General features: G+C 38.8%; 52 protein-coding genes, 2 pseudogenes and 1 other annotated feature (2 of these 55 running past the window's edge). Of the genes and pseudogenes, 42 read left to right on the forward strand and 12 right to left on the reverse strand.

Annotated elements, in window-relative coordinates:
• Positions 1-370 carry the start of a helix-turn-helix domain-containing protein gene (locus IGL15_RS01635; protein ID WP_104765321.1) on the reverse strand. It extends 1070 nt beyond the left edge of the window, so only the first 370 of its 1440 coding nucleotides appear in the window; the start codon lies at positions 368-370; the stop codon falls past the left edge of the window.
• Here IGL15_RS01635 and IGL15_RS01640 point away from each other — a divergent pair.
• Both IGL15_RS01640 and IGL15_RS01645 read left to right on the forward strand, forming a co-directional pair.
• Positions 345-527, forward strand: coding sequence for a hypothetical protein (locus tag IGL15_RS01640; RefSeq protein ID WP_002294711.1), 183 nt, complete (start codon positions 345-347; stop codon positions 525-527). The genes IGL15_RS01635 and IGL15_RS01640 overlap by 26 nt on opposite strands.
• A 188-nt stretch (positions 528-715) precedes the next feature.
• A complete protein-coding gene (locus IGL15_RS01645; protein WP_002287552.1) occupies positions 716-1078 on the forward strand; it encodes an MmcQ/YjbR family DNA-binding protein in 363 nt (120 codons plus the stop codon).
• Positions 1079-1264: 186 nt separating this feature from the next.
• On the opposite strand, the gene IGL15_RS01650 is transcribed toward IGL15_RS01645, so the two are convergent.
• On the reverse strand, positions 1265-2122 hold the full coding sequence (locus tag IGL15_RS01650; RefSeq protein ID WP_002287551.1) for a LysR family transcriptional regulator: 858 nt from the start codon (positions 2120-2122) through the stop codon (positions 1265-1267).
• Positions 2123-2241: 119 nt separating this feature from the next.
• On the opposite strand from IGL15_RS01650, the gene IGL15_RS01655 reads away from it, so the two are divergent.
• The 23 genes and pseudogenes from IGL15_RS01655 (at position 2242) to IGL15_RS01765 (ending at position 26774) form a co-directional block, all read left to right on the forward strand.
• The gene (locus IGL15_RS01655; RefSeq protein ID WP_002287550.1) at positions 2242-3153 is read left to right on the forward strand and encodes an ACP S-malonyltransferase; all 912 of its coding nucleotides are present in this window, start codon (positions 2242-2244) and stop codon (positions 3151-3153) included.
• Positions 3154-3159: 6 nt separating this feature from the next.
• Positions 3160-4806 (forward strand): malonate decarboxylase subunit alpha, encoded by a 1647-nt coding sequence (gene mdcA / locus IGL15_RS01660; RefSeq protein ID WP_002307877.1) that lies wholly within the window; start codon positions 3160-3162, stop codon positions 4804-4806.
• A 101-nt stretch (positions 4807-4907) separates the two neighbouring features.
• Entirely contained in the window at positions 4908-5207 is a 300-nt protein-coding gene (locus IGL15_RS01665) for a malonate decarboxylase subunit delta (protein WP_002287548.1), read from the forward strand.
• Positions 5197-5829, forward strand: a pseudogene (gene mdcD / locus IGL15_RS01670) (biotin-independent malonate decarboxylase subunit beta); the annotation flags it as partial. The gene IGL15_RS01665 and the pseudogene mdcD, both read left to right, overlap by 11 nt.
• A 64-nt stretch (positions 5830-5893) precedes the next feature.
• A complete protein-coding gene (locus tag IGL15_RS01675; RefSeq protein ID WP_002294697.1) occupies positions 5894-6514 on the forward strand; it encodes an AAA family ATPase in 621 nt (206 codons plus the stop codon).
• 694 nt (positions 6515-7208) lie between these two features.
• Entirely contained in the window at positions 7209-7814 is a 606-nt protein-coding gene (locus IGL15_RS01680) for an NUDIX hydrolase (RefSeq protein ID WP_104765320.1), read from the forward strand.
• Between the two features lie 134 nt (positions 7815-7948).
• The gene (locus IGL15_RS01685) at positions 7949-8401 is read left to right on the forward strand and encodes a MarR family winged helix-turn-helix transcriptional regulator (protein ID WP_002294693.1); all 453 of its coding nucleotides are present in this window, start codon (positions 7949-7951) and stop codon (positions 8399-8401) included.
• Positions 8402-8437: 36 nt separating this feature from the next.
• Positions 8438-8935 carry a GNAT family N-acetyltransferase gene (locus IGL15_RS01690; RefSeq protein ID WP_002321138.1) on the forward strand — a complete coding sequence of 166 codons (498 nt, stop codon included), beginning with the start codon at positions 8438-8440 and terminating at the stop codon, positions 8933-8935.
• Between the two features lie 17 nt (positions 8936-8952).
• Entirely contained in the window at positions 8953-9663 is a 711-nt protein-coding gene (locus IGL15_RS01695) for a B3/B4 domain-containing protein (RefSeq protein WP_002296773.1), read from the forward strand.
• A 142-nt stretch (positions 9664-9805) separates the two neighbouring features.
• Positions 9806-10228, forward strand: a complete 423-nt coding sequence (locus IGL15_RS01700; protein ID WP_073120055.1) for a VOC family protein — start codon at positions 9806-9808, stop codon at positions 10226-10228.
• A gap of 19 nt (positions 10229-10247) precedes the next feature.
• On the forward strand, positions 10248-10472 hold the full coding sequence (locus IGL15_RS01705) for a hypothetical protein (protein ID WP_002294687.1): 225 nt from the start codon (positions 10248-10250) through the stop codon (positions 10470-10472).
• A gap of 244 nt (positions 10473-10716) precedes the next feature.
• Complete coding sequence (locus IGL15_RS01710) at positions 10717-12030, forward strand: NCS2 family permease (RefSeq protein WP_002328310.1); 1314 nt, start codon at positions 10717-10719, stop codon at positions 12028-12030.
• A gap of 449 nt (positions 12031-12479) precedes the next feature.
• Complete coding sequence (locus IGL15_RS01715) at positions 12480-14117, forward strand: glycoside hydrolase family 13 protein (protein WP_049142007.1); 1638 nt, start codon at positions 12480-12482, stop codon at positions 14115-14117.
• Between the two features lie 147 nt (positions 14118-14264).
• Positions 14265-14699, forward strand: coding sequence for a MarR family winged helix-turn-helix transcriptional regulator (locus IGL15_RS01720; protein ID WP_002294674.1), 435 nt, complete (start codon positions 14265-14267; stop codon positions 14697-14699).
• 100 nt (positions 14700-14799) lie between these two features.
• Positions 14800-15891: an NADH-dependent flavin oxidoreductase gene (locus IGL15_RS01725; RefSeq protein ID WP_010725391.1), complete on the forward strand. Its 1092-nt coding sequence runs from the start codon at positions 14800-14802 to the stop codon at positions 15889-15891.
• A 29-nt stretch (positions 15892-15920) separates the two neighbouring features.
• The gene (locus IGL15_RS01730; RefSeq protein ID WP_002319529.1) at positions 15921-16598 is read left to right on the forward strand and encodes a type 1 glutamine amidotransferase domain-containing protein; all 678 of its coding nucleotides are present in this window, start codon (positions 15921-15923) and stop codon (positions 16596-16598) included.
• A gap of 342 nt (positions 16599-16940) precedes the next feature.
• Positions 16941-18236 carry an FAD-dependent oxidoreductase gene (locus IGL15_RS01735; RefSeq protein ID WP_002319530.1) on the forward strand — a complete coding sequence of 432 codons (1296 nt, stop codon included), beginning with the start codon at positions 16941-16943 and terminating at the stop codon, positions 18234-18236.
• Positions 18226-19686 carry a helix-turn-helix domain-containing protein gene (locus IGL15_RS01740; RefSeq protein WP_002296783.1) on the forward strand — a complete coding sequence of 487 codons (1461 nt, stop codon included), beginning with the start codon at positions 18226-18228 and terminating at the stop codon, positions 19684-19686. The genes IGL15_RS01735 and IGL15_RS01740 overlap by 11 nt, the downstream gene beginning before the upstream one ends.
• A 135-nt stretch (positions 19687-19821) precedes the next feature.
• Positions 19822-21318 (forward strand): glycerol kinase GlpK, encoded by a 1497-nt coding sequence (gene glpK / locus IGL15_RS01745; RefSeq protein WP_002294668.1) that lies wholly within the window; start codon positions 19822-19824, stop codon positions 21316-21318.
• Positions 21319-21331: 13 nt separating this feature from the next.
• Positions 21332-23155 carry a type 1 glycerol-3-phosphate oxidase gene (gene glpO, locus IGL15_RS01750; protein WP_104765319.1) on the forward strand — a complete coding sequence of 608 codons (1824 nt, stop codon included), beginning with the start codon at positions 21332-21334 and terminating at the stop codon, positions 23153-23155.
• The gene (locus IGL15_RS01755) at positions 23156-23872 is read left to right on the forward strand and encodes an MIP/aquaporin family protein (protein ID WP_002292560.1); all 717 of its coding nucleotides are present in this window, start codon (positions 23156-23158) and stop codon (positions 23870-23872) included.
• Positions 23873-24177: 305 nt separating this feature from the next.
• A pseudogene (locus IGL15_RS01760) lies at positions 24178-26094 on the forward strand (endonuclease MutS2).
• Between the two features lie 125 nt (positions 26095-26219).
• Positions 26220-26774, forward strand: coding sequence for a CDP-alcohol phosphatidyltransferase family protein (locus tag IGL15_RS01765; protein WP_002294657.1), 555 nt, complete (start codon positions 26220-26222; stop codon positions 26772-26774).
• Positions 26775-27424: 650 nt separating this feature from the next.
• Here IGL15_RS01765 and IGL15_RS01770 read toward each other — a convergent pair.
• Complete coding sequence (locus IGL15_RS01770) at positions 27425-27739, reverse strand: DsrE family protein (protein ID WP_002321527.1); 315 nt, start codon at positions 27737-27739, stop codon at positions 27425-27427.
• Between the two features lie 13 nt (positions 27740-27752).
• Positions 27753-28013 (reverse strand): metal-sensitive transcriptional regulator, encoded by a 261-nt coding sequence (locus IGL15_RS01775; protein ID WP_002294653.1) that lies wholly within the window; start codon positions 28011-28013, stop codon positions 27753-27755.
• A 169-nt stretch (positions 28014-28182) separates the two neighbouring features.
• On the opposite strand from IGL15_RS01775, the gene IGL15_RS01780 reads away from it, so the two are divergent.
• From IGL15_RS01780 to IGL15_RS01805, 6 genes are all read left to right on the forward strand, one after another.
• The gene (locus IGL15_RS01780; protein WP_002294651.1) at positions 28183-28497 is read left to right on the forward strand and encodes a rhodanese-like domain-containing protein; all 315 of its coding nucleotides are present in this window, start codon (positions 28183-28185) and stop codon (positions 28495-28497) included.
• A 1-nt stretch (position 28498) separates the two neighbouring features.
• Positions 28499-30154, forward strand: coding sequence for an FAD-dependent oxidoreductase (locus IGL15_RS01785; protein ID WP_104765253.1), 1656 nt, complete (start codon positions 28499-28501; stop codon positions 30152-30154).
• Between the two features lie 82 nt (positions 30155-30236).
• A complete protein-coding gene (locus IGL15_RS01790) occupies positions 30237-32372 on the forward strand; it encodes a HelD family protein (protein WP_104765254.1) in 2136 nt (711 codons plus the stop codon).
• Between the two features lie 174 nt (positions 32373-32546).
• On the forward strand, positions 32547-33056 hold the full coding sequence (locus IGL15_RS01795) for a hypothetical protein (RefSeq protein ID WP_002307905.1): 510 nt from the start codon (positions 32547-32549) through the stop codon (positions 33054-33056).
• Positions 33053-34357, forward strand: coding sequence for a glycosyltransferase family 2 protein (locus tag IGL15_RS01800; RefSeq protein WP_104765255.1), 1305 nt, complete (start codon positions 33053-33055; stop codon positions 34355-34357). Before IGL15_RS01795 ends, IGL15_RS01800 begins: the two co-directional genes overlap by 4 nt.
• Positions 34358-34464: 107 nt before the next feature.
• Positions 34465-35322, forward strand: coding sequence for an LPXTG cell wall anchor domain-containing protein (locus IGL15_RS01805; protein ID WP_002307908.1), 858 nt, complete (start codon positions 34465-34467; stop codon positions 35320-35322).
• Positions 35323-35432: 110 nt separating this feature from the next.
• Here IGL15_RS01805 and IGL15_RS01810 read toward each other — a convergent pair whose 3' ends face one another.
• Positions 35433-35753, reverse strand: coding sequence for a putative heavy metal-binding protein (locus IGL15_RS01810; protein WP_002292575.1), 321 nt, complete (start codon positions 35751-35753; stop codon positions 35433-35435).
• Between the two features lie 152 nt (positions 35754-35905).
• Between IGL15_RS01810 and dhaM the strand changes: the two genes are divergently transcribed.
• From dhaM to IGL15_RS01835, 5 genes are all read left to right on the forward strand, one after another.
• Entirely contained in the window at positions 35906-36301 is a 396-nt protein-coding gene (gene dhaM, locus IGL15_RS01815; RefSeq protein ID WP_002304157.1) for a dihydroxyacetone kinase phosphoryl donor subunit DhaM, read from the forward strand.
• Positions 36276-37286 carry a dihydroxyacetone kinase subunit DhaK gene (gene dhaK / locus IGL15_RS01820; RefSeq protein WP_002289294.1) on the forward strand — a complete coding sequence of 337 codons (1011 nt, stop codon included), beginning with the start codon at positions 36276-36278 and terminating at the stop codon, positions 37284-37286. Before dhaM ends, dhaK begins: the two co-directional genes overlap by 26 nt.
• Before the next feature lie 27 nt (positions 37287-37313).
• Positions 37314-37919 (forward strand): dihydroxyacetone kinase subunit DhaL, encoded by a 606-nt coding sequence (gene dhaL / locus IGL15_RS01825; RefSeq protein WP_002307910.1) that lies wholly within the window; start codon positions 37314-37316, stop codon positions 37917-37919.
• Positions 37920-38065: 146 nt separating this feature from the next.
• On the forward strand, positions 38066-38731 hold the full coding sequence (locus IGL15_RS01830; protein ID WP_002289292.1) for a glucose-6-phosphate 1-dehydrogenase family protein: 666 nt from the start codon (positions 38066-38068) through the stop codon (positions 38729-38731).
• A gap of 282 nt (positions 38732-39013) precedes the next feature.
• Entirely contained in the window at positions 39014-39673 is a 660-nt protein-coding gene (locus tag IGL15_RS01835; RefSeq protein WP_002289290.1) for a Crp/Fnr family transcriptional regulator, read from the forward strand.
• 76 nt (positions 39674-39749) lie between these two features.
• Here the strand turns inward: IGL15_RS01835 and IGL15_RS01840 are convergent, their stop codons facing one another.
• Complete coding sequence (locus IGL15_RS01840; RefSeq protein WP_002331935.1) at positions 39750-41360, reverse strand: ABC transporter permease; 1611 nt, start codon at positions 41358-41360, stop codon at positions 39750-39752.
• A gap of 12 nt (positions 41361-41372) precedes the next feature.
• A complete protein-coding gene (locus IGL15_RS01845; RefSeq protein ID WP_002307912.1) occupies positions 41373-42254 on the reverse strand; it encodes an ABC transporter ATP-binding protein in 882 nt (293 codons plus the stop codon).
• 253 nt (positions 42255-42507) lie between these two features.
• On the opposite strand from IGL15_RS01845, the gene IGL15_RS01850 reads away from it, so the two are divergent.
• Positions 42508-43107 (forward strand): TetR/AcrR family transcriptional regulator, encoded by a 600-nt coding sequence (locus IGL15_RS01850; RefSeq protein ID WP_002294634.1) that lies wholly within the window; start codon positions 42508-42510, stop codon positions 43105-43107.
• Between the two features lie 68 nt (positions 43108-43175).
• Here the strand turns inward: IGL15_RS01850 and IGL15_RS01855 are convergent, their stop codons facing one another.
• On the reverse strand, positions 43176-44477 hold the full coding sequence (locus tag IGL15_RS01855; protein WP_002296829.1) for a polysaccharide deacetylase family protein: 1302 nt from the start codon (positions 44475-44477) through the stop codon (positions 43176-43178).
• Between the two features lie 262 nt (positions 44478-44739).
• Positions 44740-44945, forward strand: a binding site (T-box leader).
• A gap of 111 nt (positions 44946-45056) precedes the next feature.
• On the opposite strand from IGL15_RS01855, the gene tyrS reads away from it, so the two are divergent.
• From tyrS to nhaC, 4 genes are all read left to right on the forward strand, one after another.
• On the forward strand, positions 45057-46313 hold the full coding sequence (gene tyrS, locus IGL15_RS01860) for a tyrosine--tRNA ligase (RefSeq protein ID WP_002286405.1): 1257 nt from the start codon (positions 45057-45059) through the stop codon (positions 46311-46313).
• Between the two features lie 289 nt (positions 46314-46602).
• Positions 46603-48480, forward strand: coding sequence for a tyrosine decarboxylase (gene tdc, locus IGL15_RS01865; RefSeq protein WP_002286400.1), 1878 nt, complete (start codon positions 46603-46605; stop codon positions 48478-48480).
• A gap of 266 nt (positions 48481-48746) precedes the next feature.
• Complete coding sequence (gene tyrP, locus IGL15_RS01870; RefSeq protein WP_002316652.1) at positions 48747-50144, forward strand: tyrosine-tyramine antiporter; 1398 nt, start codon at positions 48747-48749, stop codon at positions 50142-50144.
• 108 nt (positions 50145-50252) lie between these two features.
• On the forward strand, positions 50253-51620 hold the full coding sequence (gene nhaC, locus IGL15_RS01875) for a Na+/H+ antiporter NhaC (RefSeq protein WP_002286385.1): 1368 nt from the start codon (positions 50253-50255) through the stop codon (positions 51618-51620).
• A 280-nt stretch (positions 51621-51900) separates the two neighbouring features.
• Here the strand turns inward: nhaC and IGL15_RS01880 are convergent, their stop codons facing one another.
• The 4 genes from IGL15_RS01880 to IGL15_RS01895 are packed head-to-tail and all read right to left on the reverse strand — an operon-like array spanning position 51901 to position 56894.
• Complete coding sequence (locus tag IGL15_RS01880) at positions 51901-52920, reverse strand: LacI family DNA-binding transcriptional regulator (RefSeq protein ID WP_104765256.1); 1020 nt, start codon at positions 52918-52920, stop codon at positions 51901-51903.
• A gap of 21 nt (positions 52921-52941) precedes the next feature.
• On the reverse strand, positions 52942-53949 hold the full coding sequence (locus IGL15_RS01885; RefSeq protein WP_104765257.1) for an aldose epimerase family protein: 1008 nt from the start codon (positions 53947-53949) through the stop codon (positions 52942-52944).
• Entirely contained in the window at positions 53942-54607 is a 666-nt protein-coding gene (gene pgmB, locus IGL15_RS01890; RefSeq protein ID WP_002307916.1) for a beta-phosphoglucomutase, read from the reverse strand. Before pgmB ends, IGL15_RS01885 begins: the two co-directional genes overlap by 8 nt.
• Positions 54600-56894, reverse strand: coding sequence for a glycoside hydrolase family 65 protein (locus IGL15_RS01895; RefSeq protein ID WP_104765258.1), 2295 nt, complete (start codon positions 56892-56894; stop codon positions 54600-54602). The genes pgmB and IGL15_RS01895 overlap by 8 nt, the downstream gene beginning before the upstream one ends.
• A 259-nt stretch (positions 56895-57153) precedes the next feature.
• Between IGL15_RS01895 and IGL15_RS01900 the strand changes: the two genes are divergently transcribed.
• Positions 57154-57671 carry the start of a PTS transporter subunit IIBC gene (locus IGL15_RS01900; protein WP_104765259.1) on the forward strand. It continues 1648 nt past the right edge of the window, so 518 of the gene's 2166 nt are visible here — the first part of the coding sequence; its start codon is at positions 57154-57156; the stop codon falls past the right edge of the window.

Here is a 57671-nt window from a genome sequence, read left to right on the forward strand (position 1 = left end):
TTTTCAATGTCCCATAAGAAAGCCCATGGTCGGCTAGAAAATCAGGGACAGCAACTTTTTTTGTAAAAAGCAGACTTTTCAATAGTTCGACACTGACTGATTGTTTGAAAAAAATCTCCCAAAGGTCATTTGCTAATAAATTTTGCTGGTTTTGCAAACTGATCCCTGCTTGATCGCTAATGATGTCCCAGCCTTCAGGCAGTTGAGAGCGAATAGATTGAAGGTCAGAATAAATCGTTCGTTCGGTTGTCCCTATGATTTCAGCTAATTCATTTACGGTTATCTTTGTATGATTCAGCAATTGTTCTACTAAAGAAACATGACGTCGAATATCTTTTTCGGTAATGATTTTTTTCATTAGTGAATACATCAATCAGACTCCCTTCTATTCTAAGAATACGGAGAAAATAAACGGTGGTCAAGTTTCAACTGATTTTTCAATCATTGTTTATTTTTCTGGAGCATTTACTGATGATAAGAATTTCATCATGAACTTGAAAAATGATACCACTAAAATCAAAAAATAGGTGGGCAAACAATAATAAACATTTTAATAGTAGATGGTAGCAAGACCAACACAGGCGGATTGAACATTTAAGAGTTGATAAAAAAGAAAAATATCGAAGTATTTGATTAGCAACTACTTGTATTCATTTTTCTATTCTTACGTGGTATCTTTGAATAAAGCGAATCAATAAGAAAGAGATGGAAGCAGATGCTAACGAAAAAAGAACTAATCGATCACATCAATGAAACATACAATTTGTCTCCAGAATATATTTTTAAAAAATTTCCTGATTATTGCGTATTCAGACATCAAAAAAGCAAAAAATGGTTTGGGGTCCTGATGTCTGTTCCAGAAGAAAAAATCTATGATGATGCAAGTGACCATAGGATCATCAATATTCTTGATTTGAAGGTCGATCCTGAACTTGGCGGAATTTTGCGAGGAAAAGAGGGGTATTTTCCAGCCTATCACATGAATAAAGAACATTGGATCTCTATTGATCTACGTAAAATAGAAAAGCTAGATGAACTAGCAGATTTGATTGATGGAAGTTTTAAATCAACGCAATGAATGTCTAGGACAATAGAGAAGAGGTTGTGACAGAAATGTTTAGCTTCAAGAAATAAGAAGGAATTTACGAAAATTGCTTCTCAAATTTTTGGGAAATTTCGGCTTATTTTCTAAGAAATTACTTCTGGAACACCGTTTGTTCGAAAAAAGAGCTGCGACAAGAATTTTGTCCCAGCTCTTTTTTTTTTATTTTCCTAAATAAAATTCCCGCATCGTTTTTGCAATCATTTTGATCAAAGGATGATCTTCTGTGAAGCTAGAAGATAAATAAATTGTTCGTGTCAAGGGCAAATCTTTGATTTCCCGCAAGACGAAAGGATCATTTTTATCGTAAGACCAAGAAACTTTTGGGAAAAAGCTAACAGCTAATCCTTGCTTGACAATAGAACGTAATGTCGCAGGATCATCTGTCGTCGAACTGATCGTCAATTCGATACTTTTCGCTTCAAGTGCTGCATCCAGTGTATGACGGAAGGCGTTGCTCTTTGACAGCATCAAGATGGGGGTGCGTTGGATATCTTCTAATTGCAGATGTTCTTTTTTCGCAAGAGGATGTTTCTTAGGAATGGCGACATAAACAGGTTCTTTCATGATAGGAATATTGGTCATGCCAGGCTTCATCTCCGAAGTGATGTACAGTACAGGATCGGTAATATCATCTGGTAAATGATGTTGCATGATCGTTAATTGGATATCAGGATGCTTTTCCATAAAAATTCGGACCAAGTTCGGAATAGAAACAGAGGCTACCTCTAAATACAATATGACGGAAGTAACGATCTTCTCATTGACCGAAGACAATAATTTGATTCCTTCTTCTAATGTGTCTAATGTCTTGACTGCATATGGATAAAATTCTTCTGCATAAACGGTCGTCTCAATGTTTCTGCCGCTATGGTAAAACAAAGGGACACCTAATTCGTTTTCCAAATGTTTGATCGCACGGCTCAAGGCAGGTTGAGAAATAAATAATTCTTTGGCTGCTTGGGTAACATTTTTTGTTTCGAATACTTTTTTAAAATACTGCAGATGAAGCAATTTCATAATTATCCATCCTATCCATACCTTTTTGTTATGGTTTTTTCTTTTTTTGGCATTTTTTATTATAGCAGAAATTGACTAAGATAGCAGTGGAAAAAGTAAGTGCTGAGGAGGCGAGGCTCATGAGTACAGGTTTCTTATTTCCTGGACAAGGCAGTCAGAAGTTAGGGATGTTAGCGGATATCCCTGAAATGTACATGGAACGTTTAGAAAATGTGACGGGGTATCGGTTAGTTGATAAAGAAGAAAACTATCAAGATACGGTTTTTATCCAGCTAGCATTACTGACAAAAGCAGTATTTTATTTAGATGAAATGGAAAAAAACGGTATTCAGCCTGATATTGCAGCAGGACATTCGATTGGTGCTTTTTGTGCAGCTGTTGCTTGTCGATCTTTGAGATTTGAGAATGCAGCGGAACTAGTCTATCACCGCGCAGTCTTAATGAAAGAAGCTTATCCAAGCGGTTATGCAATGGGCGTAGTAGTAGGTGTGACGAGAAGCGAAGCTGAGGAAATTGTAGCAAAAACATTTGATCCTGACCATCCAGTTTATCTGTCAAATGAAAATTGTCCGATGCAACATACGTTATCTGGGAGTATCGAAGGTTTATCCGTTACGTTGGCAGAAGCCAAACGGCACCAAGCGCAAACAGCGAAGCTGCTGAAAGTCCCTGTGCCATCTCACTGTCTCTTGATGAATGATACGGTCAAGAAATTCAAGCCGTATATGCAGTCTGTCCATCTATCTGATGCTAGATGTTTGTATATAAAAAATACGGATGGAAGAGCCACTCAGGACGCAGAAGAGATTCGTAAAGATTTGTTGGAAAACCTAGCTTTCCCTGTGCAGTGGAACCAAATGATGGACTTGGCAAAAGAATTAGGAATGGATCTGACGATTGAATTTCCCCCCGGCAATACTTTGACAAAGCTGATTCATACAAAATTTGGTGTAGATAAAGGGATCCGTACGATCAATCTAGACCAACATGGTATTGATGACGCCACGTTTCTATATCAAAAATGGAGATGACTAATTATGGAAAAACCAAACCGCAACTGGGCTTCTAAACGCGAAAAAAAAGCGCAGCGATTGGAAAAAATCAGCAACTTGCTCAATGGCAAGTATGTAGAAACTGAAAAAATCGTAGAAGTAATGGAAAAACTGATTGCTCCCGGCGACAAAGTTGTATTAGAAGGCGACAATCAAAAACAAGCAAGTTTTCTTTCAGAAAGTCTTGAAAAAGTAGATGCAGAAAAAGTGAATGATCTGCATTTGATCATGTCTAGTATCTCACGACCAGAACATTTGAATATTTTTGAAAAAGGAATCGCAAGCAAGATCGATTTCTCTTATGCTGGTGCACAAAGCTTGCGTGTCGCCCAAATGATTGAAGACGGCACAATGAAATTAGGTGATATCCATACTTATTTGGAACTTTATGGACGCTTATTCATCGATTTGATTCCAAATGTTGTTTTAGTAGCTGCAGATAAAGCAGATAAAGACGGCAACTTGTACACAGGTTTCAATACGGAAGAAACACCAACAATCATCGAAGCTGCAGCTTTCAAAGATGGTATCGTGATCGTTCAAGTCAATGAAGTTGTCGATTCTTTACCACGTGTAGATATCCCTGGTGACTGGGTAGACGTTGTCGTGAAAGCAGATGAACCTTATCAATTAGAAGCTTTATTCACACGAGATCCTCAAAACATCACAGAATTGCAAATCCTAATGGCAATGATGGCAATCAAAGGAATCTACGCAGAGCACGGCGTACAATCTTTGAATCACGGTATTGGATTCAATACAGCAGCTATCGAATTATTACTGCCAACTTATGGTGAATCACTAGGGTTAAAAGGGAAAATCGCGAAGAACTGGGTATTGAACCCACATCCAACGATGATTCCAGCAATCGAATCAGGTTGGGTTGAAAGTATCCATAGTTTCGGTGGTGAAGTCGGTATGGAAAAATATATTGCTGCTCGCCCAGATGTCTTTTTCGTCGGTAAAGATGGCACGATGCGCAGTAACCGAACATTATCACAAGCAGCTGGACAATATGCAATCGATATGTTTATCGGTTCAACCTTGCAATTAGATTACGAAGGAAATTCTTCTACCGTAACAAAAGGACGTTTATCTGGTTTTGGTGGTGCGCCTAACATGGGACATAATCCTGGCGGTCGTCGTCATTCTACACCAGCATGGCAATCACTTCGCGACAATGATGATCCATTAGGTAAAGGACAAAAATTAGTTGTTCAAATGGTTGAAACATATGGTTCAAATAAAAAACCAGTCTTTGTCGAAGAATTAGATGCATTAGCTGTTCAAAAACAGGCAGGCTTAGCCAATGCACCAGTGATGATCTATAGCGAAGATACTACCCATATCGTGACAGAAGAAGGAATTGCTTATTTGTACAAAGCAAAAACAAAAGAAGAACGTCAAGCAGCAATTGCAGCAATTGGCGGTGTTACACCTCTTGGAATGACTAGCACGAAAGAATCACTAGATAGCTTGCGTGAAGCCGGCATCGTGAAATTACCAGAAGATCTAGGTATCAAACGCAGTGAAGCGAAACGTTCATTATTAGCTGCACAAACAATCGATGATTTGATCGAATGGTCAGATGGCCTGTATGAACCACCAATGAAATTCAGAACTTGGTCATAAAATTGGCGAGAAAAACCTTTTGTCGCCATTTACCCAGATGGAAGAAGAAAGACGAATAAGCAGAACGTGCATGCTCTGTTTTACAAAAAGGGGAGAGATCCATGGAACAATTAGCTTATAAATATCCAACGAAACAGCCGATCAATAAGAAAATCCATGTAGGAGTGGTCGGTTCAGGAGATTTGGAAATCTTGATGTTTCCAACAGAAAAAACAGAATCTACTGTAAAAATCTGTACAGGAAGCGATGGCTTCGGCGAAGTATGGAACAATGTATTAACGAGATTTTTTGATCGTTATCCAATTTCAGCAGATATCGTGATCAATGACTTCGGTGCTACACCAGGAGTTGTGTACCTACGATTGACGCAAGCAATGGAGGAACTTTCAGATGAAAAATAGTTTTGTAGAATTAAATGCCAGAGAACGAGTGAACGCTCTACTTGACAATGGACGTGAATTGATTGATCCATTCGATCAAATCATCGCGCCAAGTTTGCCAGCACAAGGAATCGTCCCTGAAAGTGATGACGGGATCGTTGTCAGCCGTGGAACGATCAATGGCAAACAAGCAGTAGTAATCGCTATGGAAGGAAAATTCCAAGGTGGCGGTATCGGTGAAGTTTCCGGTGCAAAAATCGTTGCTGCACTTGAACATGTGTTAGAAGAAAATAAAAAAGGAAATGAGATCTTTCCAGTCATTGTACTAGATACAGGTGGTGTTCGTTTGCAAGAAGCAAACTACGGACTGTTATCTATTTCAGAAATCGGAAATACAATCATTGCTCTAAAACAATATGTACCAGTCATCGGTTTGATTCCAGGACGTGTAGGATCATTTGGCGGTATGTCGATTACTTCAGCATTAATGAGTTATTTAATCGCAACAAAAAAAGCGAGAGTCGGTTTGAATGGACCAGAAGTTATTGAACAAGAAGCAGGCGTTCGAGAATTTGATTCTAGTGACAAAGACTTGATTTGGAATACATTAGGATCTCGTCAACGGGTAGAATCAAAAATCATTGTCAAGCATAAGATTGGACTGTTTATGAACTTGGAAAGTCCAATTAACTTAGGAAATAAATGAGATGAAAAAGTATTTCATTCTTCTGGCTGGTAGTCCTGGTACAGGAAAAACATATCTTATGAATAAACTACGGGAACGATTTCCAGATATGTATGCCATCACGCTCGATGAAATCAAGGAATACTATGCAGAATCCATCGGGTTTAACAATTTGGAAGAACGGGCGGAACAAGAAAGGACGAAAGTTTATCCTTTCTATTACAAAGCACTTGATTTGTATATGGAAGCAGGAAAGAAAGTGATTGTGTCCGAGTATCCTTTTAGTGATAAGCAAAAAGCACGACTCCAAGAATTAGCAGATAGATACGGATATCAGGTGATCACGATTCGCCTAACAGCAGACTTTGAAGTGTTATGGCAACGTCGGTACAAACGTGATCGTGAATCAGATCGTCATTTGAGCTATATCATGGATCATTATCACTATGGTGACGTATTGGAAGATCGAACGAAAGGGACCAATCATATTACGAAAGAAGCATTCAAAAAGATCATCGCCGACCGAAAATATGACAAATTCCAGTTAGGAACACTATATGAATTTGATGTAACAGACTATACTCAAGTGGATTACACTCCACTATTGGATAAATTAGAAAAAGAAATCAATGACAATAAGTAACAAAGAAATGGCTTAATATCGAAAAATTGGCTTTTGAACGCCGTTTACCGAGAGGTCGTGAGCCTGTCGTTCAGCTCCGAGTCACAAGGAGCAATTTCAAAAAAACAGCTTCTCATGTTTGATGAATATTGTAACTTGTGACCGAGGAGTTGGTAGGAGAACACCGTTTACCGAGAGGTCGTGAGCCTACCGTTCAGCTCCGAGTCACAAGGAGCAACTTCAAAGAAACAGCTTCTCATGTTTGATGAATATTGTGACTTGTGACCGAGGAGTTGGCAGGAGAACACCGTTTAAGGAAGAGGTTGTGAAGTCAGTGTTTTAATATGAGTATTATAGAAAAAAACGGCAAAATAGCTCCTCATATTTTGCCGTTTTTTTAGTGAATACCGAGCATCAGCTGATTGAACACCGTTTAGTGGGGAGGTTGTGAAAAAGCTGTCCTGCCTCAATTAATAAGAACAGCCAGACAAGAATAGCTCGTCATATTTTTCGTTTGGTGGGGCTTATTACCGCAGATGCAAGCTTTTGAACGCCATTTATTCACAGCCCCAGAGAAGTCGAATGTCTTTTGTTCTCGAGTTTTTTAACATTCTTTTATTTATTGCAGATTTCATTATATTTATTTGCCGTAATTAAACTAGTCTTCTATACTTGATTACATAGTCATACATTTGCTAAAAAAGAAGGGAAGAGAATGAACAAGAAGTTGGCTCAATACAAAAGACTACTCGCACTTTCTCAAGCTGGTCTATATTATGGAAAAGATGTATTTGATAAAGAGCGTTTTGAGGAGATTCGGACGATTTCATTGGAACTGATCAGTGAAATAGGAAAAGAAACTTTCGAAGAAATAAAAGCGCTCACAACGATTGGAGAAGGACATCCAACACCAAAAGTAGATGTTCGTGCCTATATCAAAAAAGATGGCAAGGTCCTACTAATCGAAGATAAACGGACGAAAGAATGGTCACTTCCTGGTGGATTTGCTGAAATAGGATTGTCTCCTGAAGAAAATGTGTGTAAAGAAGTCTATGAAGAAACAGGATTAACAGTAGAAACTACTCAGTTGCGAGCAGTTTTTGATACGAATAAACAAAAAGATATTCCACAGCTTTTTCAGTATTATAAACTTGTTTTTGCTTGTGCGATCCACGGTGAAGAGGCCAAGTTTATTGAGAATAATGAAACTTCCAACATGGGATTTTTTAGTATAGAAGAGTTGCCAAAGCTATCAGAAAAGCGAACAACGAAGAAACAGTTACTTATTTTAGAAAACAAAAACCAGATCTATTGTGATTGAGCTTTTTCGTAAAAGAAGAAAAGAATATACTTTACTAGTTATTAAAAAAGAACTTGATTTTTTTATTGAAAATAGTTGCATTTGCAACAAAAAGAGGTAAACTAGTCTTACAAACAAAATAAAGGTGGGATGAAATGGCTGAAATCCTTCGAGACATCGGAATGATTGCCCGAGCGCTAGATTCTATCAGCAATATCGAATTCAAAGAAGTCGATTTAACAAGAGGACAGTATCTTTATTTAGTACGTATTTGCGAAAATCCTGGAATCATCCAAGAAAAACTAGCAGAAATGATCAAAGTAGATCGTACAACGACTGCCCGAGCAATCAAGAAATTAGAATCCAATGGGATGATCGAACGTTTGGAAGATAAAGAAAATAAAAAAATCAAGAAACTCTATCCGACTAAAAAAGGAGCAGAAATCTATCCTTTCATCATTCGAGAAAACAACTACTCCAATGCAGTCGCATTAAATGGTCTTTCTGACGAAGAAGCAAAACAATTGGAATATCTTTTAAATAAAGTATGCAAGAATGTTAGCGAAGATTGGAATTTTGTCAAAAAAGGCAATAAAAGGATCTATTGAAAGGAAGAAGCCGTGAATAAATACGAAATTCGAAAAATGACGCCTTCAGATGTAGACTTACTACAACAAATTAGTATCGAAACATTTACAGATACATTTGGAAAAGATAATTCACCGGAGCATTTAGCTGATTACTTGACACAAGCTTATGCACTAGAAAAACTTACAGAAGAGCTAAAAGATAAAGAAACCGATTTTTTCCTAGTGAGTATCGATCAAGAGCCTGCGGGTTACCTGAAACTAAATACAGGAACGAGTCAATCTGAGGAAATGGCTGATCATTTTTTAGAAATCGAGCGAATCTATGTACGAAAAAAATTTAAACATCAAGGTATCGGTACATTTTTACTAGATACAGCTATTGAAAAAGCAAAAGAAAAGCAAAAAACAGCCATTTGGCTCGGTGTTTGGGAACACAACGATGTTGCGCTCGCTTTTTATCGTAAAAAAGGATTTATCAAATACAGCGAACATGTTTTTTATATGGGAGATGATCCCCAAACAGACTATCTATTCATCAAGCAATTATTCTAATCAAGAGGTGTGAACATATGAAAAAAGTAATAGTGGATACCAATTTCTGGGAAGTATTTCCTGAAGCAACCATCGAAATCTTATCCGTAAATGGTATCGATAACCACGTAACAAAAGAAAGTGAAGAAACGTATCATCAATTATTGAATGAGGCAGCAAAAGAAGCAAGAAATTACCTTACAGAAGAAACATTCAGCCAAAACGAAGTCATTGCTCAGTGGCGTCAGGCATTTACCACATTCAAGACTAAAAAAGGTGCACGTTCTTCTATTGAAGCTTTACTGAAACGTGCAAATCAAGAACGGGAATTTTTCCCAATCAATCCGCTTGTAGATATCTATAATAGTATTTCCTTGTCTTTTGGCGTACCTTGCGGCGGAGAAGATATCGAAAAGATCGCAGGAAATCTGCATTTAGGAAAAGCCCAAGGTGGCGAATCATTCCTGCCTTTAGGTGCAGATTCCGATGCTCCGGCACTTCCGGAAGAAATCATCTACTATGATGAACAAGGAGCGATCTGTCGCTGTCTCAACTGGCGTGAAGCCCAAAGAACGATGTTGACGGAAGAAACACAAGCAGCGGTGCTGGTCATTGAATCCATCAATGCTGAACAAGCGGCACGTGGCGCACAGGCAATCGAAGCGTTGAAGGAAAAAATCGATCAAACATTTGGCGTAACTAGTGTTAGACACACACTAACCAAAGATGAATCAGAAGCAGAATTATAAAAGAATCGAAAAAAGAAGAGCGGCATTCATTGCCGTTTTTTTTTTTGTAAAAAAAGTTTGTGGAGGAAAGCAATCCTAGAAACTATTGCTTTATTTTTCTTGAATAGTATCAAACACAAGGTGTTTGCGCTTTCGTGATATAATGGAATCAGTTTATAGACAGGAAAGAAAATCAAATAGAAAGAAGGGTCAAACGATGATACAAAAAACACGTGTGATGCTTTATGTCAATGACGTAGAGATGATTTGCCGATTCTTTGTAGAAAAAATTGGTGCAGAAATTTCTGAAACAATCGAATTGCCAGAAGAATTTAAGAGTATTGTACTCAGCATCTCAAAAGAATTAGAATTAGGCGTATTCCCAAAAGTATTTGTGCAGAAGTTTTCACCAGAAGTATTAGGACCACCGCCTTCTTTAGTGTTTTTTACGGACGAATTTGAGACTATCTACGAGAACATGGAAGAACCAGGAGAAATCACAGATAACAATGGCATCTTGACTTTCAATTTTTCTGACCCTGAAGGCAATTATTTTGTTATAGGAAAAGCTGAGTCGTCTGATTGAATAAAAAGGAGGAAAAACAGTGGATCTAATGGGAAGATTAGAAGGTTATTTGAAGTATCGGCGAGCAAAACATAGTGAGAAGCTTCGAGCAAAGAATCTCAAATCAGGAAAAAAGAAGACAAAAGGCTGGGGAAAAATGGTCGATACAGGTTTTGGCGGACTAAATAATCTGAATCCTGTCGATACAAAAGAATTCATCAAAGAAGAACAGAAACGAAATGGTAAAATCAAATCACACTATTGATTTTTGAGACTAGAATGAAGAAACTTTATTAACACAATAAAGAAATTCTTGTAATCCAAAGTGAATGTTCATGAACTTTGAGATAAAGGGATTTAATCAGATGAAACGTTCGGATTTTGCTTAAAATCCGAATTTTTTGTTTACTTATGTTTTGTTTTAGTATATGATAAAACACGTTGTTTTATTAATAAATCGAAATTTTAACGGACTTTATTTATAATGTTCGGATTTAGGGGGATGGAAGATGAAGGAAAAAATACTTTCCTACTTCGAAATAGAAAAATTGAACACCACGGTAAAACGTGAGGTACTGGCAGGATTTACAACATTTATCTCAATGGCTTATATCTTATTTGTAAATCCAACTGTATTAGGTGCTTCTGGAATGGATGAAGGAGCAGTGTTTACTGCGACTGCATTAGCCAGTGCGATCGGCTGTATTTTAATGGGGGTATTAGCCCGTTATCCAATTGGAACGGCACCTGCTCTTGGGATCAATGCTTTTTTTGCTTATTCTGTTTGTTTAGGAATGGGGATTCCATGGGAAACAGCATTAGCCGGCGTATTCGTTGCTTCTTTGATTTTTATTTTGATCACAATCTTCAAGCTGCGGGAAATGATCATTGATGCGATCCCAGCAGATTTGAAATATGCGATTTCTGGCGGTATCGGTCTATTTATCGCTTTCCTTGGTCTGAGCGAAGGTGGGATCATCGTTTCGAATGAATCTACATTAGTAGGATTAGGATCACTCAACGTTGGTTCTACTTGGTTGACGATTTTTGGATTAGTCGTAACTGCTATCTTGCTTGTTCGGCGTGTACCAGGTGGCATCTTCATCGGGATGGCAGCTACAACGATTTTAGGTCTGGTCACAGGTTTGATTCCAATGCCTTCTGAAATTGTTGCCGCAGCACCAAGTTTGAAACCAACATTTTTAGTTGCATTAAAACATGTAGGGGACATCAATTCTCTTCAAATGTGGGTCGTAGTGCTGACATTCTTGCTTGTGACTTTCTTTGATACAGCAGGAACTTTAGTTGGATTAGCAAACCAAGCAGGTTTCATGAAAGACAACAAGATGCCTCGTGTAGGGAAAGCTTTAGCTTCTGACTCAACAGCTATGCTTGCGGGTTCCTTATTAGGTACTTCTCCTGTTGGTGCATTTGTAGAATCATCAGCTGGTATCGCCGTTGGAGGACGTTCAGGTATCACAGCTATTACTACAGGGATTTTCTTCTTGTTAGGCTTGTTCTTTTCTCCATTACTATCAGTTGTTACTTCACAAGTAACTGCACCAGCATTGATTATGGTAGGAGTATTGATGGCACAATCTTTGCGACAAATCGAATGGGGAAACTTAGAGATTGCGATCCCTTCATTCTTGATCTTGATCGGCATGCCTTTGACTTATAGTATTTCAGATGGGATTGCATTAGGTTTTATCTTCTATCCAATTACCATGTTAGCAGCTAAAAGAGGAAAAGAAGTATCTCCAATCATGTATGGTCTGTTCTTTGTATTCGTGGGATTCATGTGGATATTGAATGTGAAATAAAGAGGTTGTGAAATCAGCGTTCTGGCCTGAGTATTAGAGAAAAAAACGAAAAAATAGTTTCTTATATTTTGCCGTTTTTTGAGCTAATACCGAGGGACAGCTGAGTGAACACCGTTTATAAAGAGGTTGTGAAATCAGTGTTCTGGCCTGAGTATTAGAGAAAAAAACGAAAAAAATAGTTTCTTATATTTTGCCGTTTTTTGAGCTAATACCGAGGGACAGCTGAGTGAACACCGTTTATAAAGAAGTTGTGAAATCAGCATTCTTCCCTGCATAAATCAATCCTTTCAAAAAACAGTTGAGGGAATTTCCTCAGCTGTTTTTTCGTTTTATTCTGTTACCGATAACAAGGTGCAATAGCTATTTGAAAGCGTTACAATTTTTAGTGAGAGAGACTAAAATAAATGATTAAGCAAAAAATAGAAACATCCATTTATAGGAGGAAAATCATGGAACAAAAATGGTGGCACCATTCAGTTGTTTATCAAATCTATCCAAGAAGTTTTCAAGATTCAAATCAAGATGGTATTGGAGATTTGCGGGGGATTATTTCCAGGTTGGATTATCTGGCGTATTTAGGTATTGATGCAATTTGGCTTTCTCCAGTATACGAGTCTCCGAATGATGACAATGGGTATGATATCAGTAATTATCAAGCAATCATGGCAGAATTCGGTACGATGGAAGAAATGGAAGAACTGATTGAAGAAGCAAAGAAAAGAAATATCCGTATCATCATGGATCTGGTGGTGAATCATACTTCTGATGAACATCCGTGGTTCATTGAGGCCCGTAAAAATAAAGAAAATCCTTATCGGGACTATTATATTTGGCGTGATCCGGTCAATGGAAAAGAGCCTAATAGATTGCGCTCAATATTCAGTGGTTCTGCTTGGCAGTTGGATGAAAAAACGGGGCAATATTTTCTGCACTTGTATAGCAAGCGTCAACCTGATTTGAATTGGAAAAATAAACAGGTTCGCCAAGAGATTTATCAAATGATGAATTTCTGGATCGATAAAGGTATTGGTGGCTTTCGTATGGACGTGATCGATATGATTGGCAAAGAACCGGATAAAGAAATCACAAGTAATGGACCTAAACTGCATGAGTATCTTCAGGAAATGAATCAAGCAACTTTTGGTGACAAAAATCTGATGACTGTTGGCGAAACATGGGGAGCAACTACCGAAATCGCTAAACTTTATTCCAATCCTAAAAGAAATGAATTATCCATGGTCTTCCAATTCGAACACATAGGATTAGATCAGCAAGAAGGCAAAGACAAATGGGATTTGAAACCCTTGAGTATCTCTGAACTGAAAAAAGTATTATCCAAATGGCAAACATCTTTAGGTGATGAAGGATGGAATAGTTTATTTTGGAATAATCACGATCTTCCGCGAATTGTTTCTCGTTGGGGAAATGACGATGTGTATCGAAAAGAAAGTGCCAAGATGTTTGCTATCTTGCTCCATATGATGAAAGGCACCCCTTATATCTATCAAGGAGAAGAGTTAGGCATGACGAATTGCCCAATCGATGATATCGCGGAAGCAAAAGATATTGAGACAATCAATATGTATAACGAAAGGATTTCTTCTGGATTTACAAAAGAGGAAATCTTGGAATCAATCAATGCGAAAGGAAGAGACAATGCTAGGACGCCTATGCAATGGAACGCCCGTGAATATGCTGGGTTTACTACTGGAATTCCATGGCTTCGAGTCAACCCAAATTATAAAGAAATCAATGCAGAAGAAGCGTTAGCAGATCAAGATTCTGTTTTTTATATGTACAAGAAATTGATCGATTTGCGTAGAAAACATGACATCATCGTCTGGGGAGACTATGAATTAGTGGAAAAGACGCCTGAGCATGTCTTTGCCTATTCTCGCATATATGAAGACCAGCGATGGCTCGTTGTTTGCAATATGTCCAGTGAAAAACAGGTGTTCACTGTTCCACGTGAAGCTTTAAGGATTATTGTGTCAAATTATCCTCTGAAACAGTTACCAGACGGCAAAGTCGAGTTACGACCTTATGAAGCATTTGTGTTGGAAGTAAATAAAGAAAAGCTTATTTGATTGAATCGTATTACTGAGAGGTTGTGACACCTCTTTTGTCACAACTTCTTTTTCTCAAATCTAGACAGAAGAGGCGGTCATTATTACGAGTTTTTTGACAAAAAATAAAAATCATACTATGATATGTACGCCAATGGAGGGGATGAAATGGAAAAGCCAATTGAAAAAGCGTTAGATGAATGTCTTTTCTTTAGCGTGAAAAAGCTAGATCGCATGTTGAATAAATTAGCTGATGAAGCGTTTAGAAGGACAGGTCTGGCACCAACTTATGGTTTTATTTTATTGATATTAAAAGAAAAAGATGGAATACCACAAAAAGATATTGCACAAATGCTCTATTCCGCCCCATCAACGATTGCTCGTTTTGTTGAAAAATTAGAATATAAAGGATACGTCAAAACAGTTAGCGAAGGTCGCTTGTCATTAGTTTATCTTACAGAACAAGGACGCCAATTTGCTAAGGAAGTCGATGGTAGCTGGGAAGAACTTCATCAGTCATACAAAGCAGTTTTGGGAAATGAAGCAAGTAAAGAATTAGCCCAGACAATGAATGATGCAACAGATAAGTTACAAAAAAAATAAAATTTTTTAAGCAAATTAGTTGCATGTACAACTAATCGAGTGGTTTAATGATAGATGATTCTCGATAGGTTAATCAGAGCGAATTATGGGAGGAATGACAATGTCACAATTTGATCAATCAATTACTTTACCTTCAGGAGTTCAATTGAAGAACCGATTGATGCTGTCGCCTATGACGACACAACTCAGCTTTTTCAATGGAGTGATCACCGAAGATGAGATCACTTATTATAAACAACGTTCTAAAGGTCTTGGTGCTGTTATTACTGGTGCTGCAAATGTCCAAGATATCGGAAAAGGCTGGCCAGGTGAACTCAGCATCGCTCATGATGAAATGATTCCTCGGTTAAGTGAGCTAGCGAAAGCAATCCAAGGAGAAGGCGCAAAAGCGATTATTCAGATTTTCCACGGTGGACGAATGACAAGTCGAGCTACTCTATCAGGAGAACAGCCTGTATCTGCAAGTGCAGTTGCAGCGGAACGACCTGATGCAGAAACACCGCGAGCATTAAGTGAAAATGAAATCAAAGAAACAATCCAAGCATTTGGCGAAGCCACACGCAGAGCGATTGAATCAGGATTTGATGGTATCGAGTTGCATGGAGCAAATACGTATTTGATCCAACAATTTTTCTCTCCGCATTCGAATAGACGAGAGGATCAATGGGGCGGTAGCTTGGAAAGTCGTTATCGTTTTATTGAAGAATTATTAACAACGGTTTTCTCAGCGGTTGAACAATATGCTAAAAAACCATTCATCGTAGGGTATCGTTTCTCACCAGAAGAATATGAAACACCAGGTATCCGTTTTGAAGACACGATCTGGCTTCTTGAACGATTACGTGAGTCAAAACTAGATTATCTGCATGTTTCATTAAATATGTATGATCGAATAGCTCGTTCTGATAAATACAACGATAAATCGATTCTTGAAGTGGTCCATAACACGATTCAAGGAAAGATCCCTTTAGTTGGTGTCGGTGGGATCCGCAATCGCGAAGATGTAGAGCAGGTATTGAAATATGCAGAACTTGCAGCAATTGGACAGCAAATGATCGTCGATCCTGACTGGGCAGAGAAATTATTGGAAAACCGTGAGGATGAATTTGTAACGAAACCCTTCGAAGAAGCATATAAAGAGCTTTATTTGCCAAGTCCATTATATAATTTCTTGAAAGCACGTTATCAATAACGCAATTTTTATAGAAAGAGGATGGGAAAATGAAAGTATTGATCGTATTAACAAATGTAGAAAAGTACGAAAAGATCGAGCGTCCTACAGGTTTGTGGTTAAGTGAACTGACTCATTTTTATGATGTATTAGTAAAAAATGGGATCGATGCAGATTTTGTCAGTCCTAAAGGCGGATATGTACCTTTAGAACCGCAAAGTGTTTTGAATATGGATGAAATCGATTGGGCCTATTATAAAGATGAAGATTTCAGAAATCGGGCCTTGGGAAATACCTTACGTCCTGATGATGTGGATGCAAATGATTATGCAGCGGTTTATTATGCTGGTGGCCACGGAACAATGTGGGATTTTCCAGAAGCAATAGATCTTGGGAAAGTCGCTTCACAAATCTATCGAAATGAAGGGCTGGTCTCAGCTGTTTGTCACGGTGTTGTAGGATTGTTGCCAGTTACAGATGAGTCTGGAAAATCTATTTTAGCTGGACGTACAGTGACTGGGTTCAGTAATGAAGAAGAGGAAGCAAATGGTACAACGAATGAAGTACCATTCTTAGCAGAAGATGCTTTGAAAGAAAAAGGAGCAAACTATCAGTCTGGTGGAGCTTTTTCAGAAGTGGTTCACATTGATGGGCGGCTTCTTACAGGGCAAAATCCTCAATCTGCTCATCAATTAGGCGAAGCAGTTGTTGAAGCATTAAAGAATTAAAAATTGTTAGCATAAAAATGATGTGTCTATTCTAACTATTACATTACACACACTAAAACTCGTCTTTTCGTTCTTTTCTGTTTCCTATTTGGACAGAGGTACGTAAAAGGCGAGTTTTTTTCTTTTATAAGAGTACATTTTTTGAAACATCTCTTCAGAAATGATACTCTTCAATTAGGTCCACTAGTATATTATTGAGAAGCAGACCTAGAACACGGTATGATGGAGAGGGTTGATTCTGCTGCATCGCTATGTATCATAAGGTTGAAAGCGAGTTATGAATACTGTGTTTTCTGATTGAGAAGTTAGCAGTAGAACACCTTATAAGAAAGAGGAATGCAGATGAACATTGTAATTGTCGGCGGGTCGTTTGCAGGGATTCATGCGGCCATTTATCTTCGCCAATTGATGCCAACAAGTGAAATATATTTGATTGAAAAGCAATCGAAGTTAGGATGGATTCCCAGCGGGTTCAATTTGATATTAAAAGGAAAGGTTACCAGTGAAAAACAACTTTCTTGGATCACGAAAGAAGAACTGACTGACCGCTATCGAATCCATGTTTACACAGAAAAGACAGTAATAGGATTGAAAGAAAAAAAAGTCGTTTTAGCAGGAGGAAAAAAATTGGATTTTGATCGTTTGATTCTAGCGACTGGTTCAAATCAAAAGTTTCGAAATATTTCTGCAGAATCAACGCTTATTCACCCAGTTAAAAAGATACAAAACGTAACGGCTCTTCAGCAAAAGATCATGAATGCAAAGAAAATTGCAATTATTGGTGCAGGACAAGCAGGAATCGAAATAGCTGAAGGGTTGGCATCAAGAAAAAAACAAATCCATCTTTACGAAAGCCGAAAGTCAATTCTTTTTCGTTATCTAGATCCTGAAATGACAGAACCGTTAGTAAAGGAAATGAAAAATCAAGGGCTTTCACTTTTTTTAGAAGAACAAGTTGTGTCTTTGACCGAAAATGAAACCGCTATTGTAGAGACGGAAAAAAGAAAGGAGAACTATGATCTTGTTTTGCTGGCTAATCATTCTCGCCCCGACAATCAGATGTGGGAAGAACAATTAACATTGAATGATGATGGAACGATCTGGGTAGATGACTACTTGCAAACGTCTCAAAAAGACGTCTATGCGATTGGCGATGCGATCCAAGTAACTTTTCGTCCAACAAATGAAAAAATGTATGTTTCTCTAGTAAATAACGCTGTCCGTACAGCACGAAATGTCAGCAAGACAATTAGTGGCTCACAGACAAAGGATCAGGGAACCTATCGTCCAGTCGGCAATCAGTGGTTTGGCTATTTCTTAGGAAGCGTAGGTTTGACAGAAGAAGAGAGCATTTTTTATCCCCAAAAAATTGAAACAGGATACGTAGAATACAAGCTTACAGCAATAAATCAAAGCAAAGTTAAACTCAAATTTCTATTTGATTCTGAAAAAAAGATTCTTGGAGCACAGCTCCAAAGCAAAAAAGAGATGTTTCACCTTCTTGACCAACTGACAATTGCAGTAGAAGAAGGATGGACGTTTGAACAGTTAGAAGAACATGAGCTATTTTTCCAGCCAGAATACCGTGTGCCAGATATGGTGTGGTCAAAGGTGGCGAATACTGCCTATGAAGATTGAAGCATTATTAGAAAGAAAAGAGCAGTTACAGATCCTGATTTTGCGAAACCTTGTTCTGCAAGGGGGAACAGCCTCTATCAATGGTTTGAGAGAGCATGTCCAACTGTCAAAAGCCTCGTTTGATCAATATTTGGAAGATATTGAATTGATTGGCCGAATGATGGAAAAAAAAGTAGAAGTACAGCGAAATGAGTATCAGGCGCTGCTGGTGTTGGACGAAGATGTAAGTTTGGAAAAAATTCTATTGTTTTTATTGCAGGAAAGCTTGAAGTTTAAGATGCTCGTCTATTTATTAGAACATCAGCAAGTATCCATCGTTCGATTAGCGACAGCGTTTAATATCAGTGAGTCTTCTGTTTTTCGAAAGATCAAAGAATTGAACCAGCTCTTAGAGGAATTTGGATTACAAATCAAAAACGGTCAATTATACGGAGAAGAGCTACAGATACGATATTTTTATTATGAACTATTCCAATATATCCCGGAAGATCAGCGACCGCTTTTTTTGCAAAATACACCAGAAAAAAGACCGTTCATTCTAGGATTGGACCGTGTATTAGAAACAACGTTTACGGCATCAGCAGAAGCACAGATTGCTTGCTGGCTCGGGATTACGAAAAAAAGACTATTGAATGAAAAAAGTACGTACGCAACTTTGAAAGAAAAGAAATTACTCTATCAGTCGGACCGGCTTTATCAAGCAATCGATCCAATCATCGTGATGCATCTTAGTCGAACAGCAGCAGAACTGAATGTATACGAAACAATGATGTTTTACAGCTTTTTTGTTTCTTTTTCGATAGTAGACGAAGAAATATTTTATCAGTATGATTTGACACGGAGCAAAAAGTTACCAACCGCTGTTTTAGATACTTACATTCGGGAAACGATGTTATGGCATTATCGTCCTCGTCGTTTGAAAATCAAAGAAGAAAAGGCAGTAGGCTACCAAATTTCCCAGATCAACAATGAATGGTTTTTCTTTGTTGGAAAGATCGAAGTCTATGAGCGTGATCGGCTTTTGGAACAGCAGCAGAAAATGCTCGGGCATTCCTTAACACAGTTACTGGCGAAATTACAGGAAACAGCGGTGCAGCAATTGCCGAGGAAAAGAGCTGAAGACAGTGAGCTTAGTTACCTGATGATCCAGTATGCCAATGTTCTTTTGATGATCGATTTTTATATTGCAAAACCAGTAGTGATTGGAATCGATTTAGAAAGTCTGCCGATTTATCGTATTGCTTTTCAACAATATCTGATCAGAGAACTGAGGGGAATCGGCGGTATTGAGATTGGAAGTTATGAAGAAGGTAAAGAATATGATTTGGTGATCACATTTTGCCAGAGAAACAAAAAACAGTGTGAATATTATCTGTCAGAATTTGCGTCACCTTACGACATTATTCGATTGAAAAGAAGAATAGAGACGCTGAAAAAAGAAAAGAATTGATTAAAAAATAGCTTCATAATAAAAAACTGTCAAAAAAAGAAAAAAAGAATAAAATTTTGACAGTTTCTTTTTTTAAAACAGTAGTATGATAAGAGTAGTTAAAGAAAGCGTTTGCATATAATGGAGGGAATCACAATGACAGAATCAACGTATATCATGGCGATTGACCAAGGTACAACTAGCTCACGAGCAATTATCTTTGACAAGAAAGGAAGACACATCGGCAGTTCTCAAAAAGAGTTCACGCAATATTTCCCGCAAGAAAGTTGGGTGGAACATGATGCAAATGAAATCTGGAATTCTGTACAGTCAGTTATTGCCGGAGCGTTCATCGAATCAGGGATCAAACCAAATCAGATTGCTGGGATTGGCATAACGAACCAGCGTGAAACAACAGTAATATGGGAAAAAGATACAGGACGTCCAATCTATCATGCAGTTGTTTGGCAATCCAGACAGTCAGCTGGAATTGCAGATAACTTAAAAAATGAAGGCTATCAAGAATTTTTCCACGAAAAAACAGGGTTAGTGATCGATGCCTATTTCTCAGCAACGAAGATACGCTGGATTCTTGATCATGTAGAAGGCGCGCAAGAACGAGCTGAAAAAGGCGAATTGATGTTTGGAACGATCGATTCTTGGTTAGTATGGAAACTGACCGATGGACAAGCACATGTTACTGATTACTCGAATGCCAGTCGGACGATGTTGTTCAATATCCATCAGCTAGATTGGGATCAGGAAATTTTGGATTTATTGAATATTCCTCGAGTGATGTTACCAAAAGTTACTTCTAACTCAGAAGTTTATGGTTATACGCAAGGTTATCATTTTTATGGAAGCGAAGCACCAATTTCAGGGATGGCAGGAGACCAGCAAGCCGCATTATTCGGACAAATGGCATTTGAGCCAGGTATGGTCAAGAATACTTATGGTACAGGTTCATTTATTGTCATGAATACAGGTGAAAAACCGCAATTATCCAAAAATAATTTATTGACGACAATTGGTTACGGCATAAATGGAAAGGTTTACTATGCTTTAGAAGGAAGTATTTTTGTGGCTGGTTCTTCGATTCAATGGCTGAGAGATGGACTTCAAATGTTGCAAAAAGCTAGCGATTCAGAAGACGCAGCGAAACGCTCTACAAGCGAAGATGAGGTCTATGTTGTTCCTGCATTTGTTGGACTGGGTGCTCCTTATTGGGATCAGGCAGCACGAGGGGCTATGTTTGGTTTGACACGTGGAACGACAAAAGAAGATATCATTAAAGCTACTTTGCAGTCGATTGCCTATCAAGTGAGAGATATCATCGATACGATGCAAGATGACACTGGAATCAAGATTCCTGTATTGAAAGTGGATGGCGGTGCAGCAAATAATGAATATCTGATGCAATTCCAAACAGATATCTTGAATGTACCGATCCAACGAGCAGAAAACTTGGAAACAACAGCACTAGGGGCAGCATTTTTAGCAGGATTAGCTGTCGGTTATTGGAAAGATACAGACGAGATCCGCGAATTTTATGAAGCTGGCAAGCTATTTGAAGTTCAAATGGAGGAAGAGCGCCGAGAAAAACTTTACAACGGTTGGAAAAAAGCAGTAAAAGCTACCCAAGCATTTGAATAAGGAGGAAATCCATATGTTTTCAAACAAGACAAGACAAGATAGCATTCAAAAAATGCAGCAAGAAGAATTGGATCTGTTGATCATCGGTGGCGGAATCACTGGTGCCGGTGTGGCAGTCCAGTCAGCAGCATCAGGAATCAAAACAGGATTGATCGAAATGCAGGATTTTGCAGAAGGGACTTCCTCTCGCTCGACCAAACTTGTTCATGGCGGTATTCGTTATCTGAAGACATTTGATGTGGAAGTAGTAGCTGACACAGTTGGTGAACGTGCAGTCGTACAAAGTATTGCCCCACACATCCCAAAACCAGATCCAATGCTTTTGCCAATCTATGAGGGCGAAGGAGCAACAACCTTCAATATGTTCTCGGTCAAAGTAGCAATGGACCTTTATGACAAACTGGCAAATGTGACAGGAACCAAATATGAGAATTATACGCTGGCACCAGAAGAAGTATTGGAAAGAGAACCGTTTTTGAAAAAAGAAGGGCTAAAAGGCGCGGGTGTCTATCTAGATTTCCGCAACAATGATGCCCGTTTAGTGATTGATAATATCAAAAAGGCTGCCGAAGATGGGGCTTATCTAGTAAGTAAAATGAAAGCGGTTGGCTTTTTATATGATGGCGATCAAATCGTTGGCGTCAAAGCTCGTGACCTGCTGACAGATGAAGTGATCGAAATCAAAGCAAAATTAGTGATCAATACGAGTGGTCCTTGGGTAGATAAAGTACGAAACTTGAATTTTACGCGTCCAGTCTCTCCTAAAATGCGTCCAACTAAAGGGATCCATTTAGTTGTAGATGCGAAAAAACTGCCTGTACCGCAACCCACATACTTCGATACAGGAAAGCAAGATGGGCGGATGGTTTTTGCTATTCCAAGAGAAAACAAGACTTACTTTGGTACGACAGATACGGATTACCAAGGAGATTTTACGGATCCGAAAGTCACACAAGAAGATGTAGATTATCTATTGGATGTGATCAATCATCGCTATCCAGAAGCAAATATCACATTGAATGATATCGAAGCAAGCTGGGCAGGACTTCGTCCACTGTTGATTGGTAATTCTGGTTCTGATTACAATGGTGGAGATAATGGATCGATTTCAGACAAGAGCTTCAATAAAGTTGTCGATACAGTAAGTGAATATAAGGAAAACAAAGTTTCTCGTGCTGAAGTAGAAGACGTGTTGAACCATCTGGAAAACAGCCGTGATGAAAAAGCACCTTCTACGATTTCCAGAGGTAGTTCTTTAGAAAGAGAACCAGATGGTTTGCTGACTTTATCTGGCGGGAAAATCACCGATTACCGTAAGATGGCAGAAGGAGCTTTGCGATTGATACGCCAATTATTAAAAGAAGAATACGGAATAGAGACGAAAGAAATCGATTCTAAAAAATATCAGATTTCAGGTGGAAATTTCGATCCAACGAAATTAGAAGAAACAGTAACAGAATTGGCAAAAGAAGGAGTAGCAGCCGGCTTAGAGGAAGAAGACGCTACTTATATCGCTGATTTTTACGGGACTAATGCCCGACGTATCTTTGAATTAGCAAAAGAAATGGCACCTTATCCTGGTTTGAGTCTCGCTGAGTCAGCTCGGTTACGTTATGGTTTAGAAGAAGAAATGGTTTTGGCCCCAGGCGATTATCTCATTCGTCGGACGAATCATCTGTTGTTTGAACGAGATCAGCTGGATGAGATCAAGCAACCTGTGATCGATGCAATTGCTGGATATTTTGAATGGACAGAAGAGGAGAAGGCGCAACAGACTAAACGTTTAGAAGCATTGATTGCAGAATCAGATCTGCGGGAACTAAAGGGGGAGAAATAAATGAACAGTGATATGACTCAAATCATGGGGGAGTTTATTGGGACACTGATCCTAGTTTTGCTTGGAGATGGTGTGTGTGCGGCTGTGAATTTAAACAAAAGTAAAGCACAGGCTTCTGGCTGGATTGTCATCGCATTTGGTTGGGGACTCGCTGTAACAATGGCTGTCTATATTTCTGGATTCATGGGCCCAGCTCATTTGAATCCTGCAGTCTCTCTAGCTATGGCGATGACAGGGGCAATTAGTTGGAATCTCGTCGTTCCTTTCATCATTGCACAAGTTTTAGGAGCTTTTGCAGGGGCTATTCTTGTTTGGCTTTCTTATTTGCCACATTGGAATGCAACGAAAGATGAAAGCGCGATTTTAGGAACGTTTGCAACAGGCCCTGCTATACGGAATTATCCAGCAAATGTGATCACAGAATTAATTGGTACATTTGTATTAGTTCTTGGGTTGCTAGCTTTTGGACAAAACGAATTTGCACCTGGAACGAACGTATTCGCTGTAGGCGGATTAATCTTGGCAATCGGTCTTTCATTAGGAGGGCCAACAGGATATGCAATCAACCCTGCTCGGGACTTTGGTCCTCGATTAGCTCATGCGGTATTGCCAATAGCTAATAAAGGTACTTCAGATTGGGCATATTCATGGGTACCAATTGCAGGGCCAATGATCGGAGCAATTATCGCGGTAGGTGTCTATTCATTAATGGTGTAAATCTATAAAACATACTAAAGTTTGACAACCAAAATGTGTCTTGCTATAGTTAAGTGGAAAATAAATAAGACCTAGAAGAATGGGGTATGTTTTGTGAGTGTAGCTGGTATCTAATCAGTAAGTCGAATAGCCAATAAACAAAGTTTATTTGGTGTGCTTATGAAACGGTACCTGTCAGGAAAACAATATCTTTGTATTCTAATAAGGATAGGACATGACTTTTTTAAGCTGTGTTCTATCCTTTTATTTATCTCTAGGCCCTTATTTATTTTGGGACAGGTATCTCTTCAAGAAAAGGAGAGAGTATGAACAACGAAATGATTAGTCAATTACAATTTGATCGGATCAAAAAGGAAATTCAAGCAAGAGCGATTGGAAACTATAGCAAAAAACGAATCAGCGATATGACGGTCTCGACAAACCTACAAACTGTCTTGGATCGTCAATAAGAAACAAGAGAAGCACGCTTGATCTTAGAAAGCAGTCAGCATGTTCCATTTATGGGGTTGCCGAGGATCGATGCACTGACAGAACAAGTCAAAAAAGGGTTGATTCTGTCCCCCGCTGATTTGATCGAATATGCGGATTTTCTAAGAAGCAGTCGGATGATCACAAAGTTTTTTGATAAGAATCAATACCAGGCACCTTTGTTATTTGCTTATAGCAAGCATCTTCCTGATTTGATAAATGTAGAAGAGTTGATTGACCAGAAAATAAAAAATAATAAAGTCAGTGACGACGCGTCACATAATTTGCGTAAAGTACGCAAACAATTGCAACTAATCGAAAAAGAAATCCAGTCAAAATTGCTGAAATTCTTGCGTCATCCGAAAAACAAAGAAATGATCCAAGAAGCAATGATTGTTCAAAAAGGCGAATACTATACGATTCCTATCAAAGCCAGCTATAAAAATAAAATAGATGGAACGATTATCGATGAATCAAATAAAAGAACGACGGTTTTTATTGAACCAACTGTGATTTCTAAATTGAATGAACGCTATCAGTTGTTAAAAGCTGAAGAAATCAGTGAAGAATATCAAGTCCTGGCGGCATTGACTGGTGCTATCGCAGAAAACGAAGAAGTGATCGATTTATTGATCGAAACGATCACGGTGTTAGATATCATCTTTGCTCGGGCAAAATTTAGTCGAGAAATCAATGGAATCACACCTAGAATCAATAAATCAGAACATATCATTATCAAGCAAGGCAGACATCCATTTTTACCTGAGCATGCGGTACCATTGGATGTTGAAATCGGTAAAGACTATCGAGGCTTGATTATCACCGGAGGCAAAACAGTCGTGTTGAAGACGGTCGGTTTATTGACTTTGATGGCGATGTTCGGTATGCAAGTTCCGGCAAAAGAAGGGACAGAGCTTGCTGTCTTTGATGAGATTTTCGTCGATGTCGGTGACCACCAAAATTTAGAAAATGCGTTGAGTACATTTTCTGGTCATATGCAAAACATCGCTGCTATTTTGAAAAAGATAAAAAGGAATACGTTGGTACTTTTAGATGAGATTGGCAGTGGAACAGAGCCAAATGAAGGGGCTGCACTAGCGATCGCAATCATGGAATCTATGTATGAGCAGGGGGCATTGATCATTGCCACGACCCATTATGGAGAAATCAAGAAATTCGCCGGAGATCATGAAGATTTTGTGCCGGCTGCTATGGCTTTCGATCGTGAAGCACTTCGTCCTAAATATCAGTTGCGGGTTGGAGAAACAGGAGAAAGCCAAGCTTTGTGGATTGCTCATAAAATGGATATGTCGATGAAATTGATCCATCAAGCAGAGCGTTACTTGGCGGAAAAAGCCTATCGGACACAGAAAAAAGAATTTCTTCCTAAGACAGCAGTTACAAATAGGAAGGAGAATAAAAAAGAACGCCAGCTCTTTGCAAAAGGTGATCGGATATTTGTCAATGAATACCAAAAAGAAGCGTTAGTTTATGAAGATATAGGTGAAGATACGATTGATGTATATTTAGACAAAAAAATAATCCACGTGCCTCGTCAGCGTGTTCGTCTGGTGTGTTCAGCAGAAGATCTGTACCCGACAGGTTACGATTTAGACAGTCTGTTTATCGATTATAAAACACGTAAACGGCAGCGTGACCTAGAGCGAGGATCAAAAAAAGCTCATAAAGTACTAGTAAAAGAAATGCGCAAACGACAGGAAGAAAGAAGAGTAAACGATGAAAACAGCAAGTGATTATCTCAAATTAGCTCATAATATCAGTGGCTGTAAAGAAAAATAAAAACAGTGAAATCATTGGTTTTATTCCCCGTGTAAGCTAAAATAAAAAGAAAAGAGTGCTGAGGAGGTGGGGCGATAAAATGAAATTAAGCACAGACTGGCGTAAAGAAATACAAACGATTCCGAATCTTTTATCGATATTCCGTATTTTTTTGCTGCCGATTTATCTTTATTTTGTGCTGAGACAGTCATTTTATATAGCAGGAGCGGTCATTGTTGTCTCAGGTTTGTCTGATTATCTAGACGGGGTCATTGCTCGGAGATATAATCAGGTAACAGACTTAGGGAAGGTGCTTGATCCGTTTGCAGATAAATTGACACAACTTTTTCTGATTTTGTCTATGGCATGGTATCGACCGTGGCTTTGGCTGTTGTTTGGTCTATTCTTGATAAAAGAAGGCTTTATGTTTGTAGCTGGATTAATCGGGCTATCTAAAAATATCAAATTAAGTGGAGCGAAGTGGTATGGCAAAGTAGCGACTGCTGTCATCTATGTTGGCATGATCCTTTTGCTGCTTTTCCCAGAATTACCAACGCTGTGGGTGAGAGTCATTTTTGCCGTCATCACTTACGGTCTTTTACAATCTTTTGTCTTGTATGCTGTCGAGTATCGAAAGATGTTTCAAAGAAAATAAAAAAGGGGTGTGACCTATGTCGCACTCCTTTTTTTGATAAATAGACTCCCAGTAGCTACTTCTCGATAATAAGCCAACCAAACCAAAAACAGGAGAAGTTATTTTTGAAATTATTTCTTGTGATTCGGAGTTAAATGGTAGGCTCACAACCTCTTGGTAAACGGTGTTCAATCAGCTGACCTTCGGTATTAGCTCAAAAAACGGCAAAATATGAGCAGCTATTTTTCCGTTTGTTTCTCTAATACTCAGGTCAAACCGCTGATTTTACAACCTCTTCCTTAAACGGTGTTCAAAAGCCAGTTTCTCGGTATTAAGCCAAATTTATGCAAAAATGTAGAAAGCCATTTTCACAAAATTTTTCTTAATAATCGAAACTAAGCGACTTTTTCACAATCTCTTCCTTAAACGGTGTTCAAAAGCTTGCATCTGCGGTAATAATCCCAACCAAACGAAAAATATGAGAAGCTATTTTTGTTTGGCTGTTCTTATTACTTGATGCAGGACAGCTTTTTCACAACCTTTGATTCACGGTTTTCCAGAAGTAGCTTCTTCGAAAAATGAGCTGAGATTTCACAAAAATTTGAGAAGCAATTTTCGTAAATTCCTTCTTATTTCTTGAAGATGACCACTTCTGTCGCAACCTCTACTGACTAAGGCTTGATATAAGCATAACCTTGGGATTGCAGTTCAACTAAATCAAGGACACCTGCTGGTACAACGATTACTTGTTCAGGTAAAGAACTTTCTGAAATATGATTAGCACGCATAGCATTCGCACAAGCGTGAAAAACGACTCCTTGCAAATCTAAGAATTCTGCATTGGCAGAGTCTAGATAACCGGTAATCGCGATGCCATTTACAGATACGACAATCGTCGTTTCTGGAGAAGCTTTTATCAGGTTTTTTACGTTTTTCCCTGTTTCTGACCATTTTTCTAATTCATCAATATGGAAAACGACTTTCATTGAAATCATTCCTTTACTTTTTAATAATCATCTTGATCGCTTGCTCTAATTTAGCCGCTTGTTCTTCTGGATTACTATCAGGTTTCTCAAAGCAATTTTTCAGATTATCTGCAACGATCATGCCCATTACGCGATCAATACTAGAACGAACAGCGCTTAATTGAGTGATGACATCCATACATTCTTTTTCGTCTTCGATCATTTTTTGGATACCACGAATTTGTCCCTCTGTACGTTTCAAACGGTTCAGGATATTTTTATTATCAATCTCCATAACACATTCTCCTCTATTTTTATAATTAGATAATACCCCTTATCGGTATTTTATGCAAATATAAAAAGTAGTGAAAAAAATGAAGAGTCATTCTGGTTGACATATTAATAAAACTTCTGTTTAATATACCCCATGAGGTATTTATAAAAATGTAAATGAGGTGCAGAAAATGAATTTGCTATTTCAATCAATAAAATCGATAACAGTCCCAGAATTAAAGGAAAAGCTTTTGGAAAATCCAGCGTTACTTGATGTTAGAACACCTGCAGAATACCGGGGCGGGCATATAAAAGGAGCTAAAAATGTTCCATTACAAAGTATAAACAGATATGATGGAGACAAAGAAAAGACCGTCTATGTGATTTGTCAATCAGGGATGAGAAGTAAACAAGCAGCTAAAGAATTAAAGAAATCTGGTTATGATGTAGTGAATGTACGTGGTGGCATGAATCAATGGTTTGATCGAACAGTAGGAGGGAAATAAGATGAAAATCGTTATTGTCGGAGGTGTAGCAGGTGGAATGTCTGCTGCTACACGGCTTCGCCGATTAATGGAAGATGCAGAAATCGTTGTTTTTGAAAAAGGACCGTATGTTTCTTTTGCAAATTGCGGCTTGCCTTATTATCTTTCGGGAGAAATCAGTGAACGGGAAAATCTTCTTGTCCAAACGCCAGAATCATTATCCGCTCGTTTTTGTTTAGATGTGCGTCCAAATCATGAAGTGACAGCCATCTTTCCCGAAAACAAAACGGTAGAAGTCGTACATGAGGGTCAAAAACACATTGAACAGTACGATGCATTGGTTTTATCTCCTGGTGCAAAACCAGTTGTTCCATCGATTCCAGGGATAACAGAAGCCGACAATGTTTTTTCTATTAGAAATGTACCAGATATCGATAAAGTGATGCATGCATTAGAAAAACAGCCAAAGCGTGCTGTGATCGTTGGTGCAGGATTCATCGGATTGGAAATGGCAGAAAACCTAAAAAGAAGAGGTTTAGAAGTCATGGTGATCGAACAAGCACCACATATTCTTCCGACACTGGATGAAGAAATGGCAGCTTTTATAGAAAAAGAATTGTCTCATCAAGGAGTAGAAGTGATTACTTCTCATGCTGTCGCTAGATTTGAAGATCACGGGAAACGATTGCGACTGGATGATGGGCGTACCATCCCTGCTGATTTAGTTATTTTATCCATTGGTGTTCGTCCTGATAACCAGCTAGCAGTGACCGCTGGAATTGAATTAGGCATACGCGGGGGTATCCTAGTAGACGAACGTTATCAAACGAATATTCCTGATATTTATGCGGTGGGGGATGCTATCGTTGTAAAACAGCAAATCACTGGAAAAGATGCACTTATTTCTCTTGCTTCACCAGCCAATCGTCAAGGTAGACAAGTTGCGGACACGATTTCCGGAATTTCTCGAAGAAATCAAGGCGGTATTGGAACAGCAATTATACGAACGTTTGGAATGACTGCCGCATCCACCGGATTAAGTGAAAGAACAGCCAAAGAAAACGAGCTGTCTTTTGAAGTCGTTCATGTGTCAGGAAAAGATCATGCAAGCTATTATCCAGAAGCAACAGATATTTTACTGAAGTTGATCTTCCATCCAGAGACTGGCGAGATTTATGGTGCACAAGGTGTTGGGGCAAAAGGTGTGGATAAACGGATCGATATTTTAGCAACAGCAATCAAAGGGCATTTGACGATCTTCGATTTGCCGGAGTTAGAATTGACGTATGCACCGCCATTTGGCTCAGCCAAAGATCCAGTAAACATGCTAGGATATGCAGCAATGAACATTGCAGAAGGGCTTAGTGAAACCGTACAATGGCATGAATTGCCGACAGAACTAGCAAAAGGAAAAATTTTATTAGATGTGCGAACAGCAGAAGAATTGGAAAAGGGCAAATTCAAGGAAGCCAAACATATCCCTTTGAATGAACTTCGGGATCGATTAAATGAAGTAGACAGCCAACAAGAATATATCGTCAGCTGTCATAGCGGATTACGTAGCTATCTAGCGGAAAGAATCTTGAAGCAGTCTGGCTACCACGTAAAAAACCTTGATGGTGCATTTTCTTTATATCAAACTGTCCGACCTGAAGAACTGATATATCCTAACAAATGATACTCGTTAAAAAGCTTGCATTCGACTCTTAAAAGAGGTAAACTAATCGGTTCCACCACTTTAAAAAAAGAGGAGAATGTGTATGGTCAACACACAAAAACAGTTAGAAGAAGCATATCTGAAGAACGTGTATCAAAAGCTAATTGATAAAAAAAACGAACTGCGTGAATCGATGGATACGGAAAAAATAGAAGGAAACCAGTCGTTGAAAGAAATGGCTGGCGAGTTTCGATTGAATTTTGACAGTTACTTAGATAACCTGGATACTTTTTCGATGGTTGAAATGAAAAATAGAGAAATCGATCAGATGAATATCAAACAGAAAAACGCAGAAAATCAGCTAGCAAAGATCGAACGTTTATTGAAAAGTCCCTACTTTGGAAAAGTCGTTGTAGACTTTCTGGATAATGAGCCAAAAGAATCCTTTTATATCGGTACAGCAAATTTCACAGATGATGCAGATGAAAATCTTGTTTATGATTGGCGTTCACCAATTGCCGAACTTTTTTACAATAACATGATTGGTCCATCTTCTTATACGGTTCGTCAAAATAAAATCGATACGGTTATTAAAGAAAGACGACAATTTATTTTGGAAAGAGATCGTTTGATCAAGTTTTTTGATACGTCTGTAGCTATTCAAGATGACGTATTATTAGAAGTCTTAGGCCAAGATGAGACCAATGAAATGAAGGCTATCACTGCTACGATCCAATCGGAACAAAACACAATCATTCGGGATGTGAAAAGTCAAAATATCTTGGTAAATGGCGTAGCAGGAAGTGGTAAAACCTCTGCTATCATGCAGCGTATTGCGTATCTGCTCTATTTATATCGAGATACGATGACATCTGATGACTTGCTGATTCTATCACCTAATCATCGGTTTATCGACTATATTTCGAATGTCCTACCATCATTAGGTGAAAGAAATCCACTGAATCTAACCATCATACAGCTGGTTTCACAGCTTTCAGCAGAGGAAATAGAAGGTGAAGAGGCTTATTTCAAACGTATCACGGGAGAAAATGTATCGGAGCAGACAGAACGTTTGCGTAGCAAAAAGTTTATCGATAATCTAAAACAATCAGATCCTTTGTTTTTAGATCATCCGAATTTTATCCGTGGACTTGCTAAAAATGGAAAAACAGTCCTTTCTAAAAAAACGATCGAAAAAATATATGAGAAAGTTCCTGCTCATCCTAAATTGATCGATAGGCTTCAAGCAACGAAAAAGGCACTGATGAGCGAATGGAAGAATCATCTTTTGAAACAAGCAAAAAGTCCTGCTGTGCAGAATCAGGTACTCTCGTTGACAGAAGATAGGCAGTTGGAATTATTCGGTAAATTGATTTCTGATGATTCGGAACAAAGTATTGCAGCTTATGCAAGGAAACTTTTACAAAAAAAATATCGAAAAATAACCAGACAAATCGAAGAAATGGCATGGGTGGATGAGCATCAGTTGTTTGAAAGAATTTATGAAAAACGATATGGCTCAGCTTATGCTTGGCAACCCACACGTACTGTTGATGAAGCAGTCATTATATTAGCTATTCGTCATTTACTTGTTGAAAAGGTAAATGTACCAGCGTTTCGCTATCTATTGATTGATGAAGTACAAGATTATACCCTGGCACAATTAGGTCTATTGATCGAATTATTTCCAAAAACTCACTTTACTTTAGTAGGTGACGAGAATCAGGCAATCTTTAATTCTTCCACTACTTTTGCTGATATTATACGTTGTTTCGACGACTACCATCTGCCGATCCATCGGTATGATCTTAGAAATAGTTACCGTTCTAGCGGAGCAATCACAGAGCTTTTCAAAACCTATGCTGTGGATCAAGAGAAGATCGACATCGTATCGATCCGACCGCAAGGAAAAGAACCCGAATACCGCTCTTTTCGATCCTCTGAAGAATTGTTGGAAATACTAGCTGAGATTTTGGATTCTCTAAAAGGAGAAAAAGCGGCAATTATCACCCAAACAGAAGAGGAAACCCAAACGTTGCAAGAATCGATTAAAAAAAGTTCATGTGGATTAAAAAACTGCCAGATCATCCCTTTGAGTCTAGCAAAAGGACTGGAATTTGATCATGTAATCTTGTATCCATTTGAAAACGATAGAGATGAGCAAAGAAGACGCAGACAAATGTACACGGCGATATCTAGAGGAATGAAAAGCATTGTCGTATTGGAAAGAGCAACATAATTAAGAGATAAAAAATAAAAAGAACAACTGATAAAAAGAACAAAATATTTTTCATTTACTGATGAGAAATGTTTTGTTCTTTTTCTTAGGAAAAATTTAGGAACACTTTATGTGAAAAGAAATGAAATGTATGGTAAACTCCTACGTCGTAACAAAAAAACGTGAGGTGAGGATATGAAAAAAGTAACAAGAGAAGAAGTTGCATCAATTTTGGTGAAAGATAAGTATTTTTCAAAAGGTAATTACTGGTTAAAGATTTGGCAAACGTTAGTGGCTCTTTTAGGATGGATGATCGTTGTTCTTCCTTTTATATGGGTGTTTTTCCCATTAACGAGACCAGAAAGAGCCAAGGATTTTTCCTTGTACGCTTTTTTATCAGAAAAGAAAATGCTGTATTTCTTAATCGGCTTTTTTGTATTGATTTTTTTCAGTTTCCTGATTACCTCATTTGTATTGACTAGGTGGAACAATCGAAATCTATACAAAAAAGTAAATAAATCTTTTGAATATGAAGATGAAAAATTGAAAAAAAGACAAGAATTACTTGAAGAAGTGTATACGGAACGTTTTGGAACAAAAGAAGAGAGAGAAACGGTCCGTTTTTATTCTGTCTCCGCGGAGCAAAATCTAGATACGACATTCATTGCAGATTTGTATAAAGAAAATGGGGTGGAACTGAAATGATCTCAATCACCCATACAGGTAATTTATTCTTAGATACTTGTTTGTCTATTATGTATTTTTTTCTCGTTTCTTATCCGATTTTAGGCGGATTTGTATGGTTTATTGGTGTCTGGTGTTATGTGTTTTTATACAAACATAAGCAAAAAGAATGGGTAGATGTTCCCTTGAGTGTCGAACCGTTCATCACGATCATGGTGCCAGCCCATAATGAAGAAATTGTGATCGAAGATACAATCGAGTATTTGATGACGAAATTGAATTATCACAACTATGAGGTATTAGTGACAGACGATGGTTCAACGGACCAAACACCAGAAATATTAGCTAGACTGATGAAAAAATACGCTAATCTTCGTGTGGTTCGGATCGAAAAAAATAAAGGAAAAGCCCACGCGTTTAATATCGGACTTGCCTTTGCAAAAGGGAAATTGATTTTAAGCAATGATGCAGACACGGTACCGGAGCCAGATGCACTGATTAGGTATGTGAATTATTTCATTCGCCCTGGTGCAAGACATATTGCTGCGGTCACTGCAAATATGGATGTCCAAAATCGTACCAAATTGATTGCAAAATCTCAAACGGTTGAATTCTCAAGTATCGTGGGTATCATCAAACGAACACAGTCAGCTGTTTTCGGTGGTCTTTATGCGTACAGTGGAGCAAATACGATGTATCGAAAAGAAGCCTTGATCGATGTGGGCGGATTCAGACAAGATCGAGCGACAGAAGACATCAGTATTGCTTGGGATCATCAGTTAAATGATTGGGTATCTGTATTTACTCCTGGGATCATCTTTTTCATGGAAGTACCTGTGACGTTGAAGATGCTATATCGACAAAGAAAACGTTGGGCAAAAGGTGGAACAGAAGTCTGGCTGACGAATTTCAAAAAAGTGATGCTCCATCCTTTTAAACATATTGGAAGAACGATCATCTTCATTGATCAAACATTGAGTATTGTCTGGTCAATATTCTTTTGTATTTCCGTAGTTCTTTTTGCTGGATTAATCGGGCATTATGTATATCAAGGAAACTACGAACAGATTTATATTACTTTTACATTCAGTTTTGTGTTCATCTGCTTTGAAATGGTCGCAGGATTTTTCCAGTTGCTAGCTTCGCTGATTGTAGATGATCGACGAAGAAAATTGAAATACCTTCTTTTCGCACCACTATATATGCTTTTGTTCTGGATAGTGAACGCGATAACGATCGTGACGACTTTCATTCCAGCAGTCAAAACGATTTTAGGTTATGGAAGCGGGACATGGAAAAGCCCGGAACGTACAAAAAAATAAAAGATGCACCGTTTTTTAGACAAACAGCCTGTTATGTTTATGGTTCTTCCAAACATTTTTGCTTATAATAAGAAATTAGTTAAAAAGTAGTAAGGATGGGAAAAGTGATGAAAAAAAGAATGAAGCCGTTAATCTGGCCAATTGCTGTTTCCAGTATTTTCTTATTGGGACAGACAGCTTTTGCGGAAACTTCTGAACCTGCTCAAACAGAACCTTCAACAACTATAAGCTCTTCTGGTGCTGAAAACGGTGCCTCGGAAACAGAAATGACTTCCAATGTACCGACAGATAATTCAGGAGAAACGATTTCGTCTTCAGAAGATACATCAATAAATAGTTCTACCTCTTCTGACCCAATCGATCATTTGCAAGACTTGGAAAATAAAAGAAAAGAACTCGAAGAAGCATTAGAGGCTGCAAAAAACAAATTGAAAGAAGACCAAGCAGCAATCGATCAAGATTTAGCTGATCTTAAAAATAAAGCGGGAAATGATCGTGCACAACTTGAGAAAAAGCTTGCTGAAGCGAAAGCAAAAGCGGAAGCTGTCCAAACAGATCTTGACGGGAAGATCCAACAAGCAAAAGAATTCAATCAACAATTAGATCAGGTTGCTCAAACAGCTTCTGGAAAGCTAAGTCAAACTCAAGCGGATATCACAGCGGCCAGTCAAGCGATCCATGGAAAGATCAGCGAAGCGCAAACAGTTGCTAATGATTTTGAAGCAAAAAAAGCAGACTTAGCAGCTAGTTTCCAACGAATAAAAAATATTTTGCATTCGGCAGGAGAAAAATCAGTGGCCTCTGGAACCACGACAGAAACAGTTCATCAAACGACAGAGCCATCCGAATCAACAAGTCAGACTTTACCAAAAACAAATGAAAAAACAGCTTCTGTCAATTATTCCTTCGTAGGCACAGGTGTGCTAGTTGCAGCAGCTTACGGAATCATTCGAAAAAAGAAATAAAAAAGAGAGAATGGGAAGGTAGTGAACCTCGAAGTTAGACTGAAAAATCTAACTCTTGGGTCCCACTACATGTCCCATCTCTTTTTATTTATTAAGACAGCTATTCCTACTTATCTTGTGGAGACAGCTGTTCCACTACATGTGACCATCAGCATGCCATTGTCGCTGCCTAATACTTCGTAGTCCATTTTTACGCCGATGATTGCATCAGCTCCTAATGCTTTTGCACGTTCGGCCATTTCCGCAAGGGCTTCTTCTCTTGCGCCCATTAGTTCATTTTCATAACTTTTTGAACGGCCGCCGAAGACGTTTCGCAAACCAGCCCCAAAATCTTTCAATACATTGATCCCAGTAATAACTTCACCAAAAACGATTCCTTTATAAGCTACTACGGTTTTTCCTTCCACACTATTCGTGGTTGTTGTAATCATTCGATCACTCCTCTCTTTAATAAAAGTATAACAAAGTTCAAGATGCGCAACACATATTTTCCCAAAATTAGGAATTTATTATATACTTGAATTGTTCATTAATGAAAGCGAAACCAATCGTTAGCAACTATGTAAAAGAAAGGAAGATTCTTGTGAAAAAGAGTATTTTGCTTATTTCTCATAGTCAAAAAGTAACAGATGGTATTAAAGAAATGATTGAGCAGATGCAAAAATCCGAAGAGGTGCAGATCTTTTCTCTCGGCGGAATAAATGGCGAGATCGGATCAGACCCGATGAAAATCGTAGAAGCTGTCAATGAATCAAGTGATGCAGCTAGTTATTTTGTTTTTGCGGATATCGGCAGCGCGGTATTGAATTCGGAACTGGCAAAAGACATGTTGGAAGAAGAACAGCAGCAACGTTATCATCTGGTGGATGCGCCTTTAGTGGAAGGAGCTTTTGCAGCAGCCATCACTGCCGGTATAACGGATGATACTCAGCAAATCTTAACAGAAGCACAAAATGCCGGAAAGAAAGGATGGGAATAAATTGAAAAAAATCATGAATGATCCAAGCAATATTGTCGAAGAAATGCTGGAAGGATTAGTAAAAAGCTATCCAGAACTTGTTCATCGTGTAGAATCTTCCCGTGTTGTAGCCAAGAATCAGAAAGCGGAACAAGTTGGTTTGGTTTCTGGTGGAGGAAGCGGACATGAACCATCCCATGCCGGGTTTGTAGGGGAAGGAATGTTAAGTGCAGCGGTGCTTGGTGATGTGTTTACTTCTCCAACTCCAGATCAGATTCAAACGGCTATCAAGGAAGCGGATAGTGGAAAAGGAGTTTTACTGATCGTTAAGAATTATACAGGGGATGCATTGAACTTCGATATGGCAAAGGAACTAGCTGCTATGGACGATATTGAAGTAGAAAGTGTGATCGTAGATGATGATATCGCCGTTGAAAATAGTACGTATACTGCTGGAAAACGCGGAGTTGCAGGTACTGTCCTTGTACACAAAATCGTGGGCGATGCAGCAAGAAACGGTGCTTCCCTAGCTGAGTTGAAAGAACTGGGAGAAAAGGTCGTACAGGCAACTAAGACGATCGGTCTAGCGCTTCGAGCAGCAACTGTACCAGAAGTAGGGAAACCAGGATTCGAACTAGGAGAAGATGAGATCGAGTATGGTGTTGGTATCCACGGTGAGCCAGGCTATCGTCGAGAAAAGATGCAGCCTTCTAAAGTACTGGCAAAGGAACTTGTTACTAAGATTTTAGATGATTACTCGAATTTGCCAAAAGAAGCAGGTGTACTAGTCAACGGAATGGGTGGGACGCCTTTGATGGAACAGTTCGTATTCATGAATGATGTTTTAGCTTTGTTGGAAGAAAGAGGCGTCAATGTAGTTTTCCGAAAAGTCGGTAATTTCATGACTTCACTAGACATGCAAGGTCTTTCTCTAACACTGATCGACTTGACGGAGACACAATGGAAAGATTCTTTAGAAAGCAATGTACAGACGATTTCATGGTAAAAAATCTCAAGATAAAAGGGTGATAATATGAAACTAACCGTTCAAGAAATCCAAGAATGGCTCACGCAATTTGCAGAGGCAATCAATCAGAACAAACAATATCTCAGTGATCTAGATACCCCGATTGGCGATGGAGACCATGGAAATAACATGGGAAGAGGGGTTTCAGCTTATGAAGAAGCTTTTCAAGCCGATCATCCTGAAACAATTAGTGATACATTCAAAGTATTCTCTATGGCGATGATATCGAAAGTTGGTGGGGCTTCTGGTCCGTTATACGGATCTGCATTCATGAACATGATGAAAGCGACAAAAGAGGTCGATTCTATTGATTCTCAAGAAAAATTAGGAGAAGTGATCGAGCAGGGAACAGCGGGTATTCAAAGCCGAGGAAAGGCAGAAGCTGACGATAAAACGATGTTAGATGTTTGGCTACCAGTTACAGAGGCGTTGAAAGCAGGGAATTTAACAAAAGAAATCATTGACCAGGCAAAAGAACACACCAAAGACTTGGTAGCTAAAAAAGGACGAGCTTCCTATCTAGGAGAGCGTGCAATCGGACATATCGACCCAGGAGCTGCTTCTAGTGCCATTTTATTTTCAACGCTTTTAGATGTGATCAATCAACCTTAAGTTCAATAAAACTGCGGTGATGCTCATCGCAGTTTTTTGTTTGGCTGTTCTTATGACTTGATACAGAACAGCTTTTTCACAACCTCTATTTGTCCATATCGCAAAATTCAGGTAGAATACAAAAGATAACGGAAAGAGGCGAAACAATGGAACTTGGAAAATCAGATTATCAGTTGTTTGATCGACCAATCTACGCATTCAAACAGCTCAAAGAGAGCCATCCAACAGATAAGATCGAACAAATCAAGAAAGAATATAAAGAACACTGGCAAAAATGGAAAGAGATCCAGCTCCAGACAGCTGCACTTTTGCCTGATATGTACGGCATGAGCAAACCTAAAATCGAAAGCTGGACGAATGGCTGGAATTTACGCAGTCATTTTTGGAGCGCGTACCGAAGCGAATCTCGTCAAGACGAGAATGCCTGTCTAGCAGTTTTGTTGAATCAAAAACAATACCAAATCTATTTGATGTACCAACATTATAAAAGCGAAGAACGATATGGTAGCATTGCAGCGTATAACCAGTTGCTTGCGATACTGAAAGAGTGGAGCAAAACAGTCGATATCAAGGATTATTACATATGGCCGCAACCAGAACATGAACTTGACGACCACTTAGCTTTGTCTGACTATTTGTCCGATACAAAGAAACAAGAAGAGTTGAAAAAAGCGATGAGAGACCGAACCTTTCAAATGGGTAAACTATTCTTCTATCCGCAAGAAATCGAACACGTTGAGCAAATAACCGCTGAAACCTTACAAGAACTAGCACCACTATATCAAAAGCTAGGTGCGGAAAAATTTCAATAGACAACACGAAATAAGCAATGCGAAAAACAAACCTTACTCTCGGCTTGCGAGTGAAGGTTTGTTTTTGATTATTCAAAAAGTAAATATTTAAAAAATTGATAGGAATCAATTACTTAAGGTCTCAAAAGAAGGAAAATAAAGCAAGTGACAAAAAGAAATCCACTCTATTTGCTGGTATCTGGTTCGCTTGACGTTTATGCTATGATAAAAGAAAATTATCAGTTGGAATAAGGCAAGCCATGTTCCTTTATTAGAAATAGCTGTTTAGAAGGAGGAGAGATTATGAGTCATGATCATTTATGTGTTTCATTTGTTCCTTTGTTCAATCACTTAGTACAGCAAGATCAAGAAAAAGTACACGCACTTGTCAAACATCACTATGTGGAAAAAGGAGAACAGATTCTTGCGCCGAATGGAGAACCTCAATTAGTGATCGTGGCCTCCGGCAGTATGAAAGTGTATCAATTATCTGCTAGCGGAAAGGAACAGCTTTTACGAGTAATAGAGCCGGGCGGATATGAGGGAGAGAGCCAGTTGCTAGGCGTTCCAAATGAGTCTTTATTTGGCGAAGCACTAGAAAAAACGGAAATTTGCATATTGAGACAAAAAGATTTCTCGGAACTCTTACTGCATTATCCCGCCCTTAGTCTGAAACTTTTAGCAATCAACGTTGAGAAATTAACAAAAGTACAGCAGCAGACAACTTTTTTGATGATGGAAAAAGTAGAAGAACGAGTCGCTGTCTATCTGCTTGACTTAGCTAAAGCGACAGGGAAGGATCACTTTTTCCTGCCAATGAAAATGAAAGAACTTGCTGCATTTATCGGTACGACCCCCGAAACTTTATCTAGAAAATTTAAATTATTAGAGGAGAATGGTTATGTAAAAAGAAAGAATCGAGAAGTCTGGATCATTGATAAAGAGCAGTTAGAAGACTTGTAAATAAAAAAATGACCTCCAAATGTTGGATTTTTGACCCAGATTTGGAGGCTAGCATGAAATTGTACATGCTTTTTTATTATCCTTCTAGTAAGTCTCTTCGCCTATAACCAATAGAACCAAGAACGAACAGTGCAAGGCTGATACATGATAACATAAGGAACACGGAAAGATCAAAAGAATCGTTTGGCATCCGTGGAACCCAGCTAGGGACAGCTGTTTTGGAAAACCATTCTGGTAAATCCAAAATTCCGCCAAAGTAATTGAGTGCAAAGGAGTAAGCTAAGTAGATATAAGCAAGTTTACCCATTCGAGGAAGCCATCCGAATAGAAAGCCACTAATTCCGATAAACACTAAAACGGCAGGCAGGAAATTGAACCCGGCTTTAAGAAACATCAATAGATCCATGTCTTTCGCATCCTTCATCGAAGCCAAAGCAGAAAGCCCTAGTGCACCAGAACTAATCAGGATTGCCAATATAGCAAATAGAATAGCTAGTAACATATTGGTCCAATAAAGTTGGTTCCTAGAAATTTTTGTTGCGAACAGCTGATTCATACGTCCGTGGGTTTCTTCTGTAAATAAACGATTGATGCTAGCAATTGGTAAAATAGCAGCTAGACAAATCAAGACGACCATGATCGTGCTTGTAAAGTTTTTTTCAATTGAGACGCCAGATTGGATAAACATCTGTTTCATTAAGTCGTTACTTTCTAAAAACTGTTGCATATTCCCGTAGATAGAGCCGTATGCCGCCCCCATCAAACCAAAAGTGATAAGCCAACTGATTGTCATCCCTTTATTTAGATAGAATAATAAACCACGCAAGGATAAAAGAGAACGTTTAGCATACGGTTTTCCTTCACGTTCGGGGATATAGCCGGTGTTCAAGTCTCGATGTTCCTCTAAAACAAATGAACTGATTATCAAGATTAGACTGAACAAAAACAAATAAAGCAAAGGAATCCAGTTGTTAGTTGTAAATGGATAGGTCAAATAAGACCAGCCTAAAGGATTCCACATCGAAAGGGAGGAATCAGCTACATCTGTTATTGCTCGTAGAAGGTAAAGTCCACCTAAAAACGCTAAAGACAGACCATTCGAACTGGCTGAACTTGGCATCAGTTGTGCAGCAAACAGTGCAACGGCACTCCCCAAAATCCCCATACTACCTACAGATAGCCCAAAAAGCCAAGCACCTTCTGCAGTGATCGAATCTGCTTGGAAAAAAATCATCGTACAGCTGATCGATATTGCTAAAAGCAAATTGATCAGAATACTTTCAGCGATGACAGCTAAAGAGTTTGCTTGACGTCCGACTCGAAAGGAACGAATAAGTTCAATCAGACCAAGTTCTTCTTTTTTTCTCGTTTGGCTCACCACGTGTAAAACAGAGATCACAGCAGCAAACAAACTGCAAAAAAGCAACATTTCATTTGCATACATCGCTCCTAAAGTATACTCAGCAGCATTCGAAGCTGGAGTTGGTCCGACCATTGCAATCATTGCCGGGTTTTGCAAGGTTTCGTATAATCCAGCTAATCCTTGTCCGGAAGTCAATTCTTCAAACGCAGGGACAAAACCACCAGAAAAAGCAGTGACACCGACTAGCCATATCAGGATCTTTTTCCAGTCACGGCTAAGGTTTTGAGAAAAAAGGGTGGACCAGCGTGAAAATTTATCAGTCATTTCGCTTCCTCCTCATCCTTCATAATGTCTCATGAATAAATCCTCAAGAGTCGGTGGAATAGATTCAAATTTTTTCACACCTAATTTGGACGCTTCAGCTAAAATCACATCGAAAGCTTCGTTATCAGCAGCAAATTGAGCGAGGTGACCTTTTTGCACAAAGTCATGGACACCGTTCAATTGTGCTAAGTGACTATTCTCTGCTTCTGTTTCTATAGTGATGGTCGAACGAGTCAAATGACGCAATTCATCGAGTGTTCCTTCTTCTACGACTGTTCCTTCGCGTATGATCACGACTTTATCCGCTAGTCGCTCAACTTCACTGAGAATATGAGAAGAAAGTAGGATGGATTTGCCCTGTTCTTTCAATTTTTCAACTTCTTCTTGGAAAATCGTTTCCATCAAAGGATCTAAACCAGAAGTAGGCTCATCAAATAAATAGAGATCCGAATCAACAGCCAAAGCAGCAATCAAGCCCACTTTTTGGCGATTTCCTTTTGAATAGTTTTTTGCTTTTTTCTTAGGATCAAGAGAGAAACGTTGAATCAGTTCATCTTTTTTTTGAGCATTCCCTTTTCCATGAAGCTTCATGAAGAGATCGATGATCGCTCCTCCAGTCAAATTTCCCCACAAAGAGATATCGCCTGGAACATAAGAAAGACGTTCATGGATAGATAAACTATCTTCCCATACATCTTGCCCAAAAATCGTTGCCGTTCCGCCGTCTTTTTTTATAATCCCTAAAAGTGTCCGAATCGTCGTGGATTTTCCAGAACCATTTGGTCCGATAAATCCAACGACTTCACCTGAATGTACGGTGAAAGAGACATCTTTTAAAGCTTCGAAACGACCAAAGCTCTTTTTCAAATGTGTGACTTTGACGATTTCTGCCATAAAAACCCCACTCCTTTTTCTAAAAATATATACTAAACAAGATTAAATAGTTTAATAAAATGGTTTTATACCTTTTTATAAAACTTTTCTTATTATTTTAGTACATAATATTCTTTTTATAAATTTCTGTCAATGAATTCATAAACAAGGAATTGCTAGCTTGATACTTTCTCAATAGATAGTTATAATAAACCTCAGAATAAATTTGAACTATATATATTATAAAAGTTTAAAATTACGGGAGGCTCTACAAATGAACGGTTTTGAAAAGAGAGCACAAGAGAAAAAGAAAGAGATTTTACAAGCAGCTTTTGACTTGATGAACACAGACATAGGAACCGCTGGAGTGACAATGGATAAGGTAGCTGAGAACGCTCAGGTAAGTAAAGCGACGATTTTTAAATATTTTGGCAGCAAGGAAGGGCTGATTTATGAAGTATTTTTTGCATTTATGAATGATTTAGGGCAAGAAGCGAAAGCGTTGATTGCGGAAAATCTTCCATTTGAAGAAACACTGATTGCCATGAGTGAAAACAAAATCCGTTATCTCAATCGAGTAAACAAACAATTTTATATCGATTTGATGACATACTATACAAAAAAAGAAAAAAAAGAATTTTCTGACGCGATGGATGCGTATACGCAAGAAAGTTTCAGTATCATGCTTGATCTTTTCCATCGAGGGCGGAAAGAAGGAAAAGTGGATTTGAAATATTCGGATGAGTTCTTGATCCTCTATTTTCAAGCAATGGTAGAAGGAATTTCTAAGCCGGAGATATACGCAAAACTGCTTCCATATACAGCAGAATGGACAGAAGTCCTGATCAAGGGAATCGCACCGAAGAAGAAATAAAGCATAAAAAAGCCGAAACTGACGATAAAATGTCAGTTCGGCTTTTTTGGTTCATAAATGACGTAAAATCAAGCAGATTCGCGTGCTTCTTTGTCATAGACATCATGGACATTGATGAATGGATCAAGAATAGGATTTTTTCCGTCTAAATCAGATTGAAAACGAATGCCATCGATATTGATCCGAGCATTTCGATAGAAATCGGTACCTAATTGTCCCCAAGCTGGTGTAGAAGCATCGACATTACAGAAAATATCGAAACCTTGACTCTTCAAGTAAGCAAATTTTTGATTTTCTGCTGAATAAGGCTGCCAGTCGCTGATGTCTGCACCAAATGGATAAATCAGAATATTTGTTTTTCCTAGGATAGGTGCAACTTCTTGCTGCCACAATTCATTGTCTTTTTTTACATCTTCTAGTGAAGCTTGAGTCATATTCAAGTGACCCCATGTATGGGAAGCAAAGCTCCAGCCGTCTTTCTTCAACTGTTCCGCCACTTTTTTAGCTTCTTTAATCTCTTTTTTTGTTTTTTCATTGTCTCCATATTGAGATTTTGATGTTCGATAACCTAAAACTCCGTTGTAACCTGTCAGGGCCAAGGTACCTTTTGCGCCTCGATAAGAAAAATCAGGATGTTTCTTGACAAAGGCATCGATCAGAGGAACCATGTCAAAGTCACCGATTTCTTCTTTATCTTTCTCTTTATAGACATTTTTGATTTCATTGTTATTTGATACGACCAATCGGCTAGGAAAACCGGAATTATCCATATATTCATAATAGCTGACATCATCTTGTGAAAGAACCAATGGTTTTTTTCCTTCAGGTAGCGCAAGCCCGTTAAAGGAAAGATTTCCTTGTTCGTCTTTTTGGATCAAATCATTCAAATTAACTAAAACAAAATCATTTTGATAAAGTTGTTCGATCGAACGGTTGAATTCTTCAACAGTCACCATATAATCTTTGTATCCTTGTGCCTGTTGAGAGTGGAAGGCTTTTTGCGGGTCCACGATCAAGCTATGGAAAAAAACATGAGAGATCTGAGTAGGATCAGACCAGTCGATCAGTTGTTCTTTCTCCTTTTTTAGTGTTTGAAGAAGCTGTTGTGTTTCAGTAGATCCGTTCTTACTATCTTTTTCCAATAACGCAATCGCTTGGTCATAATCGTAGCTTTGAGCCAGATTTTTTGCTTGAGTAACTAGTTGTTGCTTATCATCTGTCGGTTCTTTTGCTTTTTCTGTTATTTTTTTTTCAGGAATGATTGGTTCTTTTTTTGTAGATGATCGGATGACAAAAAACAAACTTAGAATTAAAATAACGATAGTTAAAGCAGAAGTGGCTCCTAAAATAATTTTTTGCTTTTTTTCCATATACCTCGTCCCTTGCTTTTTCATTTTTTTACTTGTCCCATTCCTTATTGTAACGAAGAAAGAATAAGAGGCAAAGTAAAGTGACTTCTCGATAAATTGCAGAAAAAATACAGAAAAAGTTATTTCTTTTAACAATAATTGAAAATAAAATGTTCGGAATTAGAGCGGATTCAAAAAAGAAAAAATGAGGAATTTAAAAAAAATATCCTTTTTCTGTTGACAAAGAAAAAGTTGCGCTCTATGATAGACACATATTAATAATAACAAGACGAAGATCGAAACGAAGTAGTTGTTAAAGCCAATGTTTCAGAAAGCTGGTGGTCGCTGCAAACCAGTACATGCTTTAAAGCGAATTACATTTCAGGAGTCTTTGGCAGTGATTGCCACGCGACAGCGTTAAATGTTCGAGAGGTATGTTGGATATCTAGACATACAAATTGGGTGGTACCGCGAGATTTCGTCCCTTGGCTTATATGCCAAGGGACTTTTTTTATTTCCTATCCTATCCTGAAGAAATAATTAATTACACATGCTAGCAGGTTCCTGCTTTCATAAAAAAACTACACGGAGGTCAGTAAAATGAATATTATTGATGAATTAACTTGGCGCGACGCCATTAATCAGCAAACAAACGAAGAAAGACTTCGCGAGCTCGTTGAAGAAAAGAGCATTTCACTTTATTGCGGCGTTGATCCAACTGGTGATTCGATGCATATCGGACATTTGATTCCATTTATGATGATGAAAAGATTCCAATTGGCAGGCCATCATCCATATATTCTGATTGGCGGCGGAACAGGAACGATCGGCGACCCAAGCGGCCGCAAAACAGAACGTGTGTTGCAAACGATGGAACAAGTGCAACATAACGTGGACGCACTTTCCAATCAAATGAGAAAATTGTTTGGTAAAGATGCAAATATCACATTTGTGAACAACTACGACTGGTTGTCAAAAATCTCTTTACTTGAATTTTTGAGAGACTACGGTAAAAACTTCAACATCAACACGATGTTAGCAAAAGATATCGTTGCCAGCCGTTTGGAAGTAGGAATCTCATTTACAGAGTTTACTTACCAAATCCTGCAATCTATCGACTTTTTGCATCTGCATAAAACATACGATGTGCAATTGCAAATCGGTGGAGCAGACCAATGGGGAAATATCACAGCTGGATTAGACCTAATCCGAAAATTAGAAGGACCAGAAGCTGAAGCGTTCGGTTTAACGATCCCATTGATGCTGAAGGCTGATGGAACGAAATTCGGAAAAACTGCAGGCGGTGCCGTTTGGCTTGATCCGAAGAAAACTTCACCATTTGAGTTCTACCAATTCTGGTTGAATCAAGATGATCGCGATGTAGTGAAATACTTGAAATTCTTTACTTTCTTGTCTCAAGAAGAAATCGAAGACTTAGCGAAAAAAGTAGAGACAGAACCTGAGAAACGTGAAGCACAACGCCGTTTGGCAGAAGAAGTTACAAGATTTGTGCATAGTGAAGAAGACTTGAAAGAAGCGCAAAAAATAACGCAAGCATTGTTCTCTGGAAATATTAAAGAACTAAATGCGGAAGAAATCGCGCAAGGATTCGGTAAAATGCCGAACGTTGAAATTTCAAGCACACCTGAAAATATCGTGGAACTGCTTGTTTCCACAAAAATTGAACCATCTAAACGTCAAGCACGTGAAGATGTTTCAAACGGAGCTATAAGTATTAACGGTGACCGCGTTACCGATTTAAATTTTGTCATAAATCCATCCGATGAATTCGATGGTAAGTTTGTGGTTATTCGAAAAGGTAAGAAAAATTACTTTTTGGCCAAAGTAATTGATTAGAATTTAGTAAGTTTTTACCTTGAAAAAGGGAAATACTATTACAACATTCCAATTTTGAAACCCATCCTAAAATAGAACGCTGGTTGTCGTTAATACAATCTTTGCGAGGGAGTTTACATTTGTAAATTCCCTCGTTTTTTTAATTATTTCAAAAGTGTGAACAATTCGGATAATTGATACATATTAAAATATGATTAAAAAGCAGGCCAAAACTTAGTTTACAGAATAGAAGAACAGGTGTAATGTAGGGCTCGACAAAATTTAAATATTTTTTTAGGAGGGTTTCACTATGAGTGAATCATTGTCGAAAGATCTAAACCTAAATGCCCTATTCATTGGGGACAAAGCTGAGAACGGCCAAATCTATAAAGCTTTGTTGAATGAATTGGTGGATGAACATTTAGGCTGGCGTCAAAATTACATGCCTCAAGACATGCCTATTATTACGCCAGAAGAAAAAAGCAGTGCTAGTTTTGAACACACTGTGAATAAAACAAAGGATGTTCTATCAGAAATTTCAGCGCGGATGCGTACCCATTCCGTTCCTTGGCATAATGCCGGACGTTACTGGGGTCATATGAACTCTGAAACATTGATGCCATCTTTACTAGCGTACAATTTTGCTATGCTATGGAATGGTAATAACGTTGCCTATGAATCTTCTCCTGCAACAAGCCAAATGGAAGAAGAAGTAGGAATGGAATTTGCAAAATTAATGAGCTATAAAGATGGCTGGGGCCACATCGTTGCTGATGGTTCTTTAGCAAACTTAGAAGGACTTTGGTATGCCCGCAACATCAAATCATTGCCGCTTGCAATGAAAGAAGTGACACCTGAACTAGTTGCTGGAAAAAGCGATTGGGAATTAATGAACTTGTCAACAGAAGAAATCATGAATCTGTTAGACAGCGTCCCAGAAAAAATCGACGAAATCAAAGCTCACTCAGCACGTAGCGGAAAACATTTAGAAAAATTAGGAAAATGGTTGGTTCCACAAACTAAACACTATTCATGGCTAAAAGCTGCCGACATCATCGGTATCGGTTTAGACCAAGTGATTCCAGTGCCAGTTGACCACAACTATCGCATGGACATCAACGAACTTGAAAAAATCGTTCGTGGTCTAGCAGCTGAAAAAACACCAATCCTAGGTGTAGTCGGTGTTGTAGGATCAACAGAAGAAGGAGCAATCGACGGTATCGATAAAATCGTTGCATTGCGTCGCGTATTAGAAAAAGACGGTATTTACTTCTACTTACACGTAGATGCTGCTTATGGCGGATACGGCCGTGCGATTTTCTTAGACGAAGACAACAACTTCATTCCATTTGAAGATTTAAAAGATGTTCATTACAAATACAATGTCTTTACAGAAAACAAAGATTATATCTTAGAAGAAGTACACAGTGCATATAAAGCAATCGAAGAAGCAGAATCTGTAACGATCGACCCACATAAAATGGGCTATGTTCCATATTCTGCCGGTGGTATCGTCATCAAAGATATCCGCATGAGAGACGTTATCTCTTACTTTGCGACATATGTATTTGAAAAAGGCGCAGATATCCCAGCGTTACTTGGGGCTTATATCTTGGAAGGTTCAAAAGCAGGGGCAACAGCAGCCAGCGTTTGGGCAGCACACCATGTCTTACCTTTGAATGTCACAGGATATGGTAAATTAATGGGTGCATCAATCGAAGGTGCACATCGTTTCTACAACTTCTTGAATGACTTGTCATTTAAAGTAGGAGACAAAGAAATCGAAGTTCATCCATTAACTTATCCAGATTTCAATATGGTAGACTATGTATTCAAAGAAAAAGGCAACGATGACTTAGTTGCAATGAATAAATTGAACCATGACGTATATGATTATTCTTCATACGTGAAAGGAAGCATTTACGGTAATGAGTTCTTAACTTCACATACTGACTTTGCTATCCCAGACTATGGCAACAGCCCATTACAATTTGTGAACCAACTAGGATTCTCAGATGAAGAATGGAACCGTGCCGGAAAAGTAACTGTATTGCGTGCCAGCGTAATGACACCATACATGAACAAAGAAGAACACTTTGAAGAATATGCTGAAAAAATCAAAGCAGCTCTTCAAGAAAAATTGGAAAAAATCTACGCAGACCAATTATTGGCAAGCGAAGCAAAATAAGCAAGGTAATCATGTTAGAAAACAGCTTGAATACTAACTGTTTCTGACGCATGTTTGGATCTGAAGAGCAAGGGGAGACCTAAGCTCTTCGATCCCTTTGTTTTGAGGTTGTCTTTGAAGAAACCCTTCAAGCAATAGACTCAAAGAATCCCCTCAAATATTCGCTGAATTGTTTCGTTTATTGCTGAAACTACTTCAAAGACACCGTTATTTTATCCAAAAAATCAAGGAGAGTGTCAACGGTGAGTAAATCTGAAGTAAGTAAAATGGGTCTTGGGACCTTTATCGGTCTGACAATGGCACTGTGTGCAACGGTTCGGAGTATTCCTACGTTAGCCGCAGTCGGTTGGACATTGATTTTTTATTCAATTTTTGCAGTTTTGTTTTTTGCCGGTCCGATATCAATGGTTTCCGGTGAGCTTTCCACGATGCTTCCTCAAGAAGGCGGTCCTCAGTTATGGGTAAAAACAGCACTGGGCAGCAAATGGGGATTTGTCGTTGCATGGCTATTATGGGTGCAAATGTTCCCAGGTATGGTAATGGTCGCTTCTACTTTAGGACCATTGTTAGGAAACACATTTGGTAATGTAGAACTTGGCAATAATCACTGGTTCGTTTTAGGTTGTATTTTAGTTATCTACTGGATCATCACGATCTTGAACTTGAAATTCGATATGGCAAAAGTCGGCGGGAACATCGGTGTATGGCTAGGGGTATATATCCCAGTAGTCATCATGTTCGTTTTAGGTGTTTTGGCAGCCTTCAAAGTCGGACTAGTCTCAAACGGCTATCTAGGTGACTTTTCATGGTCAAAAGCTTTCCCTGACTTGGAACATATTGATTCATTGAAATACTTAGCTGGTATCACATTTATTTTTGTTGGGATCGAAATGAGTTCTGTTTACATGCCTCGTTTGAAAGACGCAACAAAAAATTATACAAAAGGCGTATTTATCGCTTTGATCGGATTAGTTTTATTGAATGTCATCAATGCGATGCTTGTAGCAAATGTCGTACCAGATGGAAAAATGGAATTAGCAAATATCACGCAGCCTATCTTGATTGACTGTCAAATCCTAGGCTTACCAGAAGTGATCGGAAATATCTTCAGCTTCATGGTATTTATTGGTGTGCTTTTACAATTATCAGCTTGGGTTACTGGACCATCAAAAACAATCATCCAAGTAGCTCGTGAAGGATTCCTTCCACCAAAATTCGGATTCCATAAAGAAAACAAATACGGCGTATCTAGAAATGTCGTTCTAACACAATCAATCGTTATTTCATTATTTGCTTTGCTTTATGGTGTAATGGATGACGTAAGTGCTGTATTCTTGACACTTACAAATGCTACAACTGTTATTTATTGTATCGTGTACATTTTGATTGCTGTTTCATTGCTTAAAATGCGTAAGAAACATCCAGAATTCGAACGTCCTTACCGAATTGGTAAAAACGGAAACGGCTTAGCTTGGGTAGTCAGCTGCATGCTGATCTTCTCTATCATCGTTGTCGTATTTGCTACATTAGGTACAGCGACATTGAGTGATGCATTATTAGTAGCAGCTATCACAGTGGTCATGTTCGTTATTCCATTGATCATCAATCACTTCAAGAAAGATTCTTGGGGGATTGAGGTAGAAAAAAGTTTAGAAGAAAAATAAAAAAATAAGTCTTTCAGCCGACGTTTTGTCGCTGATTTAGTAGGAGGTCCTGCCAAGTGAATAGTTTTTTCATGGCAGGGCCTTTTCATTTGAAATAGGAGATCGACGATGAATAAAAATATTTCTTTAAAAGAAAGTATCGCTGTATTGATCGTGTTGTTGGCACTCCTAGGAGTACTGATCATCGGATTCCAGCTCTCGCCACATATCCCGATCCTTGCAGCTTTCATGTGTTTGTTGTTTTATGGCAGATTTAAAAAGTTCACATGGGATGAGATCCATGACGGGATCATCAAAGGAATCACTCCAGGGATCATTCCAATCCTGATTTTTCTTTTGATTGGTGTCTTAGTTGCTTCATGGATTTTATCTGGAACCATCCCTACGATTATGGTTTATGGATTTAAACTTGTTTCTGTGCGTTTCTTTTTACCGACAGCATTTCTTGTTTGTGCAATTGTCGGAGTGACTGTCGGCAGTTCATTTACAACGATTTCGACGATTGGAATTGCTTTTTTGGGGATCGGTCATTTACTTGGATTCAATGATGCAATGACTACAGGCGCAGTCGTTTCCGGTGCCTTTTTAGGGAATAACTGCTCGCCTTTATCAGATACGACCAACTTGGCAGCGGGTATTGGAGGAGTTAATCTATTCGAACATATCGCTGGTATGCGTTATACGGATTTCCCAGCATTCGTCCTTTCGTTGATTTTTTATACGATATTAGGACATAACAGTCATTCAGCCGATCTAGCTAGTATCAATGAAATGATCCAAAACATGAAAGCGAGCTTTTGGATCTCTCCTTGGACATTGATTCCACTAGTTATTTTATTTGGGGGGGCAATCAAAAAAATTCCGGCTATCCCTACATTACTAGCGGGATCAACAGCTGCTCTCGTTCTTTCTTTTATCCATGAGAAAAGTTTGACGGTCGGAAAAGCAGCAGACATCTTGATGAATGGTTATGTCGCAAATACACCTGATCCAAAGCTAGATGAACTGCTTTCTCGAGGCGGGATCATGAGTATGTTAGGTTCTGCTAGTTTGATTTTACTTGCATTGGCATTAGGTGGGTTACTGATCAAATATCTGATCGTTGATACCATCGTTCAAGAATTAAAAGAAAAGATGGACCGACCTTCTCGTTTAGTCGGGTTTACTGCCTTGAGCTGTATCGGAATCAATCTGATCGTTGGAGAACAGTATCTGTCCATCATTCTTCCAGGAGAAACATTCAAGCGTTCTTTTGATGACGTTGGCTTATCAAAAACCTATTTGACACGAACACTAGCGGATTCAGGTGCGACCGTCAATTCTCTCGTACCGTGGGGAGTCAGCGGCACATTCATTATGGGAACGATGAAAGTTAGCGCGTTGCATTACTTGCCATTCGCCTTTTTCTCGATTCTTGCACCTGTCTTTACAATATTAGGCGGTTTTTTATTGAATCGTCGACGTGTAAAAAATTGAAGGAAGGAAAAAAGAGGCTGGGACAGAAGCGTTTAACTCCAAGAAATAAGAAGAAACTCAAGAAAATTGCTTTTTAAATTTTTGTGAATTTCAGCTTATTTCCGAAGGAGTTGCTTCTGCTTCCGCCGTTTATACGTGTTTAGAGCGTGGGACAAAAGTGTTCTTTACTTTTGTCCCACGCTCTTTTTTACAGATAAACAATGTGTTAGAAGTAGTATCTTCTTTTACATAAAAAGCTGACCATAGGATAAATGGTCAGCGTATTTAGTGAGTCAGCTATTTAGTATGGGTTTTCTAAAGGAACGATTGTCTCTCTTTTGATCAAGCGATGAGGGATGACCAAACGTACGCCACTGCTCAATTCTTCATGGATCAATTCGCGCAGCTTTTGCATAGCGACACGTCCTAATTCGGAGATATCGATATCGATACTTGTAAGGTAAGGGTGTGTTAATGTTGAGAAGATCGAGTTGTTGAAGCTAATGACGGAGAGTGTCTCTGGAATGACATAGCCGTACATTTGCGCCAACTGCATCGTGCGAAGGGCGAAGATATCGTCAATGACCACCAATGCTGTGGCTTCGTTTTCTTTCAACGTTTTCTCAAAGGACAGATAATCTTCCGGATGCTCTAGTACTACACTGGATAACGCAGGAAGACCAGCCATCATCATTGCTTTTTGATAACCGAAATATCGTTCGAAATACAAACTTTCATGAGTCGTGTTTGTCACAAACAGGATATTCTTATGTCCATTCTGGATCAAAAATTCTGTTGCTTGTTTACCTAGAAGCTGGTTATCATTATCTACATAAACGATTTCGTTCTCATGATGATAAGGCTGTCCGATCAAAGTGAAAGGGATGTGGTTTTGGTATAAATAATCAATGACAGGATCTTGACTATCTGAATACACTAGAATAAAACCATCTACTTGTTTTTGTAAATGCATACGCTGGACGTTCTCTAACAGCAAATCAAAATTTTTAGCAGTAGCGATTGCTGTAGTCATATCATAATTCCGCGCTTCTTCGTTGATTGCTTCCATGATCTCAAGATAAAATGGGTTACCGATCCGCTCTTTTGAATCAAGAGGGGGTAAGATTACGCCGATGGCACTGGAAATGCGTTTTCCTAGATTGCGGGCAGTCATGTTAGGAACATAACCTAGTTCATCCATAATTTTTCGGACTTTCTTCTTTGTTGTCTCGGAAATACTAGGATGATCGTTGATGACACGAGAGACGGTCGAGGTGGCAACACCGGCTTTTTTCGCCACATCTTTTACGGTAATAGCCATGATAAAAACACCTTTCTCTTGTTATTGTGCAGAGAACCGATAAATCGTCTGACTGATCCGTTCTTGACCAGGATGGAGGTTGATTGATCCAAATTTGGGGAAATGAACGATATCAGGGATTTCTTGCGGTTCGATTGCTAATCCGTAGTTTGAATGCATCTGTTTTCCATTGACAGAGAAATCAGCTTCGAATCCAGTCGTAGAAAATAATACCATACTTTTATTAGAAGTTGCTATAGTCATTTGGCGACCAGAATGCTTCTCGAATAATTGTAAGGAAGTTTTGGAAAGCCTAGGATGATGCAAAAGAAATACATCATCTAGTCCATCTGGATAACATGCAAGGATCTCTTGCAGTGTTGGGGATTTTCTAAAGTCGATTGGCAGTTCTTCTTTTTTTGTCCAATTTCCAGTAGGCAGTTTTTCTTGATCTAATTCAAGCACACCATCTAAAAAGACCGTTAACTGATGTTCATAGATGTCTCTTGTTCCATTTCCTGAAAGGTTGAAGTAGGCATGGTTGGTCGGATTGCAGATGGTTTCAACAAGGCTATTAGCAGAGGTTGTCATCTCTAATTCGTTTTTTGTTAAACGGTAAGTGATCGTAGCAGTGATTGGTCCTGGATAGGTAGAAAATTCATCTTTTAAGTAAAAGACCACACCTATTGATGATGGAGTTTTGAAAACTTCTACTTCCCAAAATTGGAAAGACCAGCCTTTCGTGCCACCGTGGATATGGTGTGATCCGCAGTTTTTCTCCAATCTATGCTCACCCCAAGAAGCATCCCGGATCCTTCCGGCTACAGGTCCGACAGTTGCTCCAAAAAAGCTTTTGTCTGTTAGAACATCTTCGAAACGATCGTAAGACAATAAAACATTTTCTGATTTTCCTTCTTTGTCTGGTGCGAAGATTTGGTGCAGGCGGGCACCGTAATTGAGAAGAACGACTTCTAAGTAGTCGTTCTTCAATGTGATTTTCTTTATTTCAGTCTCTGGAACTGGTACGACGGAGATTTCTGGATTATCCATGATCATGCCACTTTTCTTTCAAGTAATCGATCGTAAGAAAAGTCGTATCAGGGACAAGCGGGATCTCCTCTCCAAGGTCTTCAGCACGTCCCACGCCAATTGGTTGAGCGCCACTTGAGAGGATGGCTTGGATACCGGCTTGCGCGTCTTCGATCCCGATACATTCTTCTGCTTTTAGTCCGACAGCTTTTGCTGCAAGGAGGAAGATATCTGGCGCAGGTTTTCCGTTTGTTGCTTCTGCCGGGTCGGCAATAGCATCAAAGTAAGGTGTAAGACCCATTTTTTCAAGTAGGAATGGCCCGTTTTTACTTGCAGAAGCAAGAGCAATCTTGATTTTTTCTTCTTTTAAAGAATCCAGTAAAGGCACGACCCCGGGGAAGACATCTTTTGGTTCGATCGTCTGGATCATCTCTAAATAATAATCGTTTTTTCTTTTCGCTAATTCTGCAAATTCTTCCTTTGAAAAAGAGTGTTCTTTTCCGCCATAAGCTAAAAGCAAAGAGAGTGAGTCTTCTCGGCTGACGCCTTTTAGCTGTTCGTTGAATGTACGATCGATCGTAATGCCGATTTCCTGACCAAGCTTTCGCCAAGCACGATAATGGAATTCAGCAGTATCGGTAATGACACCGTCTAAATCAAACAATACCCCTTTAAACATTTGCTTCCTCCTTTCTTAGCGTTATTTCTAGACGATCCGCTAAAGAATAAGACTGTTCATAGACGTAAATTTCTAGAGGAGAACCTTCTAATAACTCGAAAGTAACTTGTTCATCTGTGACTGAGATGAACAATAAACGTCCGCGATAATTGATATGGAAAGAATAAGCTTTCCAAGTTTTTGGCAGAAATGGTGCGAATCTCAACTGATCATGGGCAGTTTTCATTTGAGCAAATCCTTGGACAATCGACAACCAGCTACCAGTCATGGAAGTGATGTGCAAGCCGTCTTCTGTGTCGTTATTGTAATTATCCAAATCCAAGCGAGCTGTTCGCTGGTACATTTCTACAGCTTTGCTTTCCATTCCTAATTCTGCTGCTAAAATCGAATGGATACTTGGCGAAAGGGAAGACTCATGGACAGTCATTGGTTCATAGAAATCAAAGTTTTTTTGTTTTTCTTCTTTTGTAAAAGTATCATTGAAGAAATAAATCCCCTGTAGTACATCTGCCTGCTTGATGAAGCAAGATCTAAGGATTTTGTCCCAAGACCAATGCTGATTCAGAGGAAGATCGCTTGTGGGAATATCGGATACAGGCATGAGATCTTTATCTAAGAATGTGTCATGCTGGACAAAGATTCCTAATTCTTCGTCAACTGGGAAGTACATGTTCTCTGCGATATCTTTCCATTTGGCTAGTTCTTCTTCGCTGATAGTGATAGCAGCTTCTTTTTGATAAGTTAAATAATTTTCTCGCGTGTAACGCAAGACCCAAGCTGCGATCGTATTTGTATACCAATTGTTATTGATATTGTTCTCATATTCGTTTGGGCCGGTCACACCGTGGATCATGTATTTATTTGCTCGTTTTGAAAAATGGACACGGTCTGCCCAGAAGCGTGCGATTTCTGCTAAAACTTCCAGTCCTTCATTTTTCAAATATTCCGTATCGCCGGTGTAATTCGTATAATTGTAGATTGCATAGGCAATCGCGCCATTTCGGTGAATCTCCTCGAATGTGATTTCCCACTCGTTATGGCATTCGACACCAGTGAAGGTGACCATAGGATAAAGCGCGCCTTTTAATCCTTGTTGCTGAGCGTTGTGGATTGCTTGCGGCAGTTGATTATGCCGATATTTCAGCAGATTCTTAGTTACTTCAGGTTTGGCTAAAGCAAGATAAAGAGGGACAGCATACGCTTCTGTATCCCAGTAAGTGGCTCCGCCGTATTTTTCTCCTGTGAATCCTTTGGGGCCGATATTCAATCGTTCATCTTCGCCGTAGTAAGTAGAGAATAGTTGGAACAAATTGAATCGAATACCTTGTTGTGCTTCTTCGTCTCCTTCGATGACCACATCGGCAAGCTTCCATCGTTCTGCCCAAGCCACTGTTTGCTCTTCTTTTGCTTGGATATAATTGTTTGTCTGGTTCGTTAATTCTGAGACAGCTTTTTCTGCTTGCTGCGCTTCTGGAATATCTCTACTAGTAAGAACGATAATTTCTTTTTCCACTGACCATGTCTCACCTTGAGATAATTCTGCAGACAAGCAACCATGTAATGCTAAAGTATCTTCGTGATAGTCAGGGATGACTGATTTTCCATTAACGAAATGGCGCATTGCTGCAGTAACAGTAAATTGTTCAATCCCAAAGTTGTTTGGAATAGTTTTAGTCGTCAAATAGCCGATTTCTTCTATAGTTCCACGATCAATCTCATTCCAAAAATGTTCATCATAGTTGCTGTCTTCGTTTTGAACATTTCCATCCAATTTTGATACGAGTTTGACTGTTCCGCTACCTTCAAGCATTTCTATAGTTAAATAGATATAAGCTGATTCTTTTTTGACAATGCTCAGAAAACGTTCGAAGGAAATGCGTACTTTATTAGTAGAAGTAGTGATTGTGAATGTACGAGATAATACACCATTTTTCATATCTAATTCCCAGTAAAAGTCTTCTGGTTCCAAAGAAGCCAAGTCGATCAGCTGATCGTTGATCGAAATATCTATCGCGATAAAGTTCAAGGCGTTGATCACTTTTCCAAAGTATTCTGGATAACCATTTTTCCACCAGCCGACACGTGTCTTATCGGGATACCAGACACCCGCCAAATAAGTACCTTGATGGTGGTCCCCTGAGTAAGTTTCTTCAAAGTTCCCGCGCATCCCCATATAACCGTTTCCAATACTTGTTAAAGATTCTTGCAGTCGAAGATTTTTTTTATCTAATTGTGTCGTGCTGATTTTCCATGGATCAATAGCAAATAGTCGTTTGATCTGTTTCATTTTTCTCCTCCTAATGAGCTGTTTTATACGTTCATAATAAACGCAACCGATTGCACAAGTCAATAGACAAAAGAAAATATTTCATAGAAAAAAGCATAAAAAAATAAATTTTTAGGAGAAAATTATAGAAGGGAACACACGCATTATAGGTTTTCTAGAATGGTATAGACAGAAAAATAAAAAATAAAGCATTTACAAAAAAGAAAACGCACGCTATAATACGTTTAACGAAACCGATTGCGTAAAGGAGCTAAACGGAATGAAAAAGATATTTAGTTTTGAGTTTTGGCAAAAATTTGGAAAGGCTTTAATGGTTGTGGTAGCAGTTATGCCGGCAGCTGGGTTGATGATCAGTATAGGGAAATCAATTCCCTTGATCAATCCTGATTGGACGCCGCTTGTCACAACGGGCGGAGTAATTGAAAATATTGGTTGGGCAATTATTGGTAATCTTCATATTTTATTTGCTTTAGCAATAGGAGGAAGTTGGGCAAAAGAAAGAGCAGGCGGAGCATTTGCAGCTGGGATCTCATTTATTTTAATCAATCGGATCACTGGGGCTATCTTTGGTGTCACAAGTGACATGCTTGCGAATGAAGATGCATTTACCCACACTCTGTTCGGTACGAAGATCATGGTTAAAGGATTTTTTACAAGTGTATTGGAAGCACCAGCTTTGAATATGGGAGTATTCGTAGGGATCATCGCTGGATTTGTCGGGGCAATGGCTTATAATAAGTACTATAATTATAGAAAATTGCCGGATGCTTTGTCATT

Source organism: Enterococcus sp. DIV0436a (assembly GCF_051711605.1).
Lineage (GTDB): Bacteria > Bacillota > Bacilli > Lactobacillales > Enterococcaceae > Enterococcus_B > Enterococcus_B faecium.

Coding starts and splice junctions, on each gene's coding strand:
- IGL15_RS01640 (WP_002294711.1), top strand. CDS start 345: ATGATTTTTTTCATTAGTGAATACATCAATCAGACTCCCTTCTATTCT.
- IGL15_RS01645 (WP_002287552.1), top strand. CDS start 716: ATGCTAACGAAAAAAGAACTAATCGATCACATCAATGAAACATACAAT.
- IGL15_RS01650 (WP_002287551.1), bottom strand. CDS start 2,122: ATGAAATTGCTTCATCTGCAGTATTTTAAAAAAGTATTCGAAACAAAA.
- IGL15_RS01655 (WP_002287550.1), top strand. CDS start 2,242: ATGAGTACAGGTTTCTTATTTCCTGGACAAGGCAGTCAGAAGTTAGGG.
- mdcA (WP_002307877.1), top strand. CDS start 3,160: ATGGAAAAACCAAACCGCAACTGGGCTTCTAAACGCGAAAAAAAAGCG.
- IGL15_RS01665 (WP_002287548.1), top strand. CDS start 4,908: ATGGAACAATTAGCTTATAAATATCCAACGAAACAGCCGATCAATAAG.
- IGL15_RS01675 (WP_002294697.1), top strand. CDS start 5,894: ATGAAAAAGTATTTCATTCTTCTGGCTGGTAGTCCTGGTACAGGAAAA.
- IGL15_RS01680 (WP_104765320.1), top strand. CDS start 7,209: ATGAACAAGAAGTTGGCTCAATACAAAAGACTACTCGCACTTTCTCAA.
- IGL15_RS01685 (WP_002294693.1), top strand. CDS start 7,949: ATGGCTGAAATCCTTCGAGACATCGGAATGATTGCCCGAGCGCTAGAT.
- IGL15_RS01690 (WP_002321138.1), top strand. CDS start 8,438: ATGACGCCTTCAGATGTAGACTTACTACAACAAATTAGTATCGAAACA.
- IGL15_RS01695 (WP_002296773.1), top strand. CDS start 8,953: ATGAAAAAAGTAATAGTGGATACCAATTTCTGGGAAGTATTTCCTGAA.
- IGL15_RS01700 (WP_073120055.1), top strand. CDS start 9,806: ATGGAATCAGTTTATAGACAGGAAAGAAAATCAAATAGAAAGAAGGGT.
- IGL15_RS01710 (WP_002328310.1), top strand. CDS start 10,717: ATGAAGGAAAAAATACTTTCCTACTTCGAAATAGAAAAATTGAACACC.
- IGL15_RS01715 (WP_049142007.1), top strand. CDS start 12,480: ATGGAACAAAAATGGTGGCACCATTCAGTTGTTTATCAAATCTATCCA.
- IGL15_RS01720 (WP_002294674.1), top strand. CDS start 14,265: ATGGAAAAGCCAATTGAAAAAGCGTTAGATGAATGTCTTTTCTTTAGC.
- IGL15_RS01725 (WP_010725391.1), top strand. CDS start 14,800: ATGTCACAATTTGATCAATCAATTACTTTACCTTCAGGAGTTCAATTG.
- IGL15_RS01730 (WP_002319529.1), top strand. CDS start 15,921: ATGAAAGTATTGATCGTATTAACAAATGTAGAAAAGTACGAAAAGATC.
- IGL15_RS01735 (WP_002319530.1), top strand. CDS start 16,941: ATGAACATTGTAATTGTCGGCGGGTCGTTTGCAGGGATTCATGCGGCC.
- IGL15_RS01740 (WP_002296783.1), top strand. CDS start 18,226: ATGAAGATTGAAGCATTATTAGAAAGAAAAGAGCAGTTACAGATCCTG.
- glpK (WP_002294668.1), top strand. CDS start 19,822: ATGACAGAATCAACGTATATCATGGCGATTGACCAAGGTACAACTAGC.
- glpO (WP_104765319.1), top strand. CDS start 21,332: ATGTTTTCAAACAAGACAAGACAAGATAGCATTCAAAAAATGCAGCAA.
- IGL15_RS01755 (WP_002292560.1), top strand. CDS start 23,156: ATGAACAGTGATATGACTCAAATCATGGGGGAGTTTATTGGGACACTG.
- IGL15_RS01765 (WP_002294657.1), top strand. CDS start 26,220: ATGAAATTAAGCACAGACTGGCGTAAAGAAATACAAACGATTCCGAAT.
- IGL15_RS01770 (WP_002321527.1), bottom strand. CDS start 27,739: ATGAAAGTCGTTTTCCATATTGATGAATTAGAAAAATGGTCAGAAACA.
- IGL15_RS01775 (WP_002294653.1), bottom strand. CDS start 28,013: ATGGAGATTGATAATAAAAATATCCTGAACCGTTTGAAACGTACAGAG.
- IGL15_RS01780 (WP_002294651.1), top strand. CDS start 28,183: ATGAATTTGCTATTTCAATCAATAAAATCGATAACAGTCCCAGAATTA.
- IGL15_RS01785 (WP_104765253.1), top strand. CDS start 28,499: ATGAAAATCGTTATTGTCGGAGGTGTAGCAGGTGGAATGTCTGCTGCT.
- IGL15_RS01790 (WP_104765254.1), top strand. CDS start 30,237: ATGGTCAACACACAAAAACAGTTAGAAGAAGCATATCTGAAGAACGTG.
- IGL15_RS01795 (WP_002307905.1), top strand. CDS start 32,547: ATGAAAAAAGTAACAAGAGAAGAAGTTGCATCAATTTTGGTGAAAGAT.
- IGL15_RS01800 (WP_104765255.1), top strand. CDS start 33,053: ATGATCTCAATCACCCATACAGGTAATTTATTCTTAGATACTTGTTTG.
- IGL15_RS01805 (WP_002307908.1), top strand. CDS start 34,465: ATGAAAAAAAGAATGAAGCCGTTAATCTGGCCAATTGCTGTTTCCAGT.
- IGL15_RS01810 (WP_002292575.1), bottom strand. CDS start 35,753: ATGATTACAACAACCACGAATAGTGTGGAAGGAAAAACCGTAGTAGCT.
- dhaK (WP_002289294.1), top strand. CDS start 36,276: ATGCCGGAAAGAAAGGATGGGAATAAATTGAAAAAAATCATGAATGAT.
- dhaL (WP_002307910.1), top strand. CDS start 37,314: ATGAAACTAACCGTTCAAGAAATCCAAGAATGGCTCACGCAATTTGCA.
- IGL15_RS01830 (WP_002289292.1), top strand. CDS start 38,066: ATGGAACTTGGAAAATCAGATTATCAGTTGTTTGATCGACCAATCTAC.
- IGL15_RS01835 (WP_002289290.1), top strand. CDS start 39,014: ATGAGTCATGATCATTTATGTGTTTCATTTGTTCCTTTGTTCAATCAC.
- IGL15_RS01840 (WP_002331935.1), bottom strand. CDS start 41,360: ATGACTGATAAATTTTCACGCTGGTCCACCCTTTTTTCTCAAAACCTT.
- IGL15_RS01845 (WP_002307912.1), bottom strand. CDS start 42,254: ATGGCAGAAATCGTCAAAGTCACACATTTGAAAAAGAGCTTTGGTCGT.
- IGL15_RS01850 (WP_002294634.1), top strand. CDS start 42,508: ATGAACGGTTTTGAAAAGAGAGCACAAGAGAAAAAGAAAGAGATTTTA.
- IGL15_RS01855 (WP_002296829.1), bottom strand. CDS start 44,477: ATGGAAAAAAAGCAAAAAATTATTTTAGGAGCCACTTCTGCTTTAACT.
- tyrS (WP_002286405.1), top strand. CDS start 45,057: ATGAATATTATTGATGAATTAACTTGGCGCGACGCCATTAATCAGCAA.
- tdc (WP_002286400.1), top strand. CDS start 46,603: ATGAGTGAATCATTGTCGAAAGATCTAAACCTAAATGCCCTATTCATT.
- tyrP (WP_002316652.1), top strand. CDS start 48,747: ATGGGTCTTGGGACCTTTATCGGTCTGACAATGGCACTGTGTGCAACG.
- nhaC (WP_002286385.1), top strand. CDS start 50,253: ATGAATAAAAATATTTCTTTAAAAGAAAGTATCGCTGTATTGATCGTG.
- IGL15_RS01880 (WP_104765256.1), bottom strand. CDS start 52,920: ATGGCTATTACCGTAAAAGATGTGGCGAAAAAAGCCGGTGTTGCCACC.
- IGL15_RS01885 (WP_104765257.1), bottom strand. CDS start 53,949: ATGGATAATCCAGAAATCTCCGTCGTACCAGTTCCAGAGACTGAAATA.
- pgmB (WP_002307916.1), bottom strand. CDS start 54,607: ATGTTTAAAGGGGTATTGTTTGATTTAGACGGTGTCATTACCGATACT.
- IGL15_RS01895 (WP_104765258.1), bottom strand. CDS start 56,894: ATGAAACAGATCAAACGACTATTTGCTATTGATCCATGGAAAATCAGC.